Source organism: Francisella sp. SYW-9, assembly GCF_008711465.1.
GTDB lineage: Bacteria > Pseudomonadota > Gammaproteobacteria > Francisellales > Francisellaceae > Francisella.
Genome location: NZ_VXKQ01000013.1, coordinates 1 through 49,474 on the forward strand (window position 1 = coordinate 1; position 49,474 = coordinate 49,474).

The following is a 49,474-nucleotide window of genomic DNA, read 5'->3' on the forward strand; positions in this document are numbered from 1 at the left end:
TACGTGGGCTATTCCGCCCTACGTCACTGTCCCAAATAACAGTGACGAGGGCGGTAGTCATCATCACAAAATCAATCAATCCCATTACATTTGTAGAAGAATAATCGCAAATATAAATCCTATCGGATTATGCTTCCAAAAGTCGTAAAGCAGATGACTAACGTCATTATTTTTCTATCGAAAAATAGGCTTTGCTCCTAATGAAAGCACTGATATTTGCTTTTATTTTCTACTTCATTTAATGCAAATGTAAGGTTCTTTATTGTTCAACTACAGTTAAAACAGTAGCTTTTTGGACTCATCATAATGAGTTAAAAGTCTACTATTTGTACACTCATATACATAATTAATACTCTTGATTTGCTAAGCAAATTGAGCAAATTATTTCTATGGTCAAACAATACGACCTTGCTTTTTGTTGATTAATTTCTTAGATTTGACTACTAGATGTAGTGGCTAGAAGCCACATATTTGTTTAAATTGGAAAGAGTAGCGAACGCTATGCGTCCTTGTTTCTCTGCGAAAGTTAGTTTTTTGAAATCAAAAGCACAAACTTTCTCAAGAAATTATATCTTTATTTCCATCAATTCAACTTTTAAATTTGAGGCATTAAATATAGATTTAAAAATATCTGTAGATGTTTCATCAGCTCTAACCTTTGCAATAAAATACATATCTTTACTTTTACGATTAAGCTTACTAAATATACTTTTTTTAGCGTTCATTTCCAATAATCTCATCTCATATCCTAGAATTGTTTCTATATCATGCCAACCACTTTTTACTAGTGTTCTTATATCTTTGTTATCAATTCTATTTAATACATGCTCTAAGTTAACTTCTTGTACTATAGTATCTCCACATTCAGATCTATAATTAGCTTTAATGATAGATAGTAGATTTCTCATACTTTGAGTTTCTTTGATAACACAATATTTATGCATATTTATATCTCCTTAATCAATTCACTTTAAAGACTATTCTTAGCCTTTGAAGTAGCATCAAAATTGAATGCAATAACTGGCACTAACTCTAGCTGATCCACTATATATTCAAGAGCAGGGCGTACAGCGCCATCACCGAATTTTTTATTTATTTCATCCATGGCTATATCACATCTTAAATGATTAGAGTCATATGGCTTGCAAAACAAGTCATATTGTTCAGCATCACTATATTCCACCTCAAAACACTTAATACCAATTTTAAGAAGTGGTTGGGATTTGTATAAATTCATATGTTCTTTTACAGCTTTAATGAATATATGGTTACAGTTGTTAGCTTTTTCAAAGTAATATATTTTCTTAATGTATATTTGCTTTGAAGCAAGATATATTCCTACAGACTTAGACTTAATATTTAAAAGTCTCATTCTTCTTGTAAGTCTATATACTAAATGAATTAGTATGGCCTCAATTACATCTTTGTCTTTGGTAAAAGGTAGTTGTTTACTATGACCAATTGACTTGGGCAATTTTTCTTTAGTAACCAACTCTACTGGATCATGCCCATTGCATGCTGACTGGATTCTTTTGCCAACAATACCATACTTTGTTGAAAGTAAGTTGTGAGGAGCTTTTTGTAGATCACCAATAGTCTTATAACCTCTATCATTTAAATATTGTAGAACTTTATCACCAATTCCACAGAACTTGTCTAAAGTATATGGAGCCATATATTCTTTAATTTTATCAGCTGGTACAATTGCTGTTTTACCTTTATTAACTCCAGCCACAAACTTAGCTGTTAGCTTTCCTTCTGATATACCTATAGAGCAATTTATGCCACCACTATTATCATATACAGCTTTACGAATAAGCTTAGCTATGTTCTCTATCCCTTTATATAGATCCAATACAGGATATAAATTCATCCAGCATTCATCTATAGAAAATACTTCTATATCAGGTGTAATATCTCTTAGTGCTGATATTATCTTGCCAGATATTTCAGCATATCTTTTAGGGCGAGATAGTCTTTTGATAAGCTCAGGGCATAACTGTAATGCTTCTTGCATTCTCATACCTGTCTTAATACCATAAGCTCTAGCTTCATAACTACTTGAAATAATACATGTACCAGCTTCGCCATTAGTTACAGCGACTGGTTTATTCATTAACTCTGGAAAGTCGATTTGCTCACAGCTTGGAAAGAAAGCTTGCATATCAACTAGAGCTATACATGTATTTGTAGTCCATTCCATTTTTAGTCCTTTATTATTAAAATGCAACTATACTGCACCTTTAAAATATAATGGGTTTTTAAATAAAAGGGAAGTCATGTTGCACTATTTCTTTATAAATTTATTGATTGACATAGAAAATACAAATATAATTTATTCAAACATACTCACTTAAAGCAATAATGTTTATCTACGAAAGAGATCTCAAACCAGCACTAAAGAAAATTGGGATGACCCAAAAAAGGTTAGGAGAAATTATTGGTAAAAGTGAACGAACTATAAAAGGGTGGGTTGCTGGTACTAATAAACCATATTATGATGGCCATGAAGCTGTAATGAAGGTTTTGGGATTGGATATTGATAAATTTAACTCAATAGTAAATGTTCCTGTACTAAGTTATGTACAAGCTGGTGAATTTACTGAAAGTATAGAAACTGTTGAACCTATTGACTATTTAAGCGTACCTGCTGAGTTTGTACCTAAAAATGGATTTTCACTAAAGGTAGAAGGTGAGAGTATGCTATATGACTTTTCAGAATCACAATTATTAAATATTAAATATTCAAAATATACTCTTTGTGAAGGTGAGAATATCCTAATAGATCCAAATGAAGTAAGTCCTCAAAACCTTATAGGTAAAGTGGTTGTTGCTAGAAACTCCGAGGGAGCAACAGTTAAGCTTCTTTATAAAGAGAATAATAAACTATGCTTAATGCCTTTAAATTCAAAATTTCAAAATAATGATGATATAAAAAATCCATCAGATGCTGAGATTATAGGAAGAGTAGTAACTTCAATTAACATTAGAGATTTTAGATTATGATATATAGAAAACTGACTTTTTTAGGGATATTGTTTGTATCTCTTACTAATTTTGCACATGCTGAGATAAACAATAAACTGGCTTTATCAAGTTTCAAATGTAGTCAAATATTACACAACAAATATATGGATATCTGCTTTGATTATAAATATAAATCAGCACTAGCAGTTGAGTATAGTCTTACAAAAGAAAATTTATATAAGAAAAAACTTAGTAGAGATAAGAGTAAGTTCTATCCAGACAAGCGCCTTCCAGAAAAATATAGAATGAGTTCTTATTCTTATAAGAAGTCAGGATTTGATCGCGGTCATTTAGCACCTAATGCTGCTTTTAATTATGATGAAAAAGCTCAGAGAGCAACCTTCTCAATGGCCAATATGACGCCTCAGTATCCAAAAGTAAATAGATCTGCGTGGAGTAAAGCAGAAAGATATTCAAGGGTTGTAGCTGTTAAGCTAGGAAATGTGAAAGTGCTTGATATTGTAACCTTTGATAGCAATCCTAAGACTTTAAAATCTGGCCAAGCTATTCCAGCTGGTTATTATAAAATTATCACAAATAAAGATAAAGACTTTCAAAAATGTTATTACTACAAAAATATTGAAAATCCAGATTTAAAACTAAAAGATCATGTTATTGATTGTTCAAGTATTAAAATAGCTAGTTTTGGCAGTAATTAAAAAAATAGTGCCAAAATTATTTGAATTTAGATTAGATATAAATCACTTAATTTCTGAAAAGCCTTCAACCTGATAATTAACATCAAAATCACCACAGTGATTCCAATAGTGATCAGCACGATGTTGATCGGCAGACTCTAACGCAAGCCTTTCGGCTTCTTCTCTACTTTTAGCCTTAATTTCAATTGATGTATTTTCTACACTAAAATATCCAACAGAAATTTCGATAAGATAGTTTTTCATGATAATCACCTTATGCCGCTGTTTTAATTTTAGAAGTATTCTGACTCAAAATAAGATTTACAGCCTTTTCAGCTCTTGCGCTTGCATGAACTATAAGGTTGTGATCATTTTTAAGAGACTTAATCCAACCATCAATATAAGCAACAGAATTATCAAATAATTTTTGACTACTTATACCAACCATACTATTTAACATAGCAGATCCTATCTCAGCGACTAACTCTTCTTTAGCGTACGATTTGGAACCGAACTTACTAGCCATATTTCTATTTAATCTAGAGATATGTCCAGTAGAATGAGTCATTTCATGAAATAATGTCGCATAATATGACTCAGAAGACTTAAATTGTGAAATATCAGGTATTACAACTTCATCATGGGATGGGCTATAAAATGCTTTATCACTACCAAAACAAATATCTAAAGTACAACTAGTATTATTGAAATAATTATTAACTAATGTTTCCGCGTCTTCTATTTTAGAATTATCAAATAAAGAAATATCTTTATCTTCAAATTCTATATTCTCAATATCAGATTGATGAAACACCCGATAATATTTCAAACAAGCCTTTGTTATTGTTATTTCTTCATCTTCATTGGTTTTTAAGTTAGTAACAGTTTCTTTTTTATCATAAAAAGAGAAAAAAGCCACCATTGAAGATTTAGCTTTGCTTTTAACTTTACCACCAAGCTGAGAAACTTGTTTAAAAGTTAAATAAGCGCCACCTTTAAGAAACATTTGGTTTAAAGTAGAATACGTTTTTCCTGTGATATAGTTATATGCAGGAGTACCAACCCATTCTTTTTGCCAAGGAACAATACCAGACTCTAATTGAGTGATTATTTGATTTGTTAATTCTTCAGCTAAATTAAAAATATTATTTTTCATTGTTATATCCTTATTTTTTTTAAATAGGAATATAACAATCCCACTAAGGATAAATTATATCCCTAGTGGGTCTGAAATTAGTCTAAGATGAATTTGGATACCTTAGTATTTTATATCTAATCTAAATTTTTAAATATCATAAAAAAGGCTACAAAAGTAGCCTTAGATATAGGTATTAATTTGTTTGAATATTGAGATTAAAGATTTACTTTGATTAATGGTAGAACGATTGGAACTATTATAGAGGTTACAACTAAACCACCAATAAAGTAGAATAAACGCTCTATTTTATCAAATTTTCGATTCATATCAGCTTTCAAATCATCTATATGTTTATTAGTTTCATTGAATCTTCTATCAATTTCATTAAATCTTCTATCGACCTCTGCCTTATGAGATGCTAAATCTTCTTTAGTTGCAGTATGCAAAAAAAGATTTATTAGACTATCTTGTGATAAGCCAGTATTGTTGTTTTGTTCTTTCATGTAATCTTCCATACGGTTATTACTCCTGTTGTCCATTATATATAAATACAGTAGATATAACCATACCAGTAGGTATAATTACACCTACTGGTGAGATTATTGATCATAAAAGATCAATATTCAATTCAAATTTTAAATATCTTAAGCAAAAGAACAGATTCTTCTTTTCAATGCTTCTCTTCTTCTTTGACCTTCTTCAGCTTTTGCTTTAGGAGTTAAAGAATGTAGATATCTAAAAAAGCTTTTAATGTTTTGCATAACTTAAGTCTCCTTTTAAAAGGGAGACTTCCTACTAGAGATGTCTCCCTAGTGGGTTATGTTATCAAGTTGATATTAATGAAATTTAAATAAATTAATAAGCAATGTCATCTACTGTATTTAAATCTTCCATTGTCGGTATATTGTCACTATTGTTAGTTGATCTAGCTGAAGATAAAGGTTGAGTTCTTCTTACTTTGATTTGGAGCTGGTATTTTTTGTTACCATCCTTATCATTGTAAGCTCTATTCTCTAACTCACCATCAACTAAAATAAGGTCACCTTTGTGATAATACTGTTCTACAAACTCAGCAGACTTGTCAAAAACAGTAAGTCTATGCCAAGTTGTTGTTGGATTATCTTTAGTGCCACCATTAGTTGCAATTGAGAAATTAGCTATTTTCAAGCCTTTTTCTGTAGTTTTAACTTCTGGATCTTGTCCTAATCTACCAATTAGTGTCAATCTATTTAATGTACTCATCGTACGTCTCCTTATTTTTGTAGAAGATATAGCAACACCTTTGAGGGTTGTTATACCCTCTAGGGTTATTAAATTGTTATATCTTCATAAAGAAGATGGTTCAAAGACATTAAAGAGATAATCCCTTCAATGAAATTAATATATGATCTTGATCATTAATAAGCTTTTAAATACCTAATTAAGAATCATCATATTTTTTAAATTATTAGTGGTTAAGAAATATGTATATCCAAGGGGCTGCTATCATAATATTAGTTAGCGTAATACTACAAATAACAAACTTTGAAAATACTCTTTGCGGTTTAATATAACTTTTAAATCGCTTATCTATTTCCTCTAATAATTCTTTATTACTTTTTAACTTAGCCTCGTCCATTTCATTTTTAAGTTTATATCTCATAAGCTCAAAAAGTTGGCTTTGATTTAAGTTAATATCTTGTTTTATTTTTTCCATTTGATTACTCCTTATTGATTATTAAAACAATAGGTATAATCAAAGCCAGTAGGCAAAGATTTACCTACTGGTAGAAAATATAAATTAAAATATGATGTGCTTTTAAATATAAAAGGAAAAACATCACTCGTAATTTCCTTAAATATACCTATAGCTAGATATATCCGATAAGTACTACAGTACAAATCATTATTAAACATATCCTAGGGATTGTTTATAGGTAGGAACGGGCCTGTTTCTCATTCTTGGAATGCCGTGTGCTGATTCTCGGTACAGGTAAGCACTTTCAATAGACTAATTTTAATTAGTTTCAGGCACATAGCCATCATCAGTATTGATAATTTTATTATTGCAAATCGGATTTTGAATGTCAAGCTGCGGTTAATATTTTTCTAGCAAGGTCAATTAATGATTGATCTCTATATATACTATCTTTTTTTGCTATAAGATTACAAAAATATTGATGTTTGAACTCTATTGTTTTTCTATATATTGGGTTTTGATTATCATCTGCTACTTTCGCATGAATCAATATTACTTTTTTCTAATGTTAATTCCATCTTAGACACTCACTTTTGTTTGATTGTATTGATGATTTATGGAAGTTATATTTTTTTGAATCAAGAGATCTAGAAAAATATTAGTAAAATAGCTTATATTATTCGTATGAGCTATTTTATTTAAGACTATATTATTATTAAGACTATCTTCATAATTACTTAGCTCTTTTAATAACTTAGGATTCTTGGTTGCACATATTTGTAATAAATAGCACGTGATACAACAAAGATCATTATAGTAATCTACTATGTTATTAGAATCTCTTGATATGACAAATGAGAAATCTATATCTAACCTGAATATATTACTAGAGAGAAATCTAATCTGATTTAAGGTTTCTACGTGTGATCTTTGGTTAATTAACTTTATTTTATATAACTTTATAAAGTCAATTTTATCCTCTTCTGAAATATTCTTAGAATACTTAGCTAGGGATAGTGTTGTTAGCATTGAAGTACATAAGAAAAGTATTTCAAAATAACATTCTTGAATATCTTTATCCTCGTTTTTATTATTAGTATTTGTAGTTAACTCCTTAATTTTTTGCTTTAAAGCAATACCTGTTTTTTTAAGCTGTTTAACTTGGTTTTTAAGTTTCTTATTTTCTAACTCAAGTTCTTTAGCCTGATCCAGCTTTTTTAATTTACTCTCTAAAATAAATATTTGTTTCTTAATGATTGATGTGTTAAATATTTCTTTACTCATATTGCTTTTCCTCTTAACCAGATTTTGAGATTAACTCATTAGTCATTGTTTCAATAAATAACTCATAATACTCACCTATACAGCCTTATCATCAATAGCTTGGATTAACGATTGAACATTTATTTGATTGATTTGAGATAATAAAGCCTTGAGCTTTCTTGAGTACTCATGGATTATATTATCTTTGGGATTACGTCCTGTTTTGATAAAGGCACAGTGATTTCGTTTATGGATAACATCAATATTCTTTAAAGCTTCAAATAGCTTAAGAGCTACATAACCACCAACATTCACATCTATACTTCTTATTGGTTTAAGCTGGATATCATATTTTTGTAAGGTCTGTTTATACTTTTGTATCTCTTTTGAATATGATTTTAAAATCTTCTCTAATTCAGAAATTATCTTATATAGCTCTGTTTTAGCTAATTCATGACCCTGTGTACTTAAGTTGTATATTGAACTTAACTTAGACAAGGCAGCAAAAAATAAAAACTTATTATTTTTTACTTTGATATTTAGTAATGAATTAAGCTCTTTTGATTGGATATTATATTTAATATGTAACATAACTTTCCCCTTTTATTTTGAAGTCAAATTTACTATTTTTGTAGCTAAATGCTCTTGTATAGCTAATGTATTTAAATAGTCGTTAATATTGATATTATTAGCGATTACATTGACTTGATAATCCTTCGAATCCCAGTTATTTTGTGTTGTGTAATCTAAGTTTGAATAATGACTTAAGTCAGACATAATAAGACTATCTTTAAGATTGATTTTCTTGCTTAAACTAACGTTACTAGATATCTGATAGCTTTGATTATTACCTGAGATTGATGTTAAGTTTATATCTAGCTTATAGAAACAAGCATTAATATTATTAGTGACTTTAAACCCTGATCTTTCTAAATATAATTTAATGAAATAACCTACAGCATTTATCTGTTTAGTTTTACCGACTACCTTAGATACACATATTACTTTCTGGGTATCTTTAATAGATATTTGTTTTGAAGTTATTTCTTTACTGTATACATTAATACTTTGCTTAACTGGAGCTTTAAAACAAGCACAGCTGTTAAGTAAAATCACTATCATAATTAAACTAATCTTTTTCATATATCCCCCTTATACCTCTATATCAAAACTATATTCATCTTCATCTTCATCTTGATGAGGTTCTTGATTACCTATAAAGTCATCTACTTTCTTTTCTAAAGCATTATGCTTTTCTAATAATTCATCGTATTTTTGATTTAAAATATCTATATTGCTATTAGTAGGTTTTTCTACTGGTTTAACTATTTCTATTGAAACTGGAGTCGTTTCAGATACTTGATCTTTGATAGCTTCAGTAGTTATTTGGTTAAGAAACTCACCAACCATACTTGAGTAATTATTTGTAACAAAATAATTAAGAAACTTAATATACTCATCTCTTGATTCTGACTTATTTAAGTAATGTTTTAAGCGTTCTGGGATTATCTGATTAATCATTTGTAGCCAATTGATATTAATATCAATTTCCCCATGATTAAGTGGGTAAATTAATATCGAACCATCTGGCATTTCTTTATCAAAATATGATAGATATTTATTTTTGTATAAGATTGGCTCTAGATTGGATATATTCTCTTCAATATCCTTATACTTGATACGATACTGAAAATTAGCAATATTATCCTTTTCATAGAACATTAATGCTAAAACTCTAATAATAAATACACATGGCGCTAATTTAAGTCCATCTTTTTGTTCTGTAAGTGACTTCAAATAATGAGTTAACAGCTTTCTTTGAAAGATATTGTGACCATAATCTCCTTGCGAGCTTAGGTACTTATCTAATGGGATAGCTTGAAACATAGCCAATGTTTTAGCTATAGCTATTTCTAAATCATCTATATATATATAATCTGATTTTTGAAATCTTGTCTTTTTAATTTGTTTAACTAAGTCAAATAGCTCTTTAAAAGCATCTTTTCTTAGATTTTTGTTATATAAATAATCGTAATACGAATATACTGCTGCTGATTCTGATCTCATAATCTTTCCCCTATAAATATTTCTGTATATAAACAAACTTAAGCCTATGGAATAATGCTGCGATAAAACCAAGGCTTAAAAACCAAATTGCTGGTGATAAATAAACATCAATGCCAAAGATCTTTAATAAGATACTTGTTGGAAATAAATAACCATTTATCATTAATGTTTCTATAAGAGTGCTATAGCCCTCAAATTCTTTACGTCTTACAGATTCTGGACCTGCTCGATATCTTCTAATTTCTCTGAAAATAACCCCATCAAAAATAAAAAATAGAAGTATTACTATGTAGATATATATTGATTGAATTAAAATAATAAACTTCTGAATAAGTATGATTATTGTTACTAAAGCCCCATCACTAAATAACTGAATTAATGGGAATGTAGCTAACTGGTCAGATAGAATCCCAACCCAATGCATTAAAATATCTAAATAGTAATTTATAAAGTTAAAGGTATAGGCTTTATTAGCTTGGTAATCTCCTACTAATGCATATAATCCCTTTTGGCCATTAATATATGAATATATCCCTGAGAAAATAAGATCTAGCATTAAAGCTAAAAGTACCGCAAATACTAGACTTAGCAGAATATGTGATATAGTTTCAAAAATATCTCTAAACATGATCCTGCTCCTTATGTAGATTCCCCACATTTGCTAAAGATTCGGATGAAGAGTGAATGACATCAGACTGTTTAAGCTTGAATCTCTTTAAATTAACATCTTGGATTATCTTACCTAAGCCACCTTCATCTTCTATACTTCCAATAGTTGACGTTAAATCCTCATCAATTAGTGGCAATCTGGCGTGATATATATGATTACCATTTTTTGAGAGAAATATTTGCCCTACTGGTTGAGACATAATTGTGTTGTTTTGTATCAAAGGTACTTCTTTTTGAGCTATTGAGTCAGCCGATGTCGCCCCAGTTCCTCTTAGTGAAGAGTCTGAGTCATGCATATTTGTACCAAAGGTTGTATATTTAACATTTACATTAGGTAACCTTTGATTAAAGAACTCAGCTGTTTCTTTGTTTGTAACCCTCATCATCCCCAAAGTTCTAAAGTTTCCTTTGGCAACAAGTGCTTTAACTTTATTACTCTTAAATCCTAGCTCAATATCATTATCTGTTTGAGTATAAGCCACAACTTGAATACCAGCTCCACCCGCCTTATTTAGAAGTGGAATAAAGTCATCACCTATAACATCATTAAATTCATCTGCATGTACAATTACATCATTAAATTTCTCACGTAACTTATATTCTGAACCTGCTGTTGAAACCATATCAGCAAAAAACATTGAACCAAAAGATGAAGCTATGGCATTATCAGATAGCCCATCTAACCCTAAAAATACAATACGCTTATTAGCTATGGCATCTTTAAGTATCAATTCATTAGCATTATCTGATGATGAAGTTATTTCAGATAACGTATCTAATTGATCTAAGAACGGTAATAATGATGCTGTTATCTTGTCATAATAAGACTTATCATAAGAGTAGGCTGAGATAATATCTTCCAGGATATCGTCAAGCTCAAAATCTTTATCAGAAGCTTGTCGCTCTTGTAAATATAAAATACTATTAATCGTATCATCTGATTTATCTTGTAGATGACGTGGTAAAAAAGCTCTATCAATTTCTCTATCTAAAACCTTTTCTTTAAAAGTTTGATCGTCATATCCAAGAAACTTTTGCGTATAGCGAACTAATAAACCATCAAATGATTTAATATGTTTTTTAATTCTCTTTATATTAATTTCTTCACCAATAGCATCCATAGCACAAGCTGCTATATATAAGAATCTCCATGCAAACATAGCAAATGCAGCTGAATCACCCTCTCCTGGTAATTTAGAAGCTATTCTTGTAGCTACTTCTGAGATTTTTTGGAAAGTCTTTATTGGATTATATTTAATCGATTCTTTAGTGAAACCTAGATGAAGAATCATTAAATCACCTAGTCTACCAGCTCTAATAGCAGCTAATATAACTCGCTTAATTAAATCCTTATCTCCTTTAGGATCAATAATAAAAACACATTTACCTGCCGCTATATCTTGTTCTATAAATAATTCAAGTAATCTAGATTTACCTACTCTAGTAGCACCTAAAAAAAGCATATGACCTATACGATCATCTCTTTCGATAAAGATGTCTTCTTCATTCATTAAATCCACACCATGAATATGATAAAGACCACCTAAAGGATCAGGAGTATCTCTATTAACATATTTAGAAAATTCCTGAATAGACTCAAGATCGTAATATCTTTGAGTATGTTGTGGTGTCCAACGAAAGCCTTTACCTATATAAACTTTCTCTTTAGGGCCTCTATTTTCAATATGTTTATATAGCTCTTGAACTGTTATCTTAAATGTAGGGTTTTTATTTATATATTTTTGATAAAGGTATATATATAAGCCTTGATAGAATCTTTTAACAAAGATTACAAAAAACAGCAGAGCTATTGAATATTTAAAGCCACTAGGAAGACCTGCATTAAATATTAAGAAAAACAAACAAAAGCTTAATGCTAAAATAGCGGAAGAAAATTCTAATGGATCTCTTAATATCCCTTCTAATGGCATAGAATGATCAGGATTACCTATAATCTTAGTAAGTTTTAAATTAAGGTTTTTAAGAAAACTTTTCATACCTATATCCTTAGCTAATATGAACCATTACAAAGATCACTATTAAAAGACTAAAAATACTCCAGCCACTATTCATAAGTTTTGCTCGAGATTTCTCTGTCTCATCTAAATCATCTAAAGTTAGATTTTGACGTTTAAGGTTTTCATTAAACCTACGCTTGGTATAACTGTTATAAAAAACACTAAATAAAATGATTACTATTAGCTGAAAAAGGCTAAATAAAAATGAATAACTTGTCAGAAAATTATATATATTTACAAAAACTGTTTGGCTTTGTATTAATAATTTCCCTATAATATATAGTATGTACAATATCACTAGCCAACCGATAAATAACTTAGTTAATTTAACTATTGGTCTAGGTAACTTTTTAAGGATGTTTTTCATGGCTCGTTTAAAACTCCGTCTTGCTATTTTTGCTATTATCTTAGTTCCAGCTTGTGCTATTGGTTTTTCGCTTGGTGGCACTGCTGGTGCTTTTGTTTGTGCTTTGCTTAGTCTCTCGGTTCTGCTTGGTGCTAAAACCGATCATCAAGAATCAGATGAATATAAATCTAGATTCTCATTATTTAGTAAATATGATTTATAAATCATGGTATAAACTTACTTAATTTACTTATAAGGCTCATTGCCTGATTATTAACTGCACTAGCACCTTTTTCTGTTTCGTTAGCACCATCTCTAGCCACTGATAGCCCTTTATCAATAGCTCCACCTACTTTAGCTCCACCCCATGCAATCATCCCTGTTAAGACTGTTGGGAATACTAAATACATAAATGCTGTTACATAATCTAAATATGAACTTATTTGAGATGATCCTGTTGAGTAACCATCTCCTAATATAGCTGATGTCATATTTGATAATATGTTTGAACTGGTATGCTTATCGATCTCAATTGAGGTTCTAACGAAATTGTCTATAAAGCTCACTAAATGCCAGTAATAAGTCATTGTTATTAAACAAAATAAGGTTGCTAATGCTGATACAACATATTTCATTGAATAACAGGCAAATAATGAAGCTATTGGTAAACTTGCTAATGTAGCCACTATTAAATACATCTGTATTAAAGGTAACATTGCCACAATTGATGACATAAAGGCTGCAAAACCACCAATATACTTTTGATAAAAGTTACCGTACCAACTTTCCCAGCTACCTACTTTGTTATTATTTAGATAATCACCTTCAGTATAGTACTGATGAATAAATTGAGCTCCACCAAATGACTTTTGTAAGAAGATATCAATTACGCCATCTTCTAGCTCATTTTGAGAATAAGAAGTACTAAATATACTTTTAAAGTAAGATATTAAATCTCCTTTTTTTGGATTCATGTTCATCCATTGAGAATTTAAATCATTATATAATCTATTTCTTAATGAATTAGGATTAGCATCACCCCACCATGCATCACAGCGTGGTGATCCGTATTTTGGTTTAGGTGTAGCTTGATTAGCTATTTCATCTGGTGAGCCTTTAACTGGATTAAACTTAAACCCTTCAATTGGCTGATGAGAGTAGTATTTTGGATAATAATATTCAATTAAAAACTTATTTGATGTTCTATTGAAATTACAACCTATAGGAAATACCCCCATCATAGCTGAAGTATTAATACATTGTCTTAAATCTTTATCACTAGGAGTATTACCATTTTTAATATCATTAGTCATATCTGCATATGACGGTAGATAACAATCATTTAAAAACTCAGCATACTCTTGACGTAGCTTAACATTAGATATAAGCATTGCTGTACCTATTTGTTGTGCTTCTCTAATTGTTGTAGCATCTGATAATTTATCATAAGCAACTGTTGTTGCTCCTGTAACTAAATTAATCCATAAATAAAAGCCTATTGGCATTTGAATTAATGAATCTTTAGTAAGCGCACTAGGTACATTTTGTGAATACGTACTACTATTATCAAAAACTGTATTACTCTTGCCTTTAGCCTGAAATTCAATAGCATTAGCATGAATCCCAATTGACGGAAAAATAAAGATAAATAATATAAAAATCATCTTACAGAAATTAACTATTAACCTTTTTGTAGATGTTACTGAACCTGCTCTATAATCTTGTGATAAGAAAGGCTCAACAATATCATTCATAAATATATAAATAATTGGAATATAGAATAATCCTGATGACTTGATAATTGCCCACCAAACATCAAACTGCCACCAGCCAATTAATTCTCCATATAATTGTGGGATACCTAAAGTATTTAATATCATTAGCTATTCTCCTTTTGTACTACACCATTAATTAAAGGTGCTTTTGATGGACTAATACCTATTGAGCTATTACCAACCATTTCTTTTTGCTTATGGCTTTGGTTAAGAGTCTCAATAGTGTTTACTAATAACTTCTTAGATGTTTCGTTATTATTAACTACTAAGTTAATTTGTTGATTTAATGTTGAAATATATCGATCAATAAACTCTTGTGCTGTTTTATTAGTAGCAATTGAAGGTACTTGTCTTGCAGCTTGTAAAATTATTATTAGCTCTTGAGCTTTATCGACAACTCTTGATGAAGCTACTCCTTGAGCTAATGTTGATATCTCAAAATCTTTATTAATTGAGCTATCACCTTGGATATCTTGAATTGTTTGTTTTGATAGCATTACCCTATCAGATGAAACTTTCTTTAGATTCTCTATATCAATATCTTTAGAGCCATTTATCATATCAAATAAATCTTGATATATATCTTGATACTGCTTTTGAACTAAAGGTAATAATCCTTTACCAGCGGTAGCTGATGAGATTGACGTTGAGCTTGTATGAATATCATTCTCACCTAATACTGACACTGCCCAATCAGCTGCATCTTGAGGTGTTTTAAAATATGTATATAATCCATCTGTTTTTGGGATAGCTGATTTTGAATCAAAATCACTACGAGAAAGTAATGCATTTACTCCAGCTACAGTCATATCTGATGTCATTTGTATAGCTGGTTGACCTAAACCACCTGCATAATATGCACCATTTTTATAATTACCACGTATCCAAGGTACTCCTGACCCACCATTATCTTGAGCTACCTTTTGACTAGCTAAAGATATATCAGATGCTGATGATTGAGTATAAGTTAAATTATTCATTCTTACTTTAGGTGAAGAGTTATTTTGAAAAGCTTTCCATGAATAAGCTTGTGATGTTGAAAACATCCCTGAATATGGATCTCTGCCGTTATCAATGTCACTTTGCATTTGTTGACATGATTTAAGGCCAGTATTTATATCCCATTGCCCTGAAAATAAACCATTTTGTAATAACTGATACAAAGAAGGATTTGCCTTAGCAATTATATAAGCAGGCATTTCTACTACTGCACCTGTTGCAGAGTCAACTACATTATTAAACATACTCATAGCTGTATTTTCTAAGCCATTAAGTGAGTTACTAATGGAAGATCCTAAGTTAAATGAACCACAGTTATATCCTGCTGCTCCAAGACCATTAATATCAATACTTAATGATGATCTTAAAGATGGTGCAACTGGAACAACATTACCACCACCTACTTTATAATATAGTGGTGAGTCTGAAGAACCTGGAACTATAGAGTTATAGGTACTATCACAGTAAGCTGTACTTGCTATTGATAATATTGAATATAAAAATACTCTTTTTAAAAAACTACTCATTATCCGTCCCCTTTGAAATTATAAAACCCGCATCTTTAAGTAAATTCTTAGCTATTGAAATAGCATCTATGTCTTTAACTGAGTCTTGATACTCTTTAAGTTCTTGTTGTGAAATATCCTTAGCATCAACCATATATTTTGTATTAGCTATGAAACTTAAAGCTTCTACTGGGTATGAAGTCTTTGATATATATTTTTCTTTAGCTGATTTCTTATCTAAAAATTTATTGGTTCGTACCCCAGACTCAATATATATAGTTGTACCTATTTTTGCGTATTCATCTATCTGGTCAGCTAACCTGTCATACGCTACAAAATTAATATACTCAACATGGCCCATAATGTTATAAGCCACTGAAAATTTAATAAATCTCTTGCCATTATGTGAGCTATGCTTACCTAATCTTGAGATTCTTCCTTGTGATGAGAGCTTTATATAGCAACCACTTAATAAATCATTCATTATTAGCTCCAATCTATTACATCAGTCAAAGTACCAGGATATTGAACACATCCTTTATACTTGCGCCAAACTAACCAAACAAAACGATTCTTGCCTTTAATAGCTTCATCAACCTTATATGATTTATAAAACCACTCTGCTGATGTAAGATCGTTAAAACCTATTTCATCTTTATCAAACTGACTTTCAACTGATGGATATATCAATTGAAATCTTGCAGTGTCATTATCATTAATAGTTGGTGTTGAAGTTATATGACAATATGTACCACAAGGTGAACCTTCTAGTGATGGGGTATATATATGTGCCGCTATGCTAGTTTTTGAGGTAACTATTGATAATGCACGCTCTGCAATGACCGCAGCTGCTTTAAACTCAGAGTTTTGTGCTATTACTCCATAACGAGGATATAAAGATCCCCATGGAGCTAAACTACTTCCTATATTATTCATACCAGGAATGTATGAGCTAGGATGTAATGCTATTTCTAAAGCAGGGTCATGCCATAAATACATATCCAAAAATGATGAATAATAAGGTAGATAAGGTATCGTTGCTGGAGGTAAATTCCATGGTGTTACTGAGGATACTAATAAAGCCCCTGGATTACCCTCTATATCAACTTGAAAAAACTTATTCATATTTGCAGAGCCTGGATTTTGACCAAAATTACCAGCGCCACCAGAGAGTCCAGTAATACTAACTGTTTGAGCTTGCCCAGCTGCATTAAAAGCTTGATCTTGCATATTCAAATTAAGTACTGGATTCTTACCAAGTCTTGGAAATACTGATATTAATAAATCAGGAATATATTCTGTTACTAGTGGTGTCTCCATTACAAATGGATAAATCTCTGTTGCCCATGTACAACCACCAACCACATTATATTTTGAATAAGAAGCCATACCAGCCATCTCATCCATAGCCATATTTAAGGTATTAAGGCTATAGCCATTAATAGCTGATAATAAGATTATTAATAACAGTAGCTTTTTCATTGATAATGCCCTTGTCTGTATTTATTAATAGCTGTATTAATATTGGTTGTGCCATAGACAACATATTTTGAGTCAATAACTATTGCTGGTAAACTCTTAAGCCCATAAACACTCATCTTTGAGCTATCCTCAAAGTCTTTTTTATATTGCTTTTTATGTTTTTGAACAAACTCTTTAGCTATTTGTTCTCTATTAGATAAATCTTGTGATACAGCTTGGGATAATTCTTTATTAAGCTTTTTCTCACAGCCAACATGATAAATTTTGACTTGAGAGGAAAACTCAACCTCTTGATTACAAGGTACAAATACCTCTAGCTTTTGACTATAAGCACTTATAGATACGAATATCATTAATATAAAAATTAACTTTTGCATAAATTTAAATCCTTAATTGCTTGTTCAACAGATGGCTCTTCACCTCTAGCTATTTGAGCCTGAATAAATGCTGCAACTACTTCAGAGGTATTGAATTTTTTCGCAATTTCTTTACGCGCTTGTTTTTCATTTGGTTCATTCATAGCCATATATAGAGGCTCTTGAAGTACAACGTTACGACAAAGCATTGATCTTGTTTGATTGACAACTAATGACTCGGTATATTTACCTTTCTCATTTTTGATACTTCTTGCTAAAGGTAGTGATCTTTCACCTAATCCTGAAAGCATTTTAGCCACATTTTGTAGTACAGTATCATCGTTAAAAGATAGAATTTCATAATGCTCAAAGTTATTTAATAACTTATATGCAACACCTGTAAAATCTGCTGGATCTTGAGTTAAAAGCTTAAGATCTAAACCAATCTTACGCGACATCTTAGCGCATTGTGTTATTTGGACTGCTGTTAAATCTTGTGATAATGGAATATGACACTCATCTATAACTACTTTGGTTAATCTTTTTGAATTCTGTCTAGCTTCACATAAGCTCATATGTTGAGATATATAATTATTCATAGCCAAAGCTCTACTTGCCTTTGAGCTTTCACTATCAGTTTTCCAAATCCCTAATTCAAAATATGAGACATCTACCACCTTAAATGGTTTAGCTTGGCGATTGAAATATAAACGGTTGAGTGCATTGTTTAAGAATGAATTAAACCCTGCATATAATACATCACACCTTTCTGCTTTATTACGTTCTAAAGGATTATTTGAAGTAGCTAAACTATGGGCTTTTTCATAAAGCCTTTTTTCAATATCTTCAGGTAATAATTGTCTATTTTGATCGGCTATCTCTAGCATTAGCTCTTGGATAACATCAATAAGATCACGCTTATGTTGATCATTAAGGCAAGCCTCAGCCATACTCTTACCATTACAAGCAATAATCAAAGCTGAATTTAAGAACTCAGCTATATAATCACGCTGCTCGACTTCTTCTAATTCCTGGACTTCTTCTTGATTATCTGAAGTATGTTTAACAAAAATATTTTCTGATTTTTCAATTGCTTCTTGTAATGCTAATTCACGTTCTAATTCACGTAAATCTGCAAGCATTTGATGTTGCTCTAACCATTCTTTGGTAAACATAAAAGGGTTTAAAGAAACCTCAGGAAGTTTACCTTTCTCAGGCATCCTAATTTCAATCTTATTAACGCTTAAATCTTGTGATTCTAAGAAATCAACAACAAATTCAAATGATTTACCTGCATCAATAATAACCATATATGGCTTGATTAAAGCCATTTCAGCTATAATCTCACTTGCCTGATTAACAGATTTACCTGAACCTGTAGTCCCTAAAGTTAGCTCATGTCTATTGTTTTTCTTATCTGAGTTTGGATTTTTATATCTTATCTCTCCATTACGATTATATTTAATATATAAAGGAATCTCAGCACCTGAAGTTCTACCGTAACCTATAGGAGCTAAACTAGCTAAATCTTCTACTGTTGTTTTTCTTGAGCATCTATAATACTCATCAAATATATAATCATAATTACCTGGTAGAAATCTAACAAATTTATCTAATCTATCTAAATCATAATCTTCTCTTAAAACTTCATATGGTAAATGCTCTAATGATGTTTTAACTTCTGTTTCTCTAATTTCTAAGTCTTCTTCTGATAAAGCAGAGATATAACATCCTGCTATTGTTGGATACACATAGTTTTTATGTAAAAATTGATTTCTAAAGTGTTCTATCTCAACTAAAGTCGCTTGAGCATCTAATGTCCCTGATCTTTTAGCATCTATTTCTTTTTTCTCAAATTCCTTTTCTATGTCATATTTAGAGATAGCTAAAAATGATAGATAAAATTCAGTGTTTAATGGTAATTCATCTAACCATGCTTTAGCTAAAGCATTTTCAGTTTGTAATTCAGCTGTGGTTTTACCGATTTTTGGGCTAGTTTTTAAGGCTAAAGCTGATATGAATTGATGATAGGTATCACCTATCTTCCATATCCCTTTTTCTTTATTTGATTTAATAGGTGCTGCTAATGCATTAGCTACCAAATTATAGCCATAAGCACGATCTTTACGCTCTACAAAAGGATTTTTCTTTAAATACTCTTTAGGAGTAAGACCATCAATTTGCATATGAAACTTATGAAATAACCACTCAAAATATTCTTTATCATCAATACGCTTATACTTAACATCAAAGCTTGATAAAGTATTTAATCTTGTTTCAATAGCCTTTCTTATTGAAATAATTTCTTTAAATGCTTTTTCATACGAATTTTTCTTATTAATCCTATAGAATACTAAACGGACCTTTCTTACCTTACCTCTAAATAAATTACCTTGAGTATCATTAAATAATCCTTCTTCTTTTGTAACATAATCAAAGTGCTTATCTACTAAATTAAGATATGTTTTTGTTAATTTAGTATCTTTAAGCTCTTCATCAATAGAGTTAACTATTCTTTGATATTCAGATGAAAAATCATTTTCATCTTTAGCATACATTTGCACTATCCAAGGTGATTCATCTTGGGTTAATTGCGGAAATACCGATATTAAGTTAAAAATATTTTCACGATATGTCTTTAACTGTTCATCTGTAGCTCCTTCTGTAGCTATACCTTTAATCTCAAACATAGCTACTGGAGTTTTAGCATCTGATAACCAAAATAACTCTCTTTTATGATCATATTCAGCTATACGTATTTCTCTAGCTAATGATGGTGGTACTTGAAAGCTTTTAGCACCTTTCTTACGTGACTCAAAGTCCCTAAAATCATAAAATCCTTTAATACCACTTAAAGTTTGTTTTATCGTTTGTATCATTGGTACACCTTTGAATTTAAACCTGTTAAAACTTCACTTGGTAAAGCATAATGATTATTTTTATACATACTCATCGTTGTATAAGTACCGTGTACTGGTAAACCATTTTGAAAATGAGGATAGATATAAAGTAGTATTTGTGGGTTAGGTAACATCGGAAAATTAGCATTAAAATCCGCCTGTTCTTTTGTAAGATCTGGATTTAATATCACGCCATTCATACTCGGGATTAGTATTTTTTTAGGCTTAATTAAATTACTTTTTGTACTATTAGGATCTGTTATTGAACCTTCATGTACTATATGATCTGTATTATCATGCATAGCTGCTTGATATGACTCATATACAGTAGGAGCATCTGGTGGTGGTGGCGCTGGCTTTAAAGAACAAGAGCCAAGAACCAATATTAATGTTATCAATAATACTCTTTTCATAACTTTTCCTTAAAATATATTGCTAGACATATCTTGTTGATCAACATTAACTAAATGATGATCAAGCTTTCTACCATGCTTGTCATAATCAAAATCAACCTGTTTAGTTATCACAACATTAAATTTCTTAAGTGACTTGGTTTTATTGTTGTAAGCTCTAGCTACAACATAATCAAAAACATTCTTAAAATAGTTCTCAAACTCTTTAGAAGCCTCAGTTGAAGCGTTATTAATACCTTGACCTGCTGCATATAAAGGAACATTTTTAATTGATGTAAATAAACTTGCTGTTCCTTGATTACTTAAAGTTGTTAAACCACCTTGTGATACTGCCGCTCCTATACCTGAGACAGCGCCTGATAACCCAACACCTGCTAATCTTAGGCCTAAAGATGAATATCTAGTACCTGGAATTTGTGGTGATCCAGTAGCTGTACTAATATAGCCATAGCTTTGATCAGTGCTTGAATTCTTAGAGTCTCCACCAACAGTTGAGATAGTGCCATCTGGAAATATATAAGTTAAAGTTTTAACCTTACATGACACAGAACTAGACATAATATCGCCCATACATACAACCACACCCATAATATGATCAACCTCTGGAGGTAATGAAAAATCTTTGGATGTAATATTTTTTCTGCCAACTACAAATGTAGCTTCATAAGGAGTATAGATACTATGATCATTTCCTGTTGGTACTCTACCCACTAAATCATTTAAAAAAGTAACACCAGTAAATACTGTTGGGTTAGGTATTGTAAAAGCAGGCTTTGGTTTTTTATCTTTATTCTCAAAAATATCTGGATTTTGAGTATTTGTAGTACCTGCAAATAGTTTTTGCTTTGATTTATCATCTGTTTGTAGTGACTGATCTGATATCCATACAGTATGGGGCGATGTGTTTTGTTGAGTTGCAGGGATAGTAGAATCACCATTACCTACATTAAAAGAATCATCATTATTATCAAACATTGATTGTGTGTTTGTATAAGATTGACCTTGATTTGATGAATTCACCTTAGTAGTCTGACTATTACTTTTTATCTGCTTGTTATTCTTAAATTTATTAATCTCATCTTGGACCTGCTTAATAGCAGAGTTCAAATACTCCTTAACACCTGCATTATCATTAGTATTACTTGCACCTTGTTGTGCCTTCATCTGATTCTGTAAGTCATTAACCTGTGCTTGTAAGCTTTGGATAACCTTATTAGAGTTGGTTAATTGATGTGATAGCTCATTAGCAGCATTCGAGCCTATATCTTGGTATGGTAGTGTATTTTGATTAGCAGAATTATGCTTTGGTGCAATATCCCCAGCTTTAAAAGAGAAGTAACTAAATACCACTAATATAAGTATTATAAAAATCACCGCTATAACTATATACCTAAGATTTCTACCTTTCATTTATAGACTCCAAATCACATGTACTTTTATATACAGATATAAAATCATTCTTAGATAGTAGAAATAACATGCTACTATCATGAGCAGTACCTGCCTTACTTAACTTTGAAATTGGAAAAAATATTGAACCTGTCCAATTACCACAAATATCAATTGGTTTTTGAGTATTTGGATCAATTAAATTAACTGAAATTGGTAAATTATTCTTTAGATAAATTGCTGTTACAGTTAATGATCCGCTTGTATAACTATTTAAAGGTATAGCTGTAATACTATCATCTGCAAATAACTTATAGTTCTTCGTATGGAATCTCATTGATTCTTGTATGTTTGGATTATCTGATAATAATCTCTTAGGGGCATAGTACTGCTGAACTGTATATTGAATTAAATCTTGCATGCTCACAGCATTAGATTTAAAAGGATTATCAGACTTTTGAACTGGTTTTGTATAAATAACTTGAACTGGTTCAGTTGAAGCTTTTTCTTGTGCTGATAAATTAATAAATATAATCTTATTATTAGCTGTTCTAAGCTTAATCTGTACAGGTTTAAATGATCTTTTTGCTGTAAGATATAAAGTATCATTAGCATTTTGGACATCTAATACCTGTAATAAATTTGAATTTAAACCAACCTTTACAGATTCTGGAAAGCTCACATATATTTGCTTTGACACTGGTAAAACAATATTTAATGGCGCTTTATTCCAAACTAATACTCTGCTATAGCCAACACTAAAAATACTAATGAATAATAGTGTTATTAATACTCTCTTCATTAGATGTTCTCCTTATTTGTATAGATCTTTGTTTTATATAACCTATCTAGGGCTAATCCATAAGAGTTCGGATATTTAGTAACATAAAATGTAATTTCTTGTTCTAGTTCATACTCAACTTTAGTATCAGTGATATCTTGTTGACTCAAAGCATCTTTAGAATCAGGCGGATTATAATAAAATCTTGATATAAATCTTTGTTTAACTAACCAACCACCATCTACTTTTTTAACATTATTGTTAAATTTATCCGATGTCGGCACCGTAACTACAACATAGTTTTTAAGATATCCTTTATTATTTAAGTTAATTAAAATCCGCTTAAACTGATTTCTAAATGCTGGACTTAAATATAAAGAATCTTTTTTAAGATTATTAATAGAATCAACGGCTCCATCATTTGGCCATGAATTCAATTTCGACCACTCTTGTGAAACAAAGTTTAATAATCTTATCGGTTGGACTTCATTTGGGTTAATTAAAGTTATAGTACTATCAGGATTATGTTGCCATATATCCATATGATCAGGATAGCTAACTATCTTAGATATAAGATAAACATTAAATGCCATACTAATAACTAAGCAGCTAATACATATAACTAAAGCTAGCTTCATATTTCCTAATGCACTAAAAAAAGGTTTACTCATAGTGTCTCCAAGTACCATTTCTATATATTGTTTTATCGCTAACAAAACCTAATCTGTAAAGTAGACTCTTTTTAAATATCTTTCTTTCTAAATAACCAAATGGTGTGCCTTGCTTTTTCTTTGCTAATGAAGATAATTTTAAAAAGCTATATAACCCACCTGTACAAAACCCAAAACAAAATGAAAAAATAGTTACTGCTATAGGAGTACCAAAAATGCCAAATAGTAAAACCCAAAATATTCCATGATAAACAATAAGCTTTATCACAGTAGATAATATCTCGTACTGAGTTAAACCTTTCCACGCTGTAGGATGCTGGTTAATTAGATTAGGTATCATTACGAAATCTCTTTAATTGCTAAAGTAATAGCTAAGATTAATAATCCAGAGCCAATAATCACACATGATATTGCCGATATAGCCTTACCTAATTTATGATGCCCTTTTTTGGATGGATCATCTTCATCATGTAAAATTGATCTAATTACAATTGCAGCTGATATATATAGTGCTAAAGCTACTATAATGCATACGATAAACACTGCTTTCATAGCTAATGTCCCAGCACTATTTAATGCATCACCATTAGTAGATGGATCAAAGCCTAAATCTGGAACTGGATTAGAACTATAATCTATCGCAAAACTGCTAACTGGAAATATCAAAAAACAGAATATTATTTGACAAATTCTAGTGTATGGATTAGGTATTATTTTCATCTTATTTTCTCCTTTATATTAAAAGTAAACCTGTAAATAATGCTAAAAGTGTTAGGATAATTACTATTGATATAATCATCTCCAGCACAGTCACTTCCCCTTTCTTATTTTGAAAGTTCAAAAATAAAACTAATAAAGCACTACAAACAACAAATATTAAAAAGCCGACAAGTTTGATCGTAAAATTAAAGTGATCTACAGGTATAGTAGATACCGCATCAAATATGGCTTTCTCTTTTGAATCTAAAGTCATTTATTCTCTCCATAATGGCCATTAAGAGTTTGGATACTACTTGGCAAAACTCTTGTATCATTAATATAATCTTGTATACCTTTTTGGATTGTTTGAATATCAGCTGTTAATGCTTGATAATTAAAACTTTGGACATGCTCCCCTACATCAGCTTGTCGTGCCTTTTGAACATTTTGTAAGACTGATGAAAGCTCTAAATCTACTCTAGATAAATAAATCCTACTATCGGTACTAGCGTAGCTAAAACTAATAACTATCATTGTCAAAATACTTACTATTAATGATCTTTTTAGCATCATAAGCCCCTACTGTTGGATTACTGTTTTTGTTATTAAAACTGGATAATGTTTAATCCCATAAACACGATGAAATTGATCGCCATCTATAGGTACAGCCTTAATACCTGTAGCTTTAGTAAATTCGTCATATACACTCTTATCCTTGCAATTAATAATGAAATAATTAGGATTAATTTGACTTAACTGTGAAGATCTTAATTTAAGCCATCTATAACTTGGTTTATCACAACCAATTAAAGCTATCGCACGTGAAAAATACTTAAAGTTAACTTCCCTGTTCTGAACTCTACCTAGGGTTATATCTTGCGTACGAACTGAGTAGCTATTAGTAATAGCTTGTCTAATTTGTTGTCTTAATAATCTTACTTCTTGAGACTGTGAAGGAGCATTCTTTTGAATCGCCTCTTCAGTAGAGTTAACTGAATTAGTATCACCTGTGAAATCCGCAATAGTCTCTAACGAATACCCTAAAGAAAGACTAAATATTAATAATAAAAATACTCTTTGTATCATAATGAACTCCAGTTAATAATTTGATAATCACCATTATTGGTTTTATATAATTGCCCTGGTAAAATTGGTTTTGAGAGATCCTTAGACAATGCAGAAACAAACTTACCTGCATGATTAATCGTTATAACTTTTCTTTGAATTAAAGGACCTAAGTTATACTGTTTAGCCCAGTTAATAATTTGACTAGTACTAACATCCCCTACAAAGTAAATGTCTAACTTAACATCACTTAAACTAGCTATCTTTTGGAATAATTTATTAAGGTTTTTATTATTATCATTAATATCTTCTATTAATACATATGAGCCATTTGAGCTAATCATCATCTTTTCAATCTGACTCATAGCTGTACTGATTACAGAATTTTTAGGATGAAAACCATATGAAGTATAATCATATGGAATTGCTCCTTTAAGCTTAATAGGAGTTTGCGTTGGAAATTGCTTTTGAGCATCTTTTTGAAACTGCTTTTGGATATACAGTAATCTTTGAGTTGCTTGATACTCTAATCGAGCATATCTAATAATATATTTATTAGCTTTTGCTTTATCTGATTGCGATAAATAATAATCAGCTAACAAAAAATTAGGATCAACATTCTTACCAGCATAATACTGACCTGAAAAGCTAGAGGACTTAACTTCTAGATACTTCTTATATTCAGCAGCTGTTAAATAATATTGCTTAGCAATATCTGCTTGCTGTGCAGCTGATAAATTAGCATAGCTTTTAGCGTTTAAATCATTAAGACTAATGCTCTTTATACTATCTATCTTGATATTATGAGAATTCTCTTGATTAAAGTTTGAATACTCAAAATTCTCAGCAAAGCTTAAACCACAACAACAAACTAATAAAAATATACTTCTTATAAACATTGCTTGTTAATCCCTACGTTATTCTTAAAACTCACACAATCATGATCATCAATAGCCAACAAATCCCAACCATCATAGCTTTGACCAACACTCATACTTATGTTTTGATTAAGCTTCCTATCATGAACATCAACTATTTGTGATCCATTAATCCACACAATTGAACTAATATAAAAATCATTATTTGATACTGTTACAGGTGTTTGTTGAATACTTTTTGTGACTGATTTAGTTAATAAATCAATCTTATTATTTAACTTAGATAGAGCATCTGAAAACTCTTTAGTATAGTTTTTTTGCTCATTAGCTAAACTTTGATTATTTTGATTAATACTAGAGATTAAATCCTTTAAATTATCCTTAGTAATTAAATTACCCTTTTGAGCATTTAACTTATCTATTAAAAGCTCATTTTGCTGTGTTTGTTGATTAACTATATGTGAGAAACCACTTAGTAATTCTTTGCTGTTATCCTTTGGTTGATGCATAACAACTTTAGGAGTTTCTTTTTTTGTTAAGTATGTGTTTAAAGCATATACTCCAGAGATAGCTATAACTGCAATCAATGTAATTACAAAACCAACTATAAGTATAGGCTTGAATTTAGATTTATTAATTAATGATTTCTTAATTATTTCACTCATATTTAATTACCTAAGTTTAAATATATTGCTAAAACCTTACTCTTAATTTTGAAATTAATTTGACGAGTAATTGGATCTAAGACCACATTAAAGTTATTTCCTGTTAGAGCTTCTAAAGCTTGCTTTAAAGTAGCATTTTCAATAGTTCTTTGAGTTGTAGGTAGCTTATTTTTAAGCATCTGTTTTGTATATCTATCTTGATATTGAGAATCTATTAAAACTAAGCCTGAATTTTGTAATAATTGCTTTATAGCATCTGCTACTGTTAGCACACTTGGGGAAAATCTGATCGATATATTTTGCGATAACAGATCAACATGATTTAAAGGTATATACTCTTTTTGTGTAACATATCTACTAACTCTTATATTAGGCGTATTTTCTATGTGATTTGTAGCTGGTACTACTAATGAAGGTGTTATGCTCTTAGTCTGAACTTGTGGTTTATCTGAAAACATACCAAACAAACTAAAAGCATTTGCTAAGTTATAAGATATTAAAAATGTAAAAAGTATAATTATTCTTAACATATCACCCTCTAATCATGCTTAATTATGTACATCAAAGCTATATTCTTTGGTCTATCTTCTTTAGCTGTTGGTACCACCCTTGCAGCATTAAAATACATTCTTGTATAAGATGGATAAGCTACCTGACCATTTACATATGTGCTGCCAGTACTTCCACCAGCAGGTGAAAATGGACCTGCGTTAGCTCCACCAAATCCTCCGACTGCTCCATTAGATGAAGTAAAAGAACCAGAGATATTTCTAATTGCATCACCTTGTGATGATCCTAAAACACGACCTGGATCAACCCCTTTGCCATGATCCCAACCACGGATAAATTGACCTCTTAAATCAGGCAATTTACTTGATCCTAAAGCTTTATATAGATCAGGATATTTTGATGTATCAAATACAGCTCCGTTACACTCAAAGAAACCATCTGGAACTGTAGCTCCAACATAGGCAACCACTGAACCAACAGGCATTGAGTTAAGTAATGAACTTAACTTCTTATCACCCATTGAATGAATAGTTAAATCATTAACTACAACATTGGAATTACCCTTAACTCCTGATTGATTACCTATGAAGATATTTTGTCCATCATTGGTAATCTTAGATAAATACTTGATCATCCTGTGATCTGCATTAAGTTTGGAATTAAACTGCAATGCGTTTAGCATTTTGTTTGAGCCATCTACTCTAAGATAGATATTTGAGTTATTTTGATTAGCTACAACATTAGCTGTCACTGTAGAATGCCTTGTATCTAAAGAATACTTAACAGAAGCTGATAGATATTGTCCCCCAGAAAAAGCCTTTGTAGTCTCAGCTGATGCTAATACTGCTCCTGCTAAATATGATATTGGTTGATAATGTCCTGTTTGAGTATTATATATCCCTATAGGATCAGTAGTAATTGAGGCTAATCTAACATCAGGATTAGTTGCACTATTTGTAACAGTTATAGCTAAACCACCATCTGATAATCCTTTATCTAAAGTAAAGCCACAAGGTAGATAATCATCATCTGCTCTACCGCCACAATTACGATTAATTAAATCTGTAATTGTGTAGTGACCAGCATTAAAGCTTTGATCAAAAGATAATCTTTTCTCTAAGCCATCAACTACCATAGAGATTTGTAAACCTAGCCTTGATGCTGACTCTTGAAGCTTTGTATAATGAAGATGCTTATAGTAGATAACTACTATGAAGCTTAATATCACTATTAATAATAAAGCTCCTATAACTGCATTACCTTTTTGTTTTTTAAGCATCTTCATACTCCTTAAAATGTTATGTTTATTGCCGCTGGATCATTAGCTGCACAGGCTGTTGCTAATCCTGCTGGATCATTAACAGCTGCACCATTAACAGTTATAGAGTTACGATTGTTATTTAAAAACATTGAAGCAACCCCAGCACATGAATCTTGAGGTACATCAGCCATTTCAATAATATAATTTGTAGGTTGAGCTCCAGGTAATACAGTTACTATTGAATTATGGTCTCCTGAATACCATGGTGAAGCTATATTAGCTCCTACAACATCAGTTTTATCTGGAATACCAGCATCAATAACTGCTTGTGTTGTAATAGCTGAAAAATCATGGGAGTTAACATACAAAGAATCAATCCCTGTAGATATATCTTGAAATTGAGTTTGAGCTTCTCCAACTTTAATCTTAGTCATCACATGGTTATATGTCTCAAAAGCGAGAATAATTATGATTGCAGAGGCTACTATACCTAGTAAAACAGTCATTATCCCAAAGCCTTGTTGTTTCTTAATGTTTGATAGTTTTCTATTTGTTGTTTTCATATTGTTCTCTCCTTTAAATACTAAATCCAACCTCTGTAATTCCAACGTAAAACCACAATCCAAAACCAATCACTGTAAATAGCAACACTGTATTGATTGAAGTTAATAATCTTTTGATAGATCTAATCTGCATATCAACTGACCTATCAGTTAAACTAGCTATACCTTCAGATAAAGCATGAGCTTCATCTAATATCTCTATATATATTTGTGTAGATTGCATAAATAAATTAATCCCAGCTAAAGCTTCTCCTGGACGATCGCCCAAAGAAATACGCTGGAATATACATTCTAGATACTCAGACAAATACTTTGATGTATTGTGCTGGATCTTATGTATAGCACTGAAAAAGTCATCGCCAGCTTGTAAAAGTAAGCTTAACGATATTAAAAAACTTGTAGCTGTAAGCTGTTTGTAGATGTTATAAGGAGGTATCTTATCTAATACCTTTCTAACAACTCCTCTTAGAGAAGGTAAAGAATAAGCAATTGCTATAATAGCTATAATCAATACCAAGATTAAAATATATAAGTTACTAGCAAAGAAATGACAGAACTCATATAAGCCATAAGTACTACTTGGTAGCTTATCAAGTGGCTTAATAGTTAATAATATTGGGAATATATAAGCATTAGCCATAAAGATTAATATAACCAATAATAACAAAGCAGCTATAGATGGAAAAAACATCTTAGATACTTCAATCTTAAGATGATTAAACTTAGCAATAATTTGAGTTACCTTATCTAAAGCTGTATTAACTTTTCTTGAATCAACTGAAAGTATAACTAAATCACTTCCTGGAACTAATCCTTCTAATAACTCAGCTAAAGATAATGTTCCATATCCTGCTGATATACGATAGATCATATCATCTAATATTTGCCTTTGAATCCAAAATGTCTTAAATATAGTCTTATGAGATTGATATTTAGATTTCATTAAGACCAAAGCATCATACATAGCTATATCAGCTTTGAGTAATGCCAATAACTGCTCATAAAAGTTAATCCTAACAAATGAGAAAAAGCATAATCTTAAAAACAATAGCTTGTACTTCGAGTACATACTATTTGATACATTTGCTTTAGATTTAAATTTAGCTAATAAACTATTAAACAAAACAATCTCCAATTAATTTTGAATTAATAAAAACTTTGCTATAATAATCCCTGTTGTTATTGGGAAACATACAAGGTGAGGTATCAGGTTTCCTTTGAATAATTCCCAATAATGACAAATTACTTTTATTCATTTTCACTAATCCCCCAATCAACATCTTTGAATACTTGAGGATAAAAAGCCTTATCTATATAAGCATAAAAGCCTTCATCTGCTAATGAACAAACTTTATCCTCATAAGCTGTAGGACATATTTGACCTTTAAGAATCTTCTCTAAGCCATGTTCTTGATATGTAATCCCACCATCTTTACGCCATAATCTATAGGCTTCATTGAAATTACCCTCTCTAAGCGCAGCTAATATAGCTATGGTAGGCTCTACTATCTCCGCTATAAGTGTTCTACCAACCACTCCAAAGTTACAGTGATCACATCCTTTGGTATTAATTAGTTTTACGTTGCTTAATAATGAATTATCTAATTGATACTTTTGAATTAGTTTCGTAAGACGCTCTTTCAGCCCTTTATCACTATCAATAGTATTTGCACAATGACTACAAGGTACTTTGACTAATGTTTGGTATACCAAAGCCAATAAGAAATTAGGCTCTGTTAATACTTCCTTATCCATTCCCAAATTATGAAAACGATTAAATATCTTAAGTGCTGATTGAGCATGGACCGTAGTTAAAACAATATTATCTGATTGAACTAACTGGATAGCTAACTGTGCTACATTCTTACCTCTAATTTCCCCTAAAACAACAGCATTTGTATCCATCCTTAATAGAGATTGAACTTGAGAATTAAAATATGATTCTTCTTGTTCTTGAGTACGTGAGTTATCTCTTTTGTACTCAACCTGCATTGCCCCAACTATCTTATATTCAACAGGTGATTCAAATGTCACTAACTTCTTAGTTACAACACCAGCATGAGTTGCTCTATGAATATAATCAGTACATATTGAATGAATTGTTAAAGATTTACCTGATCCAACACGGCCTGCTAATACAACTAAGCCATTAGGTTGACCTGATGCTTTTATTAATATTTTTAAATGTGCTTTGGAATAACCTAAAGTCTCTAATGGCTTATGGAAATCTTCATCTATAAGCCTCATTGTCACATCAAATGAAGCTTTCTTACCAGCAGGATATATTGGCTTTGATATAAATCTTAAATTGTAAGGTTTGTTATTAATAACCTTATGAATACCTGTTTCATGAGTTAAATTAGGAGAATATGACTGATCTTTAGAATCCACTGATGCTAACTGGTTATAAGCTGATGATATAAGCCTAGACATATCTGAATATGTATAACGATCAAGCTCAATCAAATCACCGTTAACTCTAGCTTTAACTATCGCTGTTTGACCTATCGCTGTAATATGAATATCAGATGCTCCTAATCTAATAGATTTCTCTAAAAGCTTATTAAAATGTAATAACCCTTGTGACTCATCTACCCTATTCTCTTGGATAGCATTCTTATATTTATACTGGTCTTTCGCACTTTGAATTGATGAGTCTGATGTCTTATGTATTTCATAAGAGATATATGGCTTAATGATTTCCTCAAATCTCATCATTAAACGATTAAAATCATTACTTGAGATATTTTCATTAATAAGAAAATAACAAACTCTTAACTGATTATCTGTGTACTGAGCATCAAAAATAATATAGTTAATAGTCCCTGACTTAGTAATACCAGTCTCAATAACGCTCTCAAAAGTTATACCTTCAACTTGATTAAGTAAATTAATTGATTTGATATCTTCTAAGCTAAACCTACTATCTACTATTTTTTTAGTAGCCTTTGGAGCCTTAGTTAAAAGTCCTTTGATTGCTTTATTTATTTTCATAATTAACTCACAAAATATTGACTAACTTCATTAGTCTTTGTATTTAAAACAGTGATACTTTTGTTATTAATCTCTTTTAAAATAAGGTCATTGCCTAATTTATCATTTGGCTTATACTTTTGAGTCTTACCATTAATATCAATAACTGCTGAGGCTTTGTTATTAAACATAGATGTACTAATAACCTTGATACTCTTCTTAGTATTACTATTTGATTTGCCTGTAAGCTCTGCTATTTGATTTTCAAGCTTAATGTTCTCAAGCTTTAATTTGTTAATTGAGACAGACATGTTTGCTAATGCTTGTTGTACTTCAAGATCACTATAAGTAGATGCAACATCTGTATTAGCATAACCACCTACTACAAATCCCATACAAGCTATTACCATTAATAACCTATTCATAAATTGCTCCTTTAAATATCCACGAACTTGTGAAACTATTGCCAAACTTACCTATTAGTGAACTAACAACTAAGTTTTCATCATTTTTAACTACTGAAATTAAACGCTGTAAAGTAGGCGCATCGATATTGCTTATATTGATTACCTGTTTTGAATACTTAGCATTAACCGCTTTTAAATCTGATAATCTATAATTAAAGAAGTTACTTTGAATAGCAGCTATAGTTTCTATAGCTTGTGAGGTATTAATACTGGATTTAATATCTCTTTGAGTTAGAGCTTTGAATTTAGAATTATCTTCATCTAAATTGAAAGTTAACTGCATAATCTCATCATTTTTTGAAAACTGGATACTTGGATTTTGAAAATTATATTTTTCTATAAAATCAGAGGCTTTTGCCTTAGCATTAATAATATTTCCTAACTCTTTTTTATATTGAATCTCAACTAAGTTAGGATATGCTGAACTATAGGTAATACTTTGTATTTTCCAACCAGCAATCATTACAGGTAAACTATGCAATAAGTGATTAATTGAATTAAGTATCAAACCAGCATTATTAGTTTGGATATCTTTAAGCACGACTGTCTCAGCTGACACTTTAGGTTTTACTTTAACAACCTTTTTAATAGTAGCTTTTTTGTGAGAGTGATTATGATAACTAAATACCACTCCAGAGATAGCTAATATTAATATCAGCCCACCTACCAAAGCATATTTTGCATAATGATTATGTAATTTTTTAATAAGATATTTATGTGATACTTTATTTGAAACTAGCTCCTCTAATAATCTTATTTTTACATTTGGAATATTAAGTGATTGCTCATCAATTAAATCAACAAAAATACTTGTATTATTAGTTTTGGTATATGATTTAATTAATAGCTCAAGCTCTTCTTGTTTAACAATTTGATCACCGTTAAATTGTAGTTGTACTTTTTCAGTTGTAATACTTATATTTGATAAAACTTCCCTATTATTAAAAATACAGATCCAGTATTGCTTATAAGCAATATCACTGTTATTTTCCATAATTAGTTTATCTGTGATAAATATTCCTGATTGAAGCTTATTAGCTACTAAAGCAGCTAAAGAATAACAAGACGACTCTGTCTTATCTGTTAAACATGCTAATGTCTTTTTAACTTTAAAGCCTTTGTCATTAGTAAGATGTCTAGTAAAAGACAAACCATAGTTTAACTTTAAAAAATTAGCTTTCTTTTCTAACTCTTTAACTGAGTTAAAATCATACCAAGTTAAATTAATTACAAATAACTTACCTTGAAGCTTAACTATCTTAGCCATTATTATCACCTATCTCATAAGCTGATACAATTACCACTAATGTCTCTTTAGTACCTTGAGTTCCTTGATTACCGCCTAGTAACCACCATTTCTTATCTGCTAATGATGATTGGCCTAACTGGTTATCATCAGTTGAAAAGCCTGTAATAACTGCTGTTTGACCAGATTTAAGCATTATATTTTGAATTATCTTATTGCTCTCAGTATGCGGTAATTCAATTGTTGATGGATAATCCTTGTTACCATATTGAAGCTTCTGCATCTCAAGTAACTTAGACATATTAAGAGACATTCTAAGAAAGATCTTATCGCCAATAACATTTGATAAAACACTTCCAGTGAAACCTGTGTTAACCGTTGCTTGTTCTACTGATGTTTGAACATTATCAGCTGTGATTACAGCACCTGCTCCTAATGTTGTTACTGACAGGTTCTTAACATAAGCTTGGCTTTGACCATTATTAAGTGGAGTAGATTGACCATTTAATGAATAAAAATTAAAGCCTTGAACATATGTGGCATCTAAATATTTTTGTAAAGCTGAAGCTACTATATTGGATCCCGCCCACATCCCACCAGCAATACCATATTTAATAGTTGCCGTAGTTAAATTACTATCAGATAAAGCCTCTCCTAATCCTGTCGTATCCCAATTAATTTTGGTGTGAGTGCCGTTATATACTAAATTCCAATCAATACCATAATTAGATGACTTAGTTGTTTTAACTTCATATATAGCAATCTTAACTTGAACAGCTTTCTTTGCCTCTTGGTTAAAATGCTTAACATAGTTGCTAACTTCTGCCATTAATCTTGGCGTAGCTGTCACTGTTATCATTGCATAAGAGTTATTAGCACTAACCTTAATACTTGAATCAAATGACTTAATAGTATTAATAGCTTCTGCAAATGCATCCGCTGATTTAGTCGTATATGAAACATTAGACTTATTATTAGCATCTGTATTTGTAATCGATGTCGAATCATCAATCTGTGACTCTGGAATAGCTAACTTAAATGTTTGTGTTTCAGTATGAAATATCGTTACTTTTTTTGTAGAATAATTATATTTCCAATATAGACCAAAACGATTAGTTAACTCATCTAAATAACCTTTTAAATCACCAGAGTAGTTTATAATCTGCTTAGTAGGATATGATGTATCATCACTATTTGTACTAGATGATGATTTTGAGCTTGTAGATGTTCCATCTGATGAATCACCATATAACCACTCTAAAGCTTCATTCGAAATATTAATATTAAGATTAGTCAGATTAGATAACTTAGAAATATATTCACTAATATCTTCCTTATTAGTGCTATTTAAGCTAATTTGTTGATTAAATATTTGAGGTAATGGCTTTGATTGTGCCTCAATTACAAATGACTTATCCCCCAAAAATGGTTTTTTACTATAGCTAATATAGTCTCTAGATAAAGGAGTACTCATCTGACCACTTAATGAATTACTTTTGTCTTTCGCATTCTTAATAGCTGTTTTTGTAGCCTTAATATCAGGCATAGCACAACTAGAAATAACTAATGTAGCTAATATCCCTAAACAAAATGTTTTTTTAGTCATTATTGCCCCCTAATAATATTGGAGAATATGAATTATCTTTAATCACCAAAACATGATTAGCATGTACTTGTGCTTGTATATCAACACCTGCTTGTGTTGCTGATGATATTAACTGTGTTAAAGCTCCATTTTGGGAATCTAAAGAACCATAAAATGTATTGGGAACATCAATAACAAAATCTTTCTTAGCTAGGTAATATGACTTAAACCCTGCAACCTTAGCCCAACGATCTATTGTTTCTTTGAGCGTCTGACCAGCATAAGCATAAAACACTGATATATTCTTTTGAGCAAAGCCATTAGCTGACTTTTCAGACTCGGCTATACCTACAATCTTATCTTTATCGTTAAAACCAAAATAAATACTGTGATTTTGATTAAACTTAATAACTTCTTTTTGAGTTGGATGCTTACTTAATCCATCTGCCACTAAAATTGGTGATACTCTAACTTTATAATCAACTCTATCAAGATACTTAGCTAATGGTGGCTTAGCAGTTTCAGCTTCTTTGCTTGATTTGCTTAGACTCTTGTTAAAGCAAAAATATATTTCATGATTTGCTTTATCTACAGAAAATATCTGAGCGCCTGTTAATATCTTAATAGCCTGATAAACATTAACATTATCAAGAGTATTTAATTGTTTAGGTAACTTATTAGCCATTACCATTTGCATATTTTGAGATACGCTACTAGATACTTTGTAATGAACCTTAGCTAAAACATCATTAACAGCATCAGCTACTGTTTGATCTTTATAATCAAAATTCCAATATGCTGGAGCTGCTAACTCATCTAAAGTATTTTGATTTGTTTGAGCATTAGAGACTAACGGTAATAAAGTCACTGTAGCTAACATTAAAAGTCTAAATCTTTGTTTCATCTGCAAGCTCCTACAACAGGTTTATTATTTAAGTACTTCCCTAATTCAAAATTAGCTAAAATATCTTTCCATACTTTCAAAACTTCATTGCTAGCACTCTCAAAAGAGCATCTACACAAAAGATACAAATAAAACATTATTAAACTCTCGTTAGACTTAAAATTAGGTCTAAGAGCCTCTTCCGCTTTTTCGAAATTTTCTATATCTGACATTGTTAATTGAAGCTCTTCATCATCCACCAAATGATTTAAAATTTGCTCAAATAATTTTTTTTGAGCATCACTAAGATCAACAACACTCTCATCAGATAAAATATTCAGTCTTATAAAATTAGCCGCTAAATCTTTGATTACTGGAGTTTTATCTTTGGAAACCATACAATCATCAAATTTTATTATTTTCATATCAAACTCCTACTAAGCTAATTTCTTTTCTGAACTAAGATTTCTCAAAACACCATAGAAGTACTGTGAGGCTTTGTCATTAATCCTTTGCTCAACTTCAGCATGATGTGTTTCGATAATTGCTTGATCAATGACATCAGTCGGATGAACTCTCAATACCGATTTCATCTGTGAAGGAGTTAAACCTAGTCCAAGAAGATCTTCTTGGATACTTTCCTTCTTATCCTCTTCAGAAGCTTCTACAAATCCAAAAGGTAGAGAAGTTGCTTTTGATTTATTCTCTTCAACAAAAAAAGAAAAACTGTCACTAACTAACTGATTATCTTGACCAAAGGATTGATCTTCGTTGTTAGTAATATCTTTGTTAGTTAGTTTATTAGTTTTTTGTTTTTTAGTATTTAGTCTATTAGTATTTAATAGTTCGCCATTACCGACTGGGCGGTTTTCCGATTTTGCCTTTCCTGCCGTGTCGGTTTTGGCTATATCGGTTTTGACCGACTCGGCAGAATTAGGAGTATGGTTAGAATATTCATAAACTACATACTCCCAACCACCAAATTGACCATTATCTTTTTGGATTCTATTTTGTGATATATAGCCTTTATCTCTAAGCTCTTTAAAAGCTGTATCAATAGCTTTTTGACCCTCTGAAAAGTGTCTATATAATTCTGTTTTTTGAAGCTTCCAGTTATCAGGTAACGTCATAATGTATCCATAAATACCTTTAGCCCTAGCTGAAATATTAGGATCTTTGAAACACTCATTCGCGATAGTTGAATAGTTTTGGTTTTTTTCTCTGCGGATAATCATTTGAACGCTCCCTTAACTTTATTAATAAATAAAAAATTAAAGGGCTGAAAATATTTAGATACAGCTATGACTATGTGTATAGATACACTTATCGCTATGCTAAATGTCTTCACCGTCCGATCACGTAATACAGAAAATATTTTTTTGGTGATCGGGCGGTTGAGAACATTTAGTAAACAAATGCCTGTAGCTTTCCCCATTTCTGAGTTTTGTATGGCTACAGCCACCCAATCATTACTGATTGAGTTAACATTTAACGCATGTTTACGTTTACTAAAAGGGTTCTCACGCCCACCTAAAATATAATCTATATGCCCTTTATTTTCAAACATTTTTTTCAAAATCCTAATTTCGGTTTTAATGTATTTGTATATCTTCTTGTTGTTCGTCTCTTTGAAATTCAATATAAATAGCATCAATCAGATCAATAGCTGCATACTTTGCAAACTCATCTACGGCATCTTTAGGAATCTTAATGCTCGATTTGTAATCAAAGCTATCAATTTCACCTTGATACGTTGGGTAATGTTTTTCTGATCCACTTATAACCATGAATTCACCTGTTTGTTTGTACCATAACGTCACTTTCCTACCTCTACCAATATATGCAATCGCAAAAGCTATATTCAGTACATCTTTGTATAAATCAAATTCCATAACTAATCCTTAAGCACAATGAGATTGTTGCTCTTCAAGCATGCTGTTATACATCTTTTCTAAACCTTCATATTTGGGGATATCGATATGTCCATCACACTCAACTAACATATAAAAGAAAAGAACAAGATTAGTTTCAATTAGAGAACAACATTTCTCTAACTTAGCTAGAGTGGCTTTAATAGCAGCTTTACCTAACCTCTCCAAAGCTCCACTTTGATCACCAAAGTAAAAAGTCTTTTGTAGGATTTCAAGAGCTTTTATATCATCTTGAGTTAGGTTAACTCTATTAAACCTCTTAAGTGATTCATCGCCTCTATGACCATAGATTTGAACTTCAAGATACTTATATGATTCTTTAGAAATTTCGTAATACATAATAGGTCCCCTTTTTATGAATTAGAAACTATTGAACGTTGATAAGTAGCTTTCAAAGCTTCAAATTTAGCTTTGTTTTTGCAGTTATCGACAACTAAAAATATATAATCAATTAGAATAGTTTCATTAGTTGAAACTTGATTCTTAAGTTCAGTAAGAATATGATGTACTTCATCCATTTCTGGCTCAGAAAAATGAAGTTTCTCATCACCAAAATAAATAACATCTCTAATGGGTTTTAATAAGTTCTTTGCTTTAACAGTTAAATCAATTTTAGTTAGCTTACAGCTACAATTAGCTGAACACTTCCCATGTATCTGAAAATTAAGAAATTCTGATATTTCATGTTGAATACTCTTACAATCGTTCATATCAAACCCCTTTAAAATAATTTTTGATATTTTGATTTTTTGAATTAGTACTTTTAATCAAATCATTAGTTGTCATAGCTACTAACCTTCTTCTTTTTCAACCATTTTTCTATAGTACTTAATAGAATTAGCAACAATATCTTGGATAAATTCGCCTTCCTGTGCTGCACGTCTTCTAAGCCATAAATGCAGATCTGTTGGTATTGCAACCCTTGATGGTCTTGCTTTTTTTAAACTCTTTATCCCTTTTTTTGGCATTTGCATTATTGAAACATTTTTAAACTAATTAAATAATAACACTTTCAAACTACTTTTGAAACAAAAATAAACTATTTTTAAGAAACTATATAAATAATATAATTTATAAGAATAAACAACCTATTTAATATCTATGATCTAAAAACATGTCTTCGGCACTATCAGAAAATATAAAAAAACTTATGCTAGAAAATGGAATAAAAAATGTTTCAGAGCTAGCTAAAAAAGTTAATATGAGAAGCCAGACTTTAGGACTAATCATAAGAGGAGATAGATCTAATCCAAGAGAAATAACGCTACAACCACTTGCTGATTTTTTCGATGTATCAATTAATGAATTACTTGGCGTTAATAATGATTTCTCATTTTCATCTCATCTTGAAAACATAATGACTTACTGTGGTATAAATGATTATAAATTATCTGAGATGTCAGGGATTGCAAGAGAAACTATAAATTCTATACTTTATGGACTATCAAATACTCCGAATGATTCAACAATTAAGAAACTATCTGATTTTTTTGGAATAACTGTTGATCAAATGAGAGGAATTGAACCTGTTAATATTAAAGATATAGAGAATAATATTTCTTTTAACAAAATACCTCTTTTATATAAAAGAGATATTTATAATGTATATACTGAAGATTTTAAATTATCTATAAAAAATATATATAGAAAAACAAAATCAAAATTTAATGATTCCAACCAATTATGTATAGAATCATTTGGAGATATGTTTTTTGAAAATAAAACTAGCTACTTTAAAGTATTCTTAACAACTGAAAGATCTAATAATAGACAAAAAACTATTTACTATGATAAAACAAATTCAAATGTTTTCCTGTGTAAGGAGTCTATAAAACAAAATAAACTTTATTTAACTCTAGATGATATTTTTGCCAAACCAATTATTAAAAATGATAACCATTTAAAACTTGGATATTTCCTATCAATATCTACTCCAAATTAGTTTCTCTTTTAAGTACAATATAAACTCTTGGAGAATCTAAAGTAACTTTTCCATTATTTGAATTCTTGTTCAGGTAACTTTTTATTTCCTTAAGAAATTGTTCTTTAAAACTTTCTGTCGGCTTTACTTTATACGCTTTATCAGATAGACATGGTATTGCTGGACCTGATCTAAAAATATCCATTGCTTTATCTATTGAAACAGTATGATAATCTATATGAAAATTAAACATTTTTACACTAAAGTAATTTTGTTGACTCAATATATTTAAAAATTCTTTTTCACTTATTAAATTAGCTGGAAAAACAAAGTCTTCCATTTGATGTTTTAATGAGTTACAGGACTTCACATTTTCTATTGCTTCATAAAATAGTTTACAAAGTCTTGTCTGGGCCTGAATAGCTATAGTTCCATCTAAAGATAAAATATTATTACTCTGATCAAAGAATATTTGTTTATTTTTGAAAAAGTAAAAAACTGAATTACAAAATATAAGATCATATTTATTTAGTGTCTCGAAACCTTCATATGTTGAGCATATGAAATTATAAATATCTTTATGTTTTTCTTTAGCTAATTCAATCATCTCTTTTGAAGGATCAATACCATAATATTTTCCATCATCCTGGAGATAATTGAGTAGCATATTTGTATTGACTCCTGATGCGCATCCTACATCCAATATATTATTATATTTGCTATCACCAATTAAATTCAACAATCTCTTAGATGCATCATTTTGTGTAATCGAAAATTTTTCATAATCTTTAGCTACATTATTAAAGTTCATTAATTATCCTTCTACTCATTTCTTATAAATTATATCTTTATTACTATAATCTAAATCCCAAAATTTAAAAGGATTATATGAGGTAGTAAAATCAATAATTTCTATTCCTTCTATTTTCTTAATGCCCCAACAAGCTATATATGTGATGAAAATTGAAAGCACTTCATAAAGTACTTTAAAAATAAGTAAGTCTATTTGCATATGCATTAAAGTCATATTATGAAATTGCCCCCAAAATGCTCCTAAGACAAATATTAAAGTAAATACAAATTCACCTATACATGTAGCTCCTATAGTTCTAAACCATAAAAGCTTACCATTAGTCATCTTCTTTAAATGACCAAATATATATGCATTTGCAAACAACCCTAAAAATATAGCAAATAAATTAACAATAACATTCCGTATATTTTGACCTAATATGAAATTATATAATCCTGAATATATAGAATACATCTGATCATGAGTCATATTTGGAGAAACTCTATGAAGTATATTATATATTGGCATTGGTATTTCTTGTGCAGGTAAAAAATACAATGTTATCAATGACATACAGAGTATAGCTATCTGAGTTATTATTATAACCCACAATAATTGCCTAATTCTTTTATATCCATATACCTCTTGTATAATATTAGCAATAAAATATACAAGAGGAAATGATGCAGCACCGCCAGGCATATCAAACCCAAAAAACATTATCATTCTATGGCTTGCAAACATTGTAAAATCGTAAGCACAAATTGATAGTCCAATAAGAATTGGAAAAACTATATACTTATTTTTAAAATTAAAGTTTTTATCCTTAATTCTTATATCTTCACCATTCTCATATTGAAATAATATAACTTTTCTCATTATATTATCCCTATCTTCTCTAATAAACTTATTCACTTCATCTGGATTTTGAGCAAAGAATGATACAGGTTTAGATTTATCTACCATCTTAAAGCGGATAGAGTATTTTATATATAGTTCCCCGTCTATTTCATCATCACCAATCCATTTATATGATCCTTCAAATAAGTTCTTAAAAAAAATTATGAAAGATTTACAAAAATCTAAAATTATATTCATCATCTAAATTACTATTTTTATAAAGGCTTAAGCATACAATTTTATTTAAATTATCTAACAATATCTACAAACATTTTATCAAGACTTTTTTGTTCACGGAAACTTTTAAACCCTACTGGTTTAGCGTACTGTTGCTTACTAGAATCACACAATAGATTTCTAATAATATTCAAACAGTGTTTAAACCCTAAACCTTTAAATTGATATTCTGGATTAGTAATTTGAAACTCTATCCAAGAGAATACTTCTTTTATATTAGAAATTACTGCTTTACCTTTATTATTCAGGTAATTAAGCATCTGATGTATTGCTAATTGTTGTCTAGCAGTTAAAACAGTATGTCTTACATCTTCAGCTACTTCAATTGCTTTGTATGAGTTAAAGATTTCTCCTTTAGGTAATACATCCTCACTATTACAAGTTCTTTTTGCAACTTTAATAGCATCATCTATTAACTTATTCTTGCATTTATATAACCCTGATTCATTTAGTTCTATTAAAGCAAATAAAACCGCATTGCAGTCTAACTTATATTTATCAGATAATAAGTCTACTAATTGATATGTATATTTATCTTCATAAGAAAAATTAACATTTTTAACAATATCTTTATACTTATTATCCATATTGTTAATATTATTATCTTTTATATCTTCTTCTTTTATAATAGATTCCGCCTCGGTGGCGAAGTCTGATTCCGCCATATAATCACTAGCTTTAGACTCAGTGTTAACATTAATATTTTGAGTTTTATTTTCAGTTGATGGTTTACTTACTAACGAGTTAATATAATCCATTAGTGCTTGGAATTTGCTAGTGATAAATATTTTAAGTCTTACAGCCCCATCATAGCATCTAGTTTTTGATTTAGATATAAAACCATTCTTAACTAGTTCTGTAAGTGCTCTTTCACATGTTCTTTTCTTAATACCTGTTTCTTCAACTAAATATTCAATATTAGGCAATAAAAAGAAAGTATCTCCATTTTTCTCTCTATATTTTGATATTTGAATTCTAAAAAATAGTAAGTCTGCTATTTCAGCATAATTGTGATTTCCAATTTCTGAACGTAGTATTTTACGTCCTTCATGAAATATAGTAGCCATAGTTATAACTCCTTATAACTTAAAAATGTTTGCAATTAGGAGTCAACTAGATTAAAATAAATTTGTTCAGAGGTTATTCTATTCTAGTTAACCGCATTAAAGGTCACCGGCAAGTGGCCTTTTTTGTATATGTCCGCCGGGGCGGATTATTTTATATTTTGTAATTCATTATTTAAAAACTCCATAATATAATTATTAAACTTTTCATTATCTATCTTGTTAGATTGTAAAAGCAACGATATATCTTTGGGAAAGTGCACAGAAGAAAGATTATTGTTATCTTTCCTGATAGTAAATAAATGTCTTCCATTATTTGAGACTATTTTTTTTGTAGCATTCTTATTTGTTAAATTATTATTATCAAGCTGTTTTTCTACATATTCGGTTAATTTTGAATGACCCATTTGTCCTTCTCTTATAGAATCTACTTTCTTTAATATTATATTTATATATTCATCACCTTTTGCAGATAATCTCTTTATGGTTTCAGCAGTTCTACTTGAAACCTTACTAAAATCACCAATAGCAATAAAGATAGATTCAGGAATTTTAGAATAAGATAGTAGGGCAGATACATACTGTTTACTTCTGCCTAGTTTCTCAATTAAATCGTTTTGTTTTATTATTCCATCATTGATTAATTTTGAATAGCTCATACCTTTGGAAAAATCAGATAAATCAACTCTGTTATCATTTTCCGCGGCTTGTGCTAATGCTGAATCAGTATCGCTTAAATCTTTGATTATTACCTTTAACTCTATATTTGCTAATAATGATGCTCTCCAACGTCGTTCACCTACTATAAGTTCATATTTGTATCTTGAATTACCAATATTAGTAGGTCTAACAATACATGGTTGTTGTTGTCCAATTTTTAGAAATTCATCAGCTAATGCTTGTATGTTTCCTATTTCAGATTCTGGTCTATCATGATATTCCCAATTACATATATCGTTAGGGTCAACTAATGTGACACTTTCAACGATTTTATCTTCTAACCAAACTCTTTTTTTATTTCTATTTACAGCTTCTGAATTGTTTGATTTGCTTTTAGGTTGAGAATTTTGTTCAATATTATATTTTTGTGCAATTTCTTTAAGATCAGCCATAAAAATAATCCTTAGTTAAATATGTATTGTAAAAGATCTTGATAATCATCTGTTGCATTATTACTTCTTCCAGTAGAAAAAATATTATTACGAGCCATTATGCTCTTTGGTATTTCAGATGAATATCTTATTACCACTGGACATAAGTAATTGCTAATTGTTTCATCAGACATCGCAACCTTAAGAGCTTCACCTGATGTAGATATTCTTCTGTCAAGAGCTGAAAAGAAACAATGGATATTTACCTTGGTTTCATCAAAGGAATATGTTTCTACCAAATCAGTAATCTCATTTATAATATATTTTGCCCCTCTTAATGCGAAATCATCAGATCTTATAGGAATCATTACATTGCAGATTACATCTTCAGGCATTTGATATAGTGCTGATATAGATGAAGCAAATAAATTTGATAGTTGAGGCGTATGATCTTGGAATATTTTTGCATTATGACCTAATGTGTTAAATATATCTAAATAAAGATTCCTCATTGCTTTTTTTATATCTGAAGGCTTATTTAGTGCTTTATCTAGGTATGCTGAGTTTAAATTACTTTTTATAAAATAAATACCATTTCCCAAGTCATTTAATATGTCATGTATAGAAGCTTTATTTTCAATATAATCAATAAGTATAGGTTCATCATCACTTGCTCTTTCACCACATACTATATGTGTAAAGCTAGCTTGTGAGTCTCCATCTATCAGAATTATAGGATGTTCTTCAACTCCTGTTACTCTTCGTAACGCGGATGCTAAGCTATATACGGAAGAAGTTTTACCAACTCCACCACATAGATTCGCAGACAATGTTATTGATGGTTTGCTAAACTTAAAAGATGTTTGCTTATTTAAGAATACTTCCGTAGCCTCTGGAGATAGTCCCGTTATTCTATTATTTGTATAGGTTACACCGGAGTCTAAAGCCTTAAAGTATTTATGTATAGCGGTTTTTGATATTTTTGTATATCGTAATAGTTCTGATATTTTTATTTCGCTAACTTTTAGCATAAAGCACCTTTTAATAATTAAGGTTAACAAATATGCTATTAATACTATAATAAAGTTAACTGTGATGCAATAGTTTAAGAAATTTTATTTAGCTTGAGAAATATATAGTGTTTTGATGATAAATATTATTAATAGTTGAAGTCTTATTTTTGGGTCCTTTTTTAAGACACTTTTTTTAAATCTCTGAGATCTAGTAAATGGGTATAAAAAATGTCTTATATTGACATCTTTCTAATTATAGTCTTAAATACTCAATATAACGGTTATTTTTAATACATAATGTCAAAATTAGTAGGATATGCTAGAGTTAGTACTAGAGATCAAGATCTATCTTCTCAAATTAATGAGCTTAAAAAAGTAGGTTGTAAATCTAAATATATTTTTACAGATAAGATAACAGGGGTTAGATCGAAACGACCTGGATTAGATAATTGTTTAGAAATATTAGAATCAGGTGATACGCTTGTTGTATGGAGAATTGATAGATTAGGTAGATCAATGTCTCATCTAATATTATTGGTTGAAGACTTAAGAAGTAGAGGGATATCATTTAAGTCTATAAGTGATGGAGCAATAGATACGACAACAGCTTCAGGCGAATTAGTATTTAATATATTTTCTTCACTATCTCAATTTGAGAGAAGACTTATTCAAGAAAGAACAAGAATAGGGCTAGATGCTGCTAGGGCTAGGGGAAGAAAAGGAGGACGTAAACCTCTAGATTCTAAAGATCCTAGAATTCTAACTGCAAAACAGATGCATAAGGATCGTAGCATGACTATAAATGATATATGTAAGTCCTTAAAAATATCTAGAGCTACTTTTTATAGGTTTTTAAAACTGTGAGTAAAAATATAGTACAATTAGATTTATTTGATTATATTGCCAAGCCTAAAAAGGTGGGACGACCAGCAAAAATAGATAAAGAAACAGTATTTGCTGTTAAAGATGATTTGAATAAAGGTTTAAGCAATAAAGCAATAATAGTTAAACATAATATAAAAGAGAGAACCTTTTTTAGGATAAAGAAGGGTGATTATGACAACTTATTCAAAGAGGCTATTCAATCATCAGTTAATGATTTTGAGCTTGCATTGACTGATTAGAATAGGAGATCATTAATGAAATTTTTTTAAAAGGCTCACCTACTCGCTCAATTAAGAGACTGACAGTAGGTTTACCCATTAATGATACTATAAAAAAATAATTTGTCAAAATGTTATATAATAAACGGATGTTATGGAATGAATTAGACTTTATGGAAGATATACTTAGTAGCCATCGTTTAAGTAATTATTCATCTTTTGATGAATATAAGAAAAATTTAATCTATTCAAATAGTTTTTATATATCATTATCTTTTATAGAAGTAGGTTTAAGAAATAAGTTAAATGATTACTTTACCTCATATGAAAAAGATTGGCTAATGGATTTTAAACATTTAGGTAACTGTAGTTTTATCGTATCAAAAAAAGTAGAAAAGCTAATTAAAAGTAATAAAAAAGTATCTAATGCATCACTTGTTCCTGAGCTTAATTTTGGATTTTGGGTTAATTTACTGAGTCCTCATAAAACAGGTTTTTCTCTAGAGAAAAAGCACCTAAAAAAAATATTTGGCAAAGATTTTAACTTTTCAAAATCAGATTTTTATCATAAGTTACAATTGATATTGAGTTTTAGAAACAGAATATTCCATTATGAGAAGGTTTTGAATTATTCTAAGTTTTCTAATATTGAAAGTATAATAAGCGAAATATTAGGTTCTGTCGCAAATATTTAAATCAGTGACAATTTTCATAAAATTAGTATGCTCTAGATACAGTTATGCTGCTATAGAATAGAATTGATCCCAAATAGTCATATTTTCAGCATTAATGTGCTGACATTTTCTAATCATATTTATTAATTCATAACCAGCAATAGTAGACTCCATAGAGTCCCAAGACTTAAATCCCATCATGGGTCGAGTCAATCTTTTAATATTTCTATGATCCTGCTCTATCAAATTATTTAAATATTTATTTTGTCTAATTTCAATACTATGAGTTAACCATATGCCAAGCAAGAATAGAAAGATATTGATAGTCAGTAATGCAGCCTCATTAGCACCAGATTTATCTACATTCACTTTCTCTGGTAGACCATGCTTGCCAATGGCTTTTTTAAAGAATTTACGTGCAGCTTTTTCATCTCTTTTCTCACTAACCATAAACTCTAAAGTATCTCCATATTTATCTATAGCTCTATATAAATAAACATCTTTACCTTTAAGCTTAAGGTAGGTTTCATCCATCTTCCAGCTTATATAGCTACCATATTTTCTAAAACTATTACTAAAAACTATCTCTAACTCTTTAGCATATTTGATAACCCAACGATTGATGGTACTATGGTCTACCTTAACTCCTCGCTCTTCCATTAACTCTTCTACTTGTCTATAACTTAACGGATATGATAAATACCATCTGACTGCTTGAAGTATCAATAATTTGGTAAAGTGCCTACCTGTGAAATCTATCATTTATATTTTGAAATAAAATCTGTGATAAAATTATACTATAAATTCATGCTACTATCAGTTTGCGACAGAACCTACAACAGTGCCTACTCATGAATATCATTAAGAAAAATAAATTTATTTTGGGACAGTCCTACTTTTAACTATTGATTATTATTTTAATATATAGTACTATTATCTGATAAGATAATTAATTGGTATTTTCTAAAATGAAAGGAATTAAATTTGATGAGAGTTTATTTAACTCTATGTATTTATTTACTTCTTCATCAGCTCCTGTTGAAGTTTATTAAAAATATGAATATCAGTAGTGCTTTTAGGATGTATATATCAATTTTTCATCCTAAGTTTTCCGTAAAGTATAGGGTAATTTCAAAGATTGCTGGTTTAATAGTTAATGATTCTACTAAGCTGGAAATCTCATTGGTAGATAGCCCCGGGAAGTACTTTAAAAAGCTTACAATTGAAGAGATTAAAGCTGATTTTCATATAATATCTCATCTACACCCTGAAGATGTTAATTTTATAAATGATTTATATTATTTTAATAAAAATAGACAAGAATATGACTCTATAACAATGTCAGATAACAATTTAATATGTATGAAGGATGGAAAAGTTATTGAAAGTATCAATATAGATAATGCCGATAAAGATACAACGAAAGATTCTAGACTATCATTTTATATAGGTTATATAAAGTCAGAAAGAATAAAACAATATGCTAATAGCAATAAAGCAAAATATATGATAACTTCTATAAATTTTTCATCTATAGTATATAACGTATTAGGTAAAAATAAGCCTTATGAAATAAGTATATTTGCTTTGGTTAACTCAGATAAACTAAAAAATTTTTCGAAGGAAGATATTATTAAAATTACTCGAATCTTCAGTTCTCAGCTGGAAGATCATAAACTCTCTATGTCACATTATATCTAAACTAATTAACTTTTTATTCTAGTAAATTTCTAAATAGTTGTGACAGTGCCTTATTTTCTATATAAATCATTATCTAACAACTAAGCTTATACTAGTTTTATATTCACATAAATAATCAAATAGTTCTGTAGTTAA

Annotated in this window: 61 protein-coding genes; 8 read left to right on the forward strand and 53 right to left on the reverse strand. The window is 30.1% G+C overall.

Going from position 1 to position 49,474, the window contains the following annotated elements:
* Positions 1 to 566: 566 nt before the first annotated feature.
* The gene (locus F3D62_RS07235) at positions 567 to 944 is read right to left on the reverse strand and encodes a normocyte binding protein 2b (RefSeq protein ID WP_150467584.1); all 378 of its coding nucleotides are present in this window, start codon (positions 942 to 944) and stop codon (positions 567 to 569) included.
* 26 nt (positions 945 to 970) lie between these two features.
* Positions 971 to 2,203 carry a DNA polymerase IV gene (locus F3D62_RS07240; protein WP_150467585.1) on the reverse strand — a complete coding sequence of 411 codons (1,233 nt, stop codon included), beginning with the start codon at positions 2,201 to 2,203 and terminating at the stop codon, positions 971 to 973.
* A gap of 161 nt (positions 2,204 to 2,364) precedes the next feature.
* Between F3D62_RS07240 and F3D62_RS07245 the strand changes: the two genes are divergently transcribed.
* Together F3D62_RS07245 and F3D62_RS07250 are read left to right on the forward strand one after the other, a co-directional pair.
* On the forward strand, positions 2,365 to 3,006 hold the full coding sequence (locus F3D62_RS07245) for a LexA family protein (RefSeq protein WP_150467586.1): 642 nt from the start codon (positions 2,365 to 2,367) through the stop codon (positions 3,004 to 3,006).
* A complete protein-coding gene (locus F3D62_RS07250; RefSeq protein ID WP_150467587.1) occupies positions 3,003 to 3,686 on the forward strand; it encodes a DNA/RNA non-specific endonuclease in 684 nt (227 codons plus the stop codon). Before F3D62_RS07245 ends, F3D62_RS07250 begins: the two co-directional genes overlap by 4 nt.
* 42 nt (positions 3,687 to 3,728) lie before the next feature.
* On the opposite strand, the gene F3D62_RS07255 is transcribed toward F3D62_RS07250, so the two are convergent.
* From F3D62_RS07255 to F3D62_RS07310, 12 genes are all read right to left on the reverse strand, one after another.
* The gene (locus F3D62_RS07255) at positions 3,729 to 3,929 is read right to left on the reverse strand and encodes a hypothetical protein (RefSeq protein WP_150467588.1); all 201 of its coding nucleotides are present in this window, start codon (positions 3,927 to 3,929) and stop codon (positions 3,729 to 3,731) included.
* A gap of 10 nt (positions 3,930 to 3,939) precedes the next feature.
* Positions 3,940 to 4,821, reverse strand: a complete 882-nt coding sequence (locus tag F3D62_RS07260) for an ArdC family protein (RefSeq protein WP_150467589.1) — start codon at positions 4,819 to 4,821, stop codon at positions 3,940 to 3,942.
* 197 nt (positions 4,822 to 5,018) lie between these two features.
* On the reverse strand, positions 5,019 to 5,318 hold the full coding sequence (locus tag F3D62_RS07265; RefSeq protein ID WP_150467590.1) for a hypothetical protein: 300 nt from the start codon (positions 5,316 to 5,318) through the stop codon (positions 5,019 to 5,021).
* Between the two features lie 340 nt (positions 5,319 to 5,658).
* Entirely contained in the window at positions 5,659 to 6,045 is a 387-nt protein-coding gene (locus F3D62_RS07270) for a single-stranded DNA-binding protein (RefSeq protein ID WP_150467591.1), read from the reverse strand.
* Positions 6,046 to 6,250: 205 nt separating this feature from the next.
* On the reverse strand, positions 6,251 to 6,499 hold the full coding sequence (locus F3D62_RS07275; protein WP_150467592.1) for a hypothetical protein: 249 nt from the start codon (positions 6,497 to 6,499) through the stop codon (positions 6,251 to 6,253).
* Between the two features lie 561 nt (positions 6,500 to 7,060).
* On the reverse strand, positions 7,061 to 7,765 hold the full coding sequence (locus F3D62_RS07280; RefSeq protein ID WP_150467593.1) for a hypothetical protein: 705 nt from the start codon (positions 7,763 to 7,765) through the stop codon (positions 7,061 to 7,063).
* A gap of 75 nt (positions 7,766 to 7,840) precedes the next feature.
* A complete protein-coding gene (locus F3D62_RS07285) occupies positions 7,841 to 8,335 on the reverse strand; it encodes a hypothetical protein (protein WP_150467594.1) in 495 nt (164 codons plus the stop codon).
* 12 nt (positions 8,336 to 8,347) lie between these two features.
* Entirely contained in the window at positions 8,348 to 8,887 is a 540-nt protein-coding gene (locus tag F3D62_RS07290) for a hypothetical protein (RefSeq protein ID WP_150467595.1), read from the reverse strand.
* A gap of 9 nt (positions 8,888 to 8,896) precedes the next feature.
* Positions 8,897 to 9,811, reverse strand: a complete 915-nt coding sequence (locus F3D62_RS07295) for a hypothetical protein (protein ID WP_150467596.1) — start codon at positions 9,809 to 9,811, stop codon at positions 8,897 to 8,899.
* 10 nt (positions 9,812 to 9,821) lie between these two features.
* On the reverse strand, positions 9,822 to 10,439 hold the full coding sequence (locus tag F3D62_RS07300; protein WP_150467597.1) for a hypothetical protein: 618 nt from the start codon (positions 10,437 to 10,439) through the stop codon (positions 9,822 to 9,824).
* On the reverse strand, positions 10,432 to 12,477 hold the full coding sequence (traD, locus tag F3D62_RS07305) for a conjugative transfer system coupling protein TraD (protein ID WP_150467598.1): 2,046 nt from the start codon (positions 12,475 to 12,477) through the stop codon (positions 10,432 to 10,434). The genes F3D62_RS07300 and traD overlap by 8 nt, the downstream gene beginning before the upstream one ends.
* Before the next feature lie 10 nt (positions 12,478 to 12,487).
* The gene (locus tag F3D62_RS07310; protein WP_150467599.1) at positions 12,488 to 12,865 is read right to left on the reverse strand and encodes a hypothetical protein; all 378 of its coding nucleotides are present in this window, start codon (positions 12,863 to 12,865) and stop codon (positions 12,488 to 12,490) included.
* On the opposite strand from F3D62_RS07310, the gene F3D62_RS07315 reads away from it, so the two are divergent.
* Positions 12,864 to 13,067: a hypothetical protein gene (locus F3D62_RS07315; protein ID WP_150467600.1), complete on the forward strand. Its 204-nt coding sequence runs from the start codon at positions 12,864 to 12,866 to the stop codon at positions 13,065 to 13,067. The genes F3D62_RS07310 and F3D62_RS07315 overlap by 2 nt on opposite strands.
* A 1-nt stretch (position 13,068) precedes the next feature.
* On the opposite strand, the gene F3D62_RS07320 is transcribed toward F3D62_RS07315, so the two are convergent.
* The 33 genes from F3D62_RS07320 to F3D62_RS12750 form a co-directional block, all read right to left on the reverse strand.
* Positions 13,069 to 14,724 (reverse strand): conjugal transfer protein TraG N-terminal domain-containing protein, encoded by a 1,656-nt coding sequence (locus F3D62_RS07320; protein ID WP_150467601.1) that lies wholly within the window; start codon positions 14,722 to 14,724, stop codon positions 13,069 to 13,071.
* Positions 14,724 to 16,145 carry an integrating conjugative element protein gene (locus F3D62_RS07325; protein ID WP_150467602.1) on the reverse strand — a complete coding sequence of 474 codons (1,422 nt, stop codon included), beginning with the start codon at positions 16,143 to 16,145 and terminating at the stop codon, positions 14,724 to 14,726. The genes F3D62_RS07320 and F3D62_RS07325 overlap by 1 nt, the downstream gene beginning before the upstream one ends.
* Complete coding sequence (locus F3D62_RS07330; RefSeq protein WP_150467603.1) at positions 16,138 to 16,608, reverse strand: single-stranded DNA-binding protein; 471 nt, start codon at positions 16,606 to 16,608, stop codon at positions 16,138 to 16,140. The genes F3D62_RS07325 and F3D62_RS07330 overlap by 8 nt, the downstream gene beginning before the upstream one ends.
* Positions 16,609 to 16,610: 2 nt before the next feature.
* Positions 16,611 to 17,606: a TraU family protein gene (locus F3D62_RS07335; RefSeq protein WP_150467604.1), complete on the reverse strand. Its 996-nt coding sequence runs from the start codon at positions 17,604 to 17,606 to the stop codon at positions 16,611 to 16,613.
* Entirely contained in the window at positions 17,603 to 17,983 is a 381-nt protein-coding gene (locus F3D62_RS07340; RefSeq protein ID WP_150467605.1) for a DUF1525 domain-containing protein, read from the reverse strand. Before F3D62_RS07340 ends, F3D62_RS07335 begins: the two co-directional genes overlap by 4 nt.
* Entirely contained in the window at positions 17,971 to 20,841 is a 2,871-nt protein-coding gene (locus tag F3D62_RS07345; RefSeq protein WP_150467606.1) for a TraC family protein, read from the reverse strand. The genes F3D62_RS07340 and F3D62_RS07345 overlap by 13 nt, the downstream gene beginning before the upstream one ends.
* The gene (locus tag F3D62_RS07350) at positions 20,838 to 21,275 is read right to left on the reverse strand and encodes a hypothetical protein (RefSeq protein WP_150467607.1); all 438 of its coding nucleotides are present in this window, start codon (positions 21,273 to 21,275) and stop codon (positions 20,838 to 20,840) included. The genes F3D62_RS07345 and F3D62_RS07350 overlap by 4 nt, the downstream gene beginning before the upstream one ends.
* 9 nt (positions 21,276 to 21,284) lie before the next feature.
* Complete coding sequence (locus F3D62_RS07355; RefSeq protein WP_150467608.1) at positions 21,285 to 22,685, reverse strand: hypothetical protein; 1,401 nt, start codon at positions 22,683 to 22,685, stop codon at positions 21,285 to 21,287.
* Positions 22,675 to 23,466, reverse strand: a complete 792-nt coding sequence (locus tag F3D62_RS07360) for a DUF3438 family protein (RefSeq protein WP_150467609.1) — start codon at positions 23,464 to 23,466, stop codon at positions 22,675 to 22,677. Before F3D62_RS07360 ends, F3D62_RS07355 begins: the two co-directional genes overlap by 11 nt.
* Positions 23,466 to 24,116 carry a DUF2895 family protein gene (locus tag F3D62_RS07365; RefSeq protein ID WP_191092559.1) on the reverse strand — a complete coding sequence of 217 codons (651 nt, stop codon included), beginning with the start codon at positions 24,114 to 24,116 and terminating at the stop codon, positions 23,466 to 23,468. The genes F3D62_RS07360 and F3D62_RS07365 overlap by 1 nt, the downstream gene beginning before the upstream one ends.
* Positions 24,109 to 24,456: a DUF3487 family protein gene (locus F3D62_RS07370; RefSeq protein ID WP_150467611.1), complete on the reverse strand. Its 348-nt coding sequence runs from the start codon at positions 24,454 to 24,456 to the stop codon at positions 24,109 to 24,111. The genes F3D62_RS07365 and F3D62_RS07370 overlap by 8 nt, the downstream gene beginning before the upstream one ends.
* Positions 24,456 to 24,836: a hypothetical protein gene (locus F3D62_RS07375; protein ID WP_150467612.1), complete on the reverse strand. Its 381-nt coding sequence runs from the start codon at positions 24,834 to 24,836 to the stop codon at positions 24,456 to 24,458. Before F3D62_RS07375 ends, F3D62_RS07370 begins: the two co-directional genes overlap by 1 nt.
* Before the next feature lie 13 nt (positions 24,837 to 24,849).
* Positions 24,850 to 25,089, reverse strand: a complete 240-nt coding sequence (locus F3D62_RS07380) for a hypothetical protein (protein WP_150467613.1) — start codon at positions 25,087 to 25,089, stop codon at positions 24,850 to 24,852.
* Complete coding sequence (locus F3D62_RS07385; protein WP_191092560.1) at positions 25,086 to 25,385, reverse strand: RAQPRD family integrative conjugative element protein; 300 nt, start codon at positions 25,383 to 25,385, stop codon at positions 25,086 to 25,088. Before F3D62_RS07385 ends, F3D62_RS07380 begins: the two co-directional genes overlap by 4 nt.
* 9 nt (positions 25,386 to 25,394) lie before the next feature.
* Positions 25,395 to 25,901, reverse strand: a complete 507-nt coding sequence (locus F3D62_RS07390) for a PFL_4695 family integrating conjugative element protein (protein WP_150467615.1) — start codon at positions 25,899 to 25,901, stop codon at positions 25,395 to 25,397.
* A complete protein-coding gene (locus F3D62_RS07395) occupies positions 25,898 to 26,779 on the reverse strand; it encodes a hypothetical protein (RefSeq protein ID WP_150467616.1) in 882 nt (293 codons plus the stop codon). Before F3D62_RS07395 ends, F3D62_RS07390 begins: the two co-directional genes overlap by 4 nt.
* Positions 26,770 to 27,423: a hypothetical protein gene (locus F3D62_RS07400; protein WP_150467617.1), complete on the reverse strand. Its 654-nt coding sequence runs from the start codon at positions 27,421 to 27,423 to the stop codon at positions 26,770 to 26,772. Before F3D62_RS07400 ends, F3D62_RS07395 begins: the two co-directional genes overlap by 10 nt.
* 2 nt (positions 27,424 to 27,425) lie before the next feature.
* Positions 27,426 to 27,953 (reverse strand): hypothetical protein, encoded by a 528-nt coding sequence (locus tag F3D62_RS07405; protein WP_150467618.1) that lies wholly within the window; start codon positions 27,951 to 27,953, stop codon positions 27,426 to 27,428.
* Positions 27,954 to 27,961: 8 nt separating this feature from the next.
* Positions 27,962 to 29,212: a phage tail protein gene (locus tag F3D62_RS12935; protein ID WP_224732654.1), complete on the reverse strand. Its 1,251-nt coding sequence runs from the start codon at positions 29,210 to 29,212 to the stop codon at positions 27,962 to 27,964.
* An 11-nt stretch (positions 29,213 to 29,223) separates the two neighbouring features.
* Entirely contained in the window at positions 29,224 to 29,757 is a 534-nt protein-coding gene (locus F3D62_RS07415) for a type 4 pilus major pilin (RefSeq protein ID WP_150467619.1), read from the reverse strand.
* Positions 29,758 to 29,770: 13 nt separating this feature from the next.
* Positions 29,771 to 30,880 (reverse strand): type II secretion system F family protein, encoded by a 1,110-nt coding sequence (locus tag F3D62_RS07420; protein ID WP_150467620.1) that lies wholly within the window; start codon positions 30,878 to 30,880, stop codon positions 29,771 to 29,773.
* Positions 30,881 to 31,005: 125 nt separating this feature from the next.
* Positions 31,006 to 32,751 (reverse strand): GspE/PulE family protein, encoded by a 1,746-nt coding sequence (locus F3D62_RS07425; protein WP_150467621.1) that lies wholly within the window; start codon positions 32,749 to 32,751, stop codon positions 31,006 to 31,008.
* Between the two features lie 2 nt (positions 32,752 to 32,753).
* Entirely contained in the window at positions 32,754 to 33,155 is a 402-nt protein-coding gene (locus F3D62_RS07430) for a hypothetical protein (protein WP_150467622.1), read from the reverse strand.
* The gene (locus tag F3D62_RS07435; protein WP_150467623.1) at positions 33,148 to 34,464 is read right to left on the reverse strand and encodes a type 4b pilus protein PilO2; all 1,317 of its coding nucleotides are present in this window, start codon (positions 34,462 to 34,464) and stop codon (positions 33,148 to 33,150) included. The genes F3D62_RS07430 and F3D62_RS07435 overlap by 8 nt, the downstream gene beginning before the upstream one ends.
* Positions 34,457 to 36,049 (reverse strand): hypothetical protein, encoded by a 1,593-nt coding sequence (locus F3D62_RS07440; RefSeq protein WP_150467624.1) that lies wholly within the window; start codon positions 36,047 to 36,049, stop codon positions 34,457 to 34,459. Before F3D62_RS07440 ends, F3D62_RS07435 begins: the two co-directional genes overlap by 8 nt.
* Positions 36,042 to 36,932, reverse strand: coding sequence for a TcpQ domain-containing protein (locus F3D62_RS07445; RefSeq protein ID WP_150467625.1), 891 nt, complete (start codon positions 36,930 to 36,932; stop codon positions 36,042 to 36,044). The genes F3D62_RS07440 and F3D62_RS07445 overlap by 8 nt, the downstream gene beginning before the upstream one ends.
* Entirely contained in the window at positions 36,929 to 37,336 is a 408-nt protein-coding gene (locus F3D62_RS07450) for a hypothetical protein (protein ID WP_150467626.1), read from the reverse strand. The genes F3D62_RS07445 and F3D62_RS07450 overlap by 4 nt, the downstream gene beginning before the upstream one ends.
* A 12-nt stretch (positions 37,337 to 37,348) precedes the next feature.
* Positions 37,349 to 38,146: a hypothetical protein gene (locus F3D62_RS07455; protein WP_150467627.1), complete on the reverse strand. Its 798-nt coding sequence runs from the start codon at positions 38,144 to 38,146 to the stop codon at positions 37,349 to 37,351.
* On the reverse strand, positions 38,143 to 38,478 hold the full coding sequence (locus F3D62_RS07460; protein ID WP_150467628.1) for a hypothetical protein: 336 nt from the start codon (positions 38,476 to 38,478) through the stop codon (positions 38,143 to 38,145). Before F3D62_RS07460 ends, F3D62_RS07455 begins: the two co-directional genes overlap by 4 nt.
* Positions 38,479 to 38,503: 25 nt before the next feature.
* Positions 38,504 to 38,803 (reverse strand): hypothetical protein, encoded by a 300-nt coding sequence (locus F3D62_RS07465; protein ID WP_150467629.1) that lies wholly within the window; start codon positions 38,801 to 38,803, stop codon positions 38,504 to 38,506.
* Between the two features lie 9 nt (positions 38,804 to 38,812).
* Positions 38,813 to 39,181, reverse strand: coding sequence for a hypothetical protein (locus F3D62_RS07470; RefSeq protein ID WP_150467630.1), 369 nt, complete (start codon positions 39,179 to 39,181; stop codon positions 38,813 to 38,815).
* 14 nt (positions 39,182 to 39,195) lie between these two features.
* The gene (locus F3D62_RS07475; protein ID WP_150467631.1) at positions 39,196 to 39,552 is read right to left on the reverse strand and encodes a hypothetical protein; all 357 of its coding nucleotides are present in this window, start codon (positions 39,550 to 39,552) and stop codon (positions 39,196 to 39,198) included.
* An 81-nt stretch (positions 39,553 to 39,633) separates the two neighbouring features.
* A complete protein-coding gene (locus F3D62_RS12750; RefSeq protein ID WP_191092561.1) occupies positions 39,634 to 39,810 on the reverse strand; it encodes a hypothetical protein in 177 nt (58 codons plus the stop codon).
* A 146-nt stretch (positions 39,811 to 39,956) separates the two neighbouring features.
* Here F3D62_RS12750 and F3D62_RS07480 point away from each other — a divergent pair, with 146 nt between their 5' ends.
* Positions 39,957 to 40,784 carry a helix-turn-helix transcriptional regulator gene (locus F3D62_RS07480; protein ID WP_150467632.1) on the forward strand — a complete coding sequence of 276 codons (828 nt, stop codon included), beginning with the start codon at positions 39,957 to 39,959 and terminating at the stop codon, positions 40,782 to 40,784.
* Here F3D62_RS07480 and F3D62_RS07485 read toward each other — a convergent pair.
* From F3D62_RS07485 to F3D62_RS07505, 5 genes are all read right to left on the reverse strand, one after another.
* Complete coding sequence (locus F3D62_RS07485; RefSeq protein WP_150467633.1) at positions 40,771 to 41,574, reverse strand: class I SAM-dependent methyltransferase; 804 nt, start codon at positions 41,572 to 41,574, stop codon at positions 40,771 to 40,773. The genes F3D62_RS07480 and F3D62_RS07485 overlap by 14 nt on opposite strands.
* Before the next feature lie 15 nt (positions 41,575 to 41,589).
* Positions 41,590 to 42,657, reverse strand: a complete 1,068-nt coding sequence (locus tag F3D62_RS07490; RefSeq protein WP_150467634.1) for a VUT family protein — start codon at positions 42,655 to 42,657, stop codon at positions 41,590 to 41,592.
* A 47-nt stretch (positions 42,658 to 42,704) separates the two neighbouring features.
* Complete coding sequence (locus F3D62_RS07495; protein ID WP_150467635.1) at positions 42,705 to 43,760, reverse strand: hypothetical protein; 1,056 nt, start codon at positions 43,758 to 43,760, stop codon at positions 42,705 to 42,707.
* Between the two features lie 146 nt (positions 43,761 to 43,906).
* Entirely contained in the window at positions 43,907 to 44,869 is a 963-nt protein-coding gene (locus F3D62_RS07500) for a ParB/RepB/Spo0J family partition protein (RefSeq protein WP_150467636.1), read from the reverse strand.
* 11 nt (positions 44,870 to 44,880) lie between these two features.
* A complete protein-coding gene (locus F3D62_RS07505; protein WP_150467637.1) occupies positions 44,881 to 45,879 on the reverse strand; it encodes a ParA family protein in 999 nt (332 codons plus the stop codon).
* A 279-nt stretch (positions 45,880 to 46,158) separates the two neighbouring features.
* Here F3D62_RS07505 and F3D62_RS07510 point away from each other — a divergent pair, with 279 nt between their 5' ends.
* From F3D62_RS07510 to F3D62_RS07520, 3 genes are all read left to right on the forward strand, one after another.
* The gene (locus tag F3D62_RS07510) at positions 46,159 to 46,725 is read left to right on the forward strand and encodes a recombinase family protein (protein ID WP_150467638.1); all 567 of its coding nucleotides are present in this window, start codon (positions 46,159 to 46,161) and stop codon (positions 46,723 to 46,725) included.
* Positions 46,722 to 46,985: a hypothetical protein gene (locus tag F3D62_RS07515; RefSeq protein ID WP_150467639.1), complete on the forward strand. Its 264-nt coding sequence runs from the start codon at positions 46,722 to 46,724 to the stop codon at positions 46,983 to 46,985. Before F3D62_RS07510 ends, F3D62_RS07515 begins: the two co-directional genes overlap by 4 nt.
* A gap of 152 nt (positions 46,986 to 47,137) precedes the next feature.
* A complete protein-coding gene (locus tag F3D62_RS07520) occupies positions 47,138 to 47,659 on the forward strand; it encodes a hypothetical protein (RefSeq protein ID WP_150467640.1) in 522 nt (173 codons plus the stop codon).
* Positions 47,660 to 47,701: 42 nt separating this feature from the next.
* On the opposite strand, the gene F3D62_RS07525 is transcribed toward F3D62_RS07520, so the two are convergent.
* On the reverse strand, positions 47,702 to 48,400 hold the full coding sequence (locus F3D62_RS07525; protein ID WP_150467641.1) for an IS6 family transposase: 699 nt from the start codon (positions 48,398 to 48,400) through the stop codon (positions 47,702 to 47,704).
* 318 nt (positions 48,401 to 48,718) lie between these two features.
* Between F3D62_RS07525 and F3D62_RS07530 the strand changes: the two genes are divergently transcribed.
* Positions 48,719 to 49,339, forward strand: a complete 621-nt coding sequence (locus tag F3D62_RS07530; RefSeq protein WP_150467642.1) for a hypothetical protein — start codon at positions 48,719 to 48,721, stop codon at positions 49,337 to 49,339.
* The last annotated feature ends 135 nt before the right edge of the window (positions 49,340 to 49,474 follow it).

What these genes read in the sequence shown, in the direction of transcription:
- F3D62_RS07345 (WP_150467606.1), bottom strand. Translation starts at nt 20,841, where the DNA reads ATGATACAAACGATAAAACAAACTTTAAGTGGTATTAAAGGATTTTAT.
- F3D62_RS07390 (WP_150467615.1), bottom strand. Translation starts at nt 25,901, where the DNA reads ATGATACAAAGAGTATTTTTATTATTAATATTTAGTCTTTCTTTAGGG.
- F3D62_RS07340 (WP_150467605.1), bottom strand. Translation starts at nt 17,983, where the DNA reads ATGCAAAAGTTAATTTTTATATTAATGATATTCGTATCTATAAGTGCT.
- F3D62_RS07330 (WP_150467603.1), bottom strand. Translation starts at nt 16,608, where the DNA reads ATGAATGATTTATTAAGTGGTTGCTATATAAAGCTCTCATCACAAGGA.
- F3D62_RS07260 (WP_150467589.1), bottom strand. Translation starts at nt 4,821, where the DNA reads ATGAAAAATAATATTTTTAATTTAGCTGAAGAATTAACAAATCAAATA.
- F3D62_RS07245 (WP_150467586.1), top strand. Translation starts at nt 2,365, where the DNA reads ATGTTTATCTACGAAAGAGATCTCAAACCAGCACTAAAGAAAATTGGG.
- F3D62_RS07290 (WP_150467595.1), bottom strand. Translation starts at nt 8,887, where the DNA reads ATGAAAAAGATTAGTTTAATTATGATAGTGATTTTACTTAACAGCTGT.
- F3D62_RS07500 (WP_150467636.1), bottom strand. Translation starts at nt 44,869, where the DNA reads ATGGCTGATCTTAAAGAAATTGCACAAAAATATAATATTGAACAAAAT.
- F3D62_RS07455 (WP_150467627.1), bottom strand. Translation starts at nt 38,146, where the DNA reads ATGATTATCCGCAGAGAAAAAAACCAAAACTATTCAACTATCGCGAAT.
- F3D62_RS07360 (WP_150467609.1), bottom strand. Translation starts at nt 23,466, where the DNA reads ATGAAGAGAGTATTAATAACACTATTATTCATTAGTATTTTTAGTGTT.
- F3D62_RS07325 (WP_150467602.1), bottom strand. Translation starts at nt 16,145, where the DNA reads ATGAGTAGTTTTTTAAAAAGAGTATTTTTATATTCAATATTATCAATA.
- F3D62_RS12935 (WP_224732654.1), bottom strand. Translation starts at nt 29,212, where the DNA reads ATGCTTAAAAAACAAAAAGGTAATGCAGTTATAGGAGCTTTATTATTA.
- F3D62_RS07460 (WP_150467628.1), bottom strand. Translation starts at nt 38,478, where the DNA reads ATGTTTGAAAATAAAGGGCATATAGATTATATTTTAGGTGGGCGTGAG.
- F3D62_RS07370 (WP_150467611.1), bottom strand. Translation starts at nt 24,456, where the DNA reads ATGATACCTAATCTAATTAACCAGCATCCTACAGCGTGGAAAGGTTTA.
- F3D62_RS07450 (WP_150467626.1), bottom strand. Translation starts at nt 37,336, where the DNA reads ATGAAAATAATAAAATTTGATGATTGTATGGTTTCCAAAGATAAAACT.
- F3D62_RS07495 (WP_150467635.1), bottom strand. Translation starts at nt 43,760, where the DNA reads ATGGCTACTATATTTCATGAAGGACGTAAAATACTACGTTCAGAAATT.
- F3D62_RS07265 (WP_150467590.1), bottom strand. Translation starts at nt 5,318, where the DNA reads ATGGAAGATTACATGAAAGAACAAAACAACAATACTGGCTTATCACAA.
- F3D62_RS07425 (WP_150467621.1), bottom strand. Translation starts at nt 32,751, where the DNA reads ATGAAAATAAATAAAGCAATCAAAGGACTTTTAACTAAGGCTCCAAAG.
- F3D62_RS07280 (WP_150467593.1), bottom strand. Translation starts at nt 7,765, where the DNA reads ATGAGTAAAGAAATATTTAACACATCAATCATTAAGAAACAAATATTT.
- F3D62_RS07235 (WP_150467584.1), bottom strand. Translation starts at nt 944, where the DNA reads ATGCATAAATATTGTGTTATCAAAGAAACTCAAAGTATGAGAAATCTA.
- F3D62_RS07440 (WP_150467624.1), bottom strand. Translation starts at nt 36,049, where the DNA reads ATGACTAAAAAAACATTTTGTTTAGGGATATTAGCTACATTAGTTATT.
- F3D62_RS07525 (WP_150467641.1), bottom strand. Translation starts at nt 48,400, where the DNA reads ATGATAGATTTCACAGGTAGGCACTTTACCAAATTATTGATACTTCAA.
- F3D62_RS07445 (WP_150467625.1), bottom strand. Translation starts at nt 36,932, where the DNA reads ATGAAACAAAGATTTAGACTTTTAATGTTAGCTACAGTGACTTTATTA.
- F3D62_RS07520 (WP_150467640.1), top strand. Translation starts at nt 47,138, where the DNA reads ATGGAAGATATACTTAGTAGCCATCGTTTAAGTAATTATTCATCTTTT.
- F3D62_RS07490 (WP_150467634.1), bottom strand. Translation starts at nt 42,657, where the DNA reads ATGATGAATATAATTTTAGATTTTTGTAAATCTTTCATAATTTTTTTT.
- F3D62_RS07335 (WP_150467604.1), bottom strand. Translation starts at nt 17,606, where the DNA reads ATGAAAAAGCTACTGTTATTAATAATCTTATTATCAGCTATTAATGGC.
- F3D62_RS07385 (WP_191092560.1), bottom strand. Translation starts at nt 25,385, where the DNA reads ATGCTAAAAAGATCATTAATAGTAAGTATTTTGACAATGATAGTTATT.
- F3D62_RS07530 (WP_150467642.1), top strand. Translation starts at nt 48,719, where the DNA reads ATGTATATATCAATTTTTCATCCTAAGTTTTCCGTAAAGTATAGGGTA.
- F3D62_RS07380 (WP_150467613.1), bottom strand. Translation starts at nt 25,089, where the DNA reads ATGACTTTAGATTCAAAAGAGAAAGCCATATTTGATGCGGTATCTACT.
- F3D62_RS12750 (WP_191092561.1), bottom strand. Translation starts at nt 39,810, where the DNA reads ATGCCAAAAAAAGGGATAAAGAGTTTAAAAAAAGCAAGACCATCAAGG.
- F3D62_RS07320 (WP_150467601.1), bottom strand. Translation starts at nt 14,724, where the DNA reads ATGATATTAAATACTTTAGGTATCCCACAATTATATGGAGAATTAATT.
- F3D62_RS07315 (WP_150467600.1), top strand. Translation starts at nt 12,864, where the DNA reads ATGGCTCGTTTAAAACTCCGTCTTGCTATTTTTGCTATTATCTTAGTT.
- traD (WP_150467598.1), bottom strand. Translation starts at nt 12,477, where the DNA reads ATGAAAAGTTTTCTTAAAAACCTTAATTTAAAACTTACTAAGATTATA.
- F3D62_RS07510 (WP_150467638.1), top strand. Translation starts at nt 46,159, where the DNA reads ATGTCAAAATTAGTAGGATATGCTAGAGTTAGTACTAGAGATCAAGAT.
- F3D62_RS07255 (WP_150467588.1), bottom strand. Translation starts at nt 3,929, where the DNA reads ATGAAAAACTATCTTATCGAAATTTCTGTTGGATATTTTAGTGTAGAA.
- F3D62_RS07415 (WP_150467619.1), bottom strand. Translation starts at nt 29,757, where the DNA reads ATGAAAACAACAAATAGAAAACTATCAAACATTAAGAAACAACAAGGC.
- F3D62_RS07485 (WP_150467633.1), bottom strand. Translation starts at nt 41,574, where the DNA reads ATGAACTTTAATAATGTAGCTAAAGATTATGAAAAATTTTCGATTACA.
- F3D62_RS07465 (WP_150467629.1), bottom strand. Translation starts at nt 38,803, where the DNA reads ATGGAATTTGATTTATACAAAGATGTACTGAATATAGCTTTTGCGATT.
- F3D62_RS07365 (WP_191092559.1), bottom strand. Translation starts at nt 24,116, where the DNA reads ATGAGTAAACCTTTTTTTAGTGCATTAGGAAATATGAAGCTAGCTTTA.
- F3D62_RS07375 (WP_150467612.1), bottom strand. Translation starts at nt 24,836, where the DNA reads ATGAAAATAATACCTAATCCATACACTAGAATTTGTCAAATAATATTC.
- F3D62_RS07405 (WP_150467618.1), bottom strand. Translation starts at nt 27,953, where the DNA reads ATGTTAAGAATAATTATACTTTTTACATTTTTAATATCTTATAACTTA.
- F3D62_RS07310 (WP_150467599.1), bottom strand. Translation starts at nt 12,865, where the DNA reads ATGAAAAACATCCTTAAAAAGTTACCTAGACCAATAGTTAAATTAACT.
- F3D62_RS07300 (WP_150467597.1), bottom strand. Translation starts at nt 10,439, where the DNA reads ATGTTTAGAGATATTTTTGAAACTATATCACATATTCTGCTAAGTCTA.
- F3D62_RS07350 (WP_150467607.1), bottom strand. Translation starts at nt 21,275, where the DNA reads ATGAAAAGAGTATTATTGATAACATTAATATTGGTTCTTGGCTCTTGT.
- F3D62_RS07505 (WP_150467637.1), bottom strand. Translation starts at nt 45,879, where the DNA reads ATGCTAAAAGTTAGCGAAATAAAAATATCAGAACTATTACGATATACA.
- F3D62_RS07480 (WP_150467632.1), top strand. Translation starts at nt 39,957, where the DNA reads ATGTCTTCGGCACTATCAGAAAATATAAAAAAACTTATGCTAGAAAAT.
- F3D62_RS07430 (WP_150467622.1), bottom strand. Translation starts at nt 33,155, where the DNA reads ATGAATAGGTTATTAATGGTAATAGCTTGTATGGGATTTGTAGTAGGT.
- F3D62_RS07470 (WP_150467630.1), bottom strand. Translation starts at nt 39,181, where the DNA reads ATGTATTACGAAATTTCTAAAGAATCATATAAGTATCTTGAAGTTCAA.
- F3D62_RS07240 (WP_150467585.1), bottom strand. Translation starts at nt 2,203, where the DNA reads ATGGAATGGACTACAAATACATGTATAGCTCTAGTTGATATGCAAGCT.
- F3D62_RS07400 (WP_150467617.1), bottom strand. Translation starts at nt 27,423, where the DNA reads ATGAGTGAAATAATTAAGAAATCATTAATTAATAAATCTAAATTCAAG.
- F3D62_RS07355 (WP_150467608.1), bottom strand. Translation starts at nt 22,685, where the DNA reads ATGAAAGGTAGAAATCTTAGGTATATAGTTATAGCGGTGATTTTTATA.
- F3D62_RS07395 (WP_150467616.1), bottom strand. Translation starts at nt 26,779, where the DNA reads ATGTTTATAAGAAGTATATTTTTATTAGTTTGTTGTTGTGGTTTAAGC.
- F3D62_RS07250 (WP_150467587.1), top strand. Translation starts at nt 3,003, where the DNA reads ATGATATATAGAAAACTGACTTTTTTAGGGATATTGTTTGTATCTCTT.
- F3D62_RS07475 (WP_150467631.1), bottom strand. Translation starts at nt 39,552, where the DNA reads ATGAACGATTGTAAGAGTATTCAACATGAAATATCAGAATTTCTTAAT.
- F3D62_RS07435 (WP_150467623.1), bottom strand. Translation starts at nt 34,464, where the DNA reads ATGGCTAAGATAGTTAAGCTTCAAGGTAAGTTATTTGTAATTAATTTA.
- F3D62_RS07275 (WP_150467592.1), bottom strand. Translation starts at nt 6,499, where the DNA reads ATGGAAAAAATAAAACAAGATATTAACTTAAATCAAAGCCAACTTTTT.
- F3D62_RS07285 (WP_150467594.1), bottom strand. Translation starts at nt 8,335, where the DNA reads ATGTTACATATTAAATATAATATCCAATCAAAAGAGCTTAATTCATTA.
- F3D62_RS07295 (WP_150467596.1), bottom strand. Translation starts at nt 9,811, where the DNA reads ATGAGATCAGAATCAGCAGCAGTATATTCGTATTACGATTATTTATAT.
- F3D62_RS07270 (WP_150467591.1), bottom strand. Translation starts at nt 6,045, where the DNA reads ATGAGTACATTAAATAGATTGACACTAATTGGTAGATTAGGACAAGAT.